This window comes from Arthrobacter sp. CAN_A214 (genome assembly GCF_015751955.1).
GTDB lineage: Bacteria > Actinomycetota > Actinomycetes > Actinomycetales > Micrococcaceae > Arthrobacter_D.
In genome coordinates, this window is sequence record NZ_JADOUU010000001.1 from 230,687 (window position 1) to 286,386 (window position 55,700).

61 protein-coding genes (2 of these 61 running past the window's edge) are annotated in these 55,700 nt (G+C 64.0%); 16 read left to right on the top strand and 45 right to left on the bottom strand.

The features are described 5' to 3' along the window. The 4 genes from glgX to glmS all read right to left on the bottom strand — a co-directional run. Positions 1-1,998, bottom strand: the 5' portion of a protein-coding gene (gene glgX / locus IWX65_RS01005; RefSeq protein ID WP_196880616.1) for a glycogen debranching protein GlgX. It extends 189 nt beyond the left edge of the window; the window shows 1,998 of its 2,187 coding nt (coding positions 1-1,998); it begins with the start codon at positions 1,996-1,998; its stop codon lies off the left edge, out of view. 62 nt (positions 1,999-2,060) lie between these two features. Continuing rightward, a complete protein-coding gene (locus tag IWX65_RS01010; protein WP_196880617.1) occupies positions 2,061-3,614 on the bottom strand; it encodes an NAD(P)H-hydrate epimerase in 1,554 nt (517 codons plus the stop codon). Positions 3,615-3,624: 10 nt separating this feature from the next. Then, complete coding sequence (locus IWX65_RS01015) at positions 3,625-4,056, bottom strand: holo-ACP synthase (RefSeq protein WP_196880618.1); 432 nt, start codon at positions 4,054-4,056, stop codon at positions 3,625-3,627. 45 nt (positions 4,057-4,101) lie between these two features. Continuing rightward, positions 4,102-6,042 (bottom strand): glutamine--fructose-6-phosphate transaminase (isomerizing), encoded by a 1,941-nt coding sequence (glmS, locus tag IWX65_RS01020; RefSeq protein WP_196880619.1) that lies wholly within the window; start codon positions 6,040-6,042, stop codon positions 4,102-4,104. A 54-nt stretch (positions 6,043-6,096) separates the two neighbouring features. Here glmS and coaA point away from each other — a divergent pair, with 54 nt between their 5' ends. From coaA to IWX65_RS01035, 3 genes are all read left to right on the top strand, one after another. Beyond that, positions 6,097-7,083: a type I pantothenate kinase gene (gene coaA, locus IWX65_RS01025; protein ID WP_196880620.1), complete on the top strand. Its 987-nt coding sequence runs from the start codon at positions 6,097-6,099 to the stop codon at positions 7,081-7,083. Positions 7,084-7,292: 209 nt separating this feature from the next. Beyond that, positions 7,293-8,018 carry a M15 family metallopeptidase gene (locus IWX65_RS01030; protein ID WP_196880621.1) on the top strand — a complete coding sequence of 242 codons (726 nt, stop codon included), beginning with the start codon at positions 7,293-7,295 and terminating at the stop codon, positions 8,016-8,018. Between the two features lie 40 nt (positions 8,019-8,058). Beyond that, entirely contained in the window at positions 8,059-8,730 is a 672-nt protein-coding gene (locus tag IWX65_RS01035) for a DNA alkylation repair protein (protein WP_196880622.1), read from the top strand. Positions 8,731-8,807: 77 nt separating this feature from the next. On the opposite strand, the gene glmM is transcribed toward IWX65_RS01035, so the two are convergent. The 4 genes from glmM to IWX65_RS01055 form a co-directional block, all read right to left on the bottom strand. Beyond that, positions 8,808-10,166, bottom strand: a complete 1,359-nt coding sequence (gene glmM, locus IWX65_RS01040; RefSeq protein ID WP_196880623.1) for a phosphoglucosamine mutase — start codon at positions 10,164-10,166, stop codon at positions 8,808-8,810. Between the two features lie 105 nt (positions 10,167-10,271). Further along, entirely contained in the window at positions 10,272-10,769 is a 498-nt protein-coding gene (gene rpsI, locus IWX65_RS01045; RefSeq protein WP_196880624.1) for a 30S ribosomal protein S9, read from the bottom strand. Positions 10,770-10,810: 41 nt separating this feature from the next. Next, complete coding sequence (rplM, locus tag IWX65_RS01050; RefSeq protein ID WP_026550700.1) at positions 10,811-11,254, bottom strand: 50S ribosomal protein L13; 444 nt, start codon at positions 11,252-11,254, stop codon at positions 10,811-10,813. A gap of 254 nt (positions 11,255-11,508) precedes the next feature. Continuing rightward, a complete protein-coding gene (locus tag IWX65_RS01055) occupies positions 11,509-13,728 on the bottom strand; it encodes a putative bifunctional diguanylate cyclase/phosphodiesterase (protein WP_196880625.1) in 2,220 nt (739 codons plus the stop codon). Positions 13,729-13,906: 178 nt separating this feature from the next. Between IWX65_RS01055 and IWX65_RS01060 the strand changes: the two genes are divergently transcribed. The 8 genes from IWX65_RS01060 (at position 13,907) to IWX65_RS01095 (ending at position 20,895) form a co-directional block, all read left to right on the top strand. Next, positions 13,907-14,191: a Flp family type IVb pilin gene (locus tag IWX65_RS01060; protein ID WP_196880626.1), complete on the top strand. Its 285-nt coding sequence runs from the start codon at positions 13,907-13,909 to the stop codon at positions 14,189-14,191. Positions 14,192-14,281: 90 nt separating this feature from the next. Continuing rightward, on the top strand, positions 14,282-14,653 hold the full coding sequence (locus tag IWX65_RS01065; RefSeq protein WP_196880771.1) for a TadE/TadG family type IV pilus assembly protein: 372 nt from the start codon (positions 14,282-14,284) through the stop codon (positions 14,651-14,653). Further along, positions 14,641-15,675, top strand: a complete 1,035-nt coding sequence (locus IWX65_RS01070; RefSeq protein ID WP_196880627.1) for a pilus assembly protein TadG-related protein — start codon at positions 14,641-14,643, stop codon at positions 15,673-15,675. The genes IWX65_RS01065 and IWX65_RS01070 overlap by 13 nt, the downstream gene beginning before the upstream one ends. Further along, positions 15,672-16,421 (top strand): Flp pilus assembly protein CpaB, encoded by a 750-nt coding sequence (gene cpaB, locus IWX65_RS01075; RefSeq protein WP_196880628.1) that lies wholly within the window; start codon positions 15,672-15,674, stop codon positions 16,419-16,421. Before IWX65_RS01070 ends, cpaB begins: the two co-directional genes overlap by 4 nt. After that, positions 16,418-17,614, top strand: coding sequence for an AAA family ATPase (locus IWX65_RS01080; protein ID WP_196880629.1), 1,197 nt, complete (start codon positions 16,418-16,420; stop codon positions 17,612-17,614). Before cpaB ends, IWX65_RS01080 begins: the two co-directional genes overlap by 4 nt. Continuing rightward, the gene (locus IWX65_RS01085) at positions 17,614-19,062 is read left to right on the top strand and encodes a CpaF family protein (protein WP_196880630.1); all 1,449 of its coding nucleotides are present in this window, start codon (positions 17,614-17,616) and stop codon (positions 19,060-19,062) included. The genes IWX65_RS01080 and IWX65_RS01085 overlap by 1 nt, the downstream gene beginning before the upstream one ends. Positions 19,063-19,066: 4 nt before the next feature. Next, on the top strand, positions 19,067-20,002 hold the full coding sequence (locus IWX65_RS01090; protein ID WP_442859149.1) for a type II secretion system F family protein: 936 nt from the start codon (positions 19,067-19,069) through the stop codon (positions 20,000-20,002). Positions 20,003-20,010: 8 nt separating this feature from the next. Continuing rightward, positions 20,011-20,895, top strand: a complete 885-nt coding sequence (locus tag IWX65_RS01095) for a type II secretion system F family protein (protein ID WP_196880631.1) — start codon at positions 20,011-20,013, stop codon at positions 20,893-20,895. 17 nt (positions 20,896-20,912) lie between these two features. Here IWX65_RS01095 and IWX65_RS01100 read toward each other — a convergent pair whose 3' ends face one another. Continuing rightward, positions 20,913-21,740, bottom strand: coding sequence for a response regulator transcription factor (locus IWX65_RS01100; RefSeq protein ID WP_334683573.1), 828 nt, complete (start codon positions 21,738-21,740; stop codon positions 20,913-20,915). Between the two features lie 186 nt (positions 21,741-21,926). Between IWX65_RS01100 and IWX65_RS01105 the strand changes: the two genes are divergently transcribed. Further along, complete coding sequence (locus tag IWX65_RS01105; protein WP_196880632.1) at positions 21,927-23,729, top strand: sensor histidine kinase; 1,803 nt, start codon at positions 21,927-21,929, stop codon at positions 23,727-23,729. A 1-nt stretch (position 23,730) separates the two neighbouring features. Continuing rightward, positions 23,731-24,369 (top strand): prepilin peptidase, encoded by a 639-nt coding sequence (locus IWX65_RS01110; RefSeq protein WP_196880633.1) that lies wholly within the window; start codon positions 23,731-23,733, stop codon positions 24,367-24,369. On the opposite strand, the gene IWX65_RS01115 is transcribed toward IWX65_RS01110, so the two are convergent. The 7 genes from IWX65_RS01115 to infA form a co-directional block, all read right to left on the bottom strand. Further along, positions 24,358-25,296, bottom strand: coding sequence for a tRNA pseudouridine synthase A (locus IWX65_RS01115; protein WP_196880634.1), 939 nt, complete (start codon positions 25,294-25,296; stop codon positions 24,358-24,360). The genes IWX65_RS01110 and IWX65_RS01115 overlap by 12 nt on opposite strands. A gap of 28 nt (positions 25,297-25,324) precedes the next feature. Beyond that, on the bottom strand, positions 25,325-25,951 hold the full coding sequence (gene rplQ, locus IWX65_RS01120) for a 50S ribosomal protein L17 (protein ID WP_196880635.1): 627 nt from the start codon (positions 25,949-25,951) through the stop codon (positions 25,325-25,327). A 67-nt stretch (positions 25,952-26,018) separates the two neighbouring features. Further along, a complete protein-coding gene (locus IWX65_RS01125) occupies positions 26,019-27,029 on the bottom strand; it encodes a DNA-directed RNA polymerase subunit alpha (protein ID WP_026531449.1) in 1,011 nt (336 codons plus the stop codon). Between the two features lie 154 nt (positions 27,030-27,183). Beyond that, positions 27,184-27,585, bottom strand: a complete 402-nt coding sequence (gene rpsK / locus IWX65_RS01130; protein WP_026531448.1) for a 30S ribosomal protein S11 — start codon at positions 27,583-27,585, stop codon at positions 27,184-27,186. A gap of 151 nt (positions 27,586-27,736) precedes the next feature. Further along, the gene (gene rpsM / locus IWX65_RS01135; RefSeq protein ID WP_026531447.1) at positions 27,737-28,111 is read right to left on the bottom strand and encodes a 30S ribosomal protein S13; all 375 of its coding nucleotides are present in this window, start codon (positions 28,109-28,111) and stop codon (positions 27,737-27,739) included. Between the two features lie 166 nt (positions 28,112-28,277). Further along, a complete protein-coding gene (gene rpmJ / locus IWX65_RS01140; protein WP_026531446.1) occupies positions 28,278-28,391 on the bottom strand; it encodes a 50S ribosomal protein L36 in 114 nt (37 codons plus the stop codon). 21 nt (positions 28,392-28,412) lie between these two features. Further along, entirely contained in the window at positions 28,413-28,634 is a 222-nt protein-coding gene (gene infA / locus IWX65_RS01145) for a translation initiation factor IF-1 (protein ID WP_019481515.1), read from the bottom strand. A 302-nt stretch (positions 28,635-28,936) separates the two neighbouring features. Between infA and IWX65_RS01150 the strand changes: the two genes are divergently transcribed. The 3 genes from IWX65_RS01150 to IWX65_RS01160 are packed head-to-tail and all read left to right on the top strand — an operon-like array spanning position 28,937 to position 32,201. Continuing rightward, positions 28,937-29,929, top strand: coding sequence for a carbohydrate ABC transporter permease (locus tag IWX65_RS01150; protein WP_196880636.1), 993 nt, complete (start codon positions 28,937-28,939; stop codon positions 29,927-29,929). Beyond that, complete coding sequence (locus IWX65_RS01155; protein WP_196880637.1) at positions 29,926-30,792, top strand: carbohydrate ABC transporter permease; 867 nt, start codon at positions 29,926-29,928, stop codon at positions 30,790-30,792. Before IWX65_RS01150 ends, IWX65_RS01155 begins: the two co-directional genes overlap by 4 nt. 50 nt (positions 30,793-30,842) lie before the next feature. After that, on the top strand, positions 30,843-32,201 hold the full coding sequence (locus IWX65_RS01160) for an ABC transporter substrate-binding protein (RefSeq protein ID WP_196880638.1): 1,359 nt from the start codon (positions 30,843-30,845) through the stop codon (positions 32,199-32,201). Between the two features lie 287 nt (positions 32,202-32,488). On the opposite strand, the gene map is transcribed toward IWX65_RS01160, so the two are convergent. From map to rpoB, 29 genes are all read right to left on the bottom strand, one after another. Then, the gene (map, locus tag IWX65_RS01165) at positions 32,489-33,316 is read right to left on the bottom strand and encodes a type I methionyl aminopeptidase (protein WP_196880639.1); all 828 of its coding nucleotides are present in this window, start codon (positions 33,314-33,316) and stop codon (positions 32,489-32,491) included. 9 nt (positions 33,317-33,325) lie between these two features. After that, entirely contained in the window at positions 33,326-33,898 is a 573-nt protein-coding gene (locus IWX65_RS01170; RefSeq protein WP_196880640.1) for an adenylate kinase, read from the bottom strand. After that, positions 33,895-35,208: a preprotein translocase subunit SecY gene (gene secY, locus IWX65_RS01175; protein ID WP_196880641.1), complete on the bottom strand. Its 1,314-nt coding sequence runs from the start codon at positions 35,206-35,208 to the stop codon at positions 33,895-33,897. The genes IWX65_RS01170 and secY overlap by 4 nt, the downstream gene beginning before the upstream one ends. Before the next feature lie 230 nt (positions 35,209-35,438). Next, the gene (gene rplO / locus IWX65_RS01180; protein WP_196880642.1) at positions 35,439-35,933 is read right to left on the bottom strand and encodes a 50S ribosomal protein L15; all 495 of its coding nucleotides are present in this window, start codon (positions 35,931-35,933) and stop codon (positions 35,439-35,441) included. Beyond that, positions 35,933-36,151, bottom strand: coding sequence for a 50S ribosomal protein L30 (rpmD, locus tag IWX65_RS01185; protein WP_026549109.1), 219 nt, complete (start codon positions 36,149-36,151; stop codon positions 35,933-35,935). Before rpmD ends, rplO begins: the two co-directional genes overlap by 1 nt. Beyond that, on the bottom strand, positions 36,148-36,888 hold the full coding sequence (gene rpsE / locus IWX65_RS01190) for a 30S ribosomal protein S5 (protein ID WP_196880643.1): 741 nt from the start codon (positions 36,886-36,888) through the stop codon (positions 36,148-36,150). The genes rpmD and rpsE overlap by 4 nt, the downstream gene beginning before the upstream one ends. Beyond that, complete coding sequence (gene rplR, locus IWX65_RS01195; RefSeq protein ID WP_196820967.1) at positions 36,885-37,268, bottom strand: 50S ribosomal protein L18; 384 nt, start codon at positions 37,266-37,268, stop codon at positions 36,885-36,887. The genes rpsE and rplR overlap by 4 nt, the downstream gene beginning before the upstream one ends. Positions 37,269-37,270: 2 nt before the next feature. Beyond that, positions 37,271-37,807 (bottom strand): 50S ribosomal protein L6, encoded by a 537-nt coding sequence (gene rplF, locus IWX65_RS01200; protein WP_196880644.1) that lies wholly within the window; start codon positions 37,805-37,807, stop codon positions 37,271-37,273. Positions 37,808-37,825: 18 nt separating this feature from the next. After that, positions 37,826-38,224 carry a 30S ribosomal protein S8 gene (rpsH, locus tag IWX65_RS01205; RefSeq protein ID WP_196880645.1) on the bottom strand — a complete coding sequence of 133 codons (399 nt, stop codon included), beginning with the start codon at positions 38,222-38,224 and terminating at the stop codon, positions 37,826-37,828. A gap of 84 nt (positions 38,225-38,308) precedes the next feature. Then, positions 38,309-38,884 (bottom strand): 50S ribosomal protein L5, encoded by a 576-nt coding sequence (gene rplE, locus IWX65_RS01210; protein ID WP_196880646.1) that lies wholly within the window; start codon positions 38,882-38,884, stop codon positions 38,309-38,311. After that, positions 38,884-39,261, bottom strand: coding sequence for a 50S ribosomal protein L24 (gene rplX, locus IWX65_RS01215; RefSeq protein WP_196880647.1), 378 nt, complete (start codon positions 39,259-39,261; stop codon positions 38,884-38,886). The genes rplE and rplX overlap by 1 nt, the downstream gene beginning before the upstream one ends. A gap of 4 nt (positions 39,262-39,265) precedes the next feature. After that, positions 39,266-39,634: a 50S ribosomal protein L14 gene (gene rplN / locus IWX65_RS01220; RefSeq protein ID WP_026549116.1), complete on the bottom strand. Its 369-nt coding sequence runs from the start codon at positions 39,632-39,634 to the stop codon at positions 39,266-39,268. A 267-nt stretch (positions 39,635-39,901) separates the two neighbouring features. After that, positions 39,902-40,246 carry a 30S ribosomal protein S17 gene (gene rpsQ, locus IWX65_RS01225; protein ID WP_196880648.1) on the bottom strand — a complete coding sequence of 115 codons (345 nt, stop codon included), beginning with the start codon at positions 40,244-40,246 and terminating at the stop codon, positions 39,902-39,904. Continuing rightward, positions 40,243-40,587: a 50S ribosomal protein L29 gene (rpmC, locus tag IWX65_RS01230; protein ID WP_196820963.1), complete on the bottom strand. Its 345-nt coding sequence runs from the start codon at positions 40,585-40,587 to the stop codon at positions 40,243-40,245. Before rpmC ends, rpsQ begins: the two co-directional genes overlap by 4 nt. A gap of 2 nt (positions 40,588-40,589) precedes the next feature. Continuing rightward, positions 40,590-41,006 carry a 50S ribosomal protein L16 gene (rplP, locus tag IWX65_RS01235; protein ID WP_087030089.1) on the bottom strand — a complete coding sequence of 139 codons (417 nt, stop codon included), beginning with the start codon at positions 41,004-41,006 and terminating at the stop codon, positions 40,590-40,592. After that, positions 41,007-41,861 carry a 30S ribosomal protein S3 gene (rpsC, locus tag IWX65_RS01240; RefSeq protein ID WP_196880649.1) on the bottom strand — a complete coding sequence of 285 codons (855 nt, stop codon included), beginning with the start codon at positions 41,859-41,861 and terminating at the stop codon, positions 41,007-41,009. Beyond that, a complete protein-coding gene (gene rplV / locus IWX65_RS01245; protein WP_196820961.1) occupies positions 41,861-42,226 on the bottom strand; it encodes a 50S ribosomal protein L22 in 366 nt (121 codons plus the stop codon). The genes rpsC and rplV overlap by 1 nt, the downstream gene beginning before the upstream one ends. Before the next feature lie 39 nt (positions 42,227-42,265). Beyond that, entirely contained in the window at positions 42,266-42,547 is a 282-nt protein-coding gene (gene rpsS, locus IWX65_RS01250) for a 30S ribosomal protein S19 (RefSeq protein WP_026549122.1), read from the bottom strand. A gap of 12 nt (positions 42,548-42,559) precedes the next feature. Beyond that, on the bottom strand, positions 42,560-43,399 hold the full coding sequence (gene rplB / locus IWX65_RS01255; protein ID WP_026531956.1) for a 50S ribosomal protein L2: 840 nt from the start codon (positions 43,397-43,399) through the stop codon (positions 42,560-42,562). Positions 43,400-43,432: 33 nt separating this feature from the next. Beyond that, entirely contained in the window at positions 43,433-43,738 is a 306-nt protein-coding gene (gene rplW, locus IWX65_RS01260) for a 50S ribosomal protein L23 (protein WP_026531955.1), read from the bottom strand. After that, positions 43,735-44,370 (bottom strand): 50S ribosomal protein L4, encoded by a 636-nt coding sequence (rplD, locus tag IWX65_RS01265; RefSeq protein WP_196880650.1) that lies wholly within the window; start codon positions 44,368-44,370, stop codon positions 43,735-43,737. The genes rplW and rplD overlap by 4 nt, the downstream gene beginning before the upstream one ends. 4 nt (positions 44,371-44,374) lie before the next feature. Beyond that, positions 44,375-45,031, bottom strand: coding sequence for a 50S ribosomal protein L3 (rplC, locus tag IWX65_RS01270; RefSeq protein WP_026531953.1), 657 nt, complete (start codon positions 45,029-45,031; stop codon positions 44,375-44,377). Between the two features lie 16 nt (positions 45,032-45,047). Beyond that, positions 45,048-45,356, bottom strand: coding sequence for a 30S ribosomal protein S10 (gene rpsJ / locus IWX65_RS01275; RefSeq protein WP_026531952.1), 309 nt, complete (start codon positions 45,354-45,356; stop codon positions 45,048-45,050). A gap of 469 nt (positions 45,357-45,825) precedes the next feature. Next, positions 45,826-47,016: an elongation factor Tu gene (gene tuf / locus IWX65_RS01280; RefSeq protein ID WP_196820959.1), complete on the bottom strand. Its 1,191-nt coding sequence runs from the start codon at positions 47,014-47,016 to the stop codon at positions 45,826-45,828. A 213-nt stretch (positions 47,017-47,229) separates the two neighbouring features. Then, positions 47,230-49,344 carry an elongation factor G gene (gene fusA, locus IWX65_RS01285; protein WP_196880651.1) on the bottom strand — a complete coding sequence of 705 codons (2,115 nt, stop codon included), beginning with the start codon at positions 49,342-49,344 and terminating at the stop codon, positions 47,230-47,232. Between the two features lie 87 nt (positions 49,345-49,431). Beyond that, positions 49,432-49,902 carry a 30S ribosomal protein S7 gene (gene rpsG / locus IWX65_RS01290; protein WP_026531948.1) on the bottom strand — a complete coding sequence of 157 codons (471 nt, stop codon included), beginning with the start codon at positions 49,900-49,902 and terminating at the stop codon, positions 49,432-49,434. 1 nt (position 49,903) lies between these two features. Further along, positions 49,904-50,278, bottom strand: coding sequence for a 30S ribosomal protein S12 (gene rpsL, locus IWX65_RS01295; RefSeq protein ID WP_026545668.1), 375 nt, complete (start codon positions 50,276-50,278; stop codon positions 49,904-49,906). A 686-nt stretch (positions 50,279-50,964) separates the two neighbouring features. Next, the gene (locus tag IWX65_RS01300) at positions 50,965-54,855 is read right to left on the bottom strand and encodes a DNA-directed RNA polymerase subunit beta' (RefSeq protein ID WP_196820956.1); all 3,891 of its coding nucleotides are present in this window, start codon (positions 54,853-54,855) and stop codon (positions 50,965-50,967) included. A 174-nt stretch (positions 54,856-55,029) separates the two neighbouring features. Next, positions 55,030-55,700, bottom strand: the 3' end of a protein-coding gene (gene rpoB, locus IWX65_RS01305) for a DNA-directed RNA polymerase subunit beta (RefSeq protein ID WP_196880652.1). The gene runs 2,839 nt beyond the window's last position; 671 of the gene's 3,510 nt are visible here — the last part of the coding sequence; its start codon lies off the right edge, out of view — the gene reads right to left on this strand; the stop codon is at positions 55,030-55,032.

The following is a 55,700-nucleotide window of genomic DNA, read 5'->3' on the forward strand; positions in this document are numbered from 1 at the left end:
GTCCCAGGACGGGCCGTACTCGTCCGAGGGGATGGTGAAATCGACTGCTTCATCATGTGCGTTGAAGTACAGGAGGAAGTTTGCGTCGGTGATGCGCTGGCCGCGGGCGTCGCGCCCGCGGATCCCCTGGCCGTTGAGAAACACTCCGATCGAGCGGCCGAAACCGCTGTCCCAGTCCTCGGGCGCCATGAGCTCGCCCTTGGTGTCGAGCCATACGATATCGGGCAGGGCCTCTCCCTCGCCGCGGCGCACCGGGCGTCCGTCGAAGAAGCGACGACGCCGGAACGTCGGGTGCTCCGAGCGGAGCCGGTTCACCGCAGCAGTGAATTCGAGCAGCGGCTGGTCCACCTTGTCCCAGTGCACCCAGCTGAGCTCGGAGTCCTGGCAGTAGGTGTTGTTGTTTCCTTCCTGGGTGCGGCCCAGCTCGTCGCCGTGCAGCAGCATCGGCACACCCTGCGAGAGCAGGAGCGTGGCGATGTAGTTGCGCTGCTGGCGGACGCGCACGGCGTTGACCTCGGGATCGTCAGTGGGACCCTCCACTCCGCAGTTCCAGGAGCGGTTGTGGGATTCGCCGTCGTTGTTGCCCTCGCCGTTGGCCTCGTTGTGCTTCTCGTTGTAGGACACGAGGTCCCGGATGGTGAAGCCGTCATGGGCGGTGACGAAGTTGATGGACGCCACCGGCCGCCGCGCGGAGTGCTCGTAGAGGTCGGCGGAGCCGGTCAGGCGAGCGGCGAATTCACCGATGCTGGAGGGCTCTCCGCGCCAGAAGTCCCGCACGGTGTCGCGGTACTTGCCGTTCCACTCGGTCCACTGCGGCGGGAAGTTGCCCACCTGGTAGCCGCCGGGTCCCACGTCCCAGGGCTCGGCGATGAGCTTCACCTGCGAAACCACGGGATCCTGCTGCACGAGTTCGAAGAAGGCCGAAAGCCGGTCCACCTCGTAGAACTCCCGCGCCAGCGCGGAGGCGAGGTCGAAACGGAAACCGTCGACATGCATCTCGGTGACCCAGTAGCGCAATGAGTCCATGAGGAGCTGCAGGGCGTGCGGGTTGCCGACATTGAGCGAGTTGCCCGTGCCGGTGGTGTCCATGTAGTACTGCTTGTCGTCCTCCATCAGCCGGTAGTAGGCCGAGTTGTCGATGCCGCGCATCGACAGCGTGGGGCCCATGTGGTTGCCCTCGGCGGTGTGGTTGTAGACGACGTCGAGGATCACTTCGATGCCTGCCAGGTGCAGTTCGCGCACCATGGCCTTGAACTCCTGGACCTGCTCGCCCTGGTCTCCGGTGGAGCCGAACTTGTTGTGCGGAGCGAAGAAGCCGATGGTGTTGTAGCCCCAGTAGTTCGAGAGGCCCTTCTCCTGCAGCGTGCTGTCATTGACGAACTGGTGCACCGGCATGAGTTCGATCGCGGTGACGCCGAGCTTCTGGAGGTGCGCGATCACGGCCGGGTGGGCGATACCGGCGTACGTTCCCCGCTGCTCCTCGGGAATCTCCGGGTGCAGCTGGGTGAGGCCCTTGACGTGCGCCTCGTAGATCACGGACTGGTGGTACGGCGTGCGCGGCATGCGGTCACCGTCCCAGTTGAAGAAGGGATTGACCACGACGCCGAGCATCATGTGCGCTGCGGAGTCCTCGTTGTTGACCGAGTGCTCGTCGCCGAAGTTGTAGCTGAACAGCGCCTGGTCCCAGTCGAGATCACCGGAGATGGCCTTGGCGTAGGGATCGAGGAGCAGCTTGTTCGGATTGCAGCGGTTGCCCTCCGAGGGGTTGTTCGGACCGTGGACGCGGTAGCCGTATTTCTGTCCGGGGTTTACATGCGGCAGGTAGCCGTGCCAGATGTAGGCGTCCACTTCCTTGAGCGGAATGCAGGTTTCCACTCCTTGGTCGTCGAACAGGCACAGGACTACCGACTCCGCGATCTCACTGTAGAGCGCGAAGTTCGTTCCCGTGCCGTCATAGGTCGCGCCCAGGGGGTACGCATCGCCGGGCCATAATTCCATGTGTGCTCCTTGTGGGGTGTTTCAGCTGTTTCGAGGGAAAGTTTAGCGGGGTCCGGCTTGCCTCATGCGAGGATGTCGGCGAGGACCGAACCGATGTGGGGTGGCAGGCCGGCCACGACGACGGGCCCGGACTCCGCAGCCCGCATCCCCGCCAGCCCGTGGATGAGTGCAGCCGCCGCGGCGACCGCCGCCCAGGTGGCGCCGGCGGGAAGGCCGAGGCGCGCGGCGACGCCGTCGTCCTCCGCCAGGGTGGCGACGAGTGCCCCGAGGATCCCGGACAGGGTGTCCCCGGAGCCCGCGGTGGCCAGCCAGGGTGGAGCCTCGGCCTGGCTGAAGACTTCCCCGGTGGGCGCGGCGGTGATGGTGGTGAAGCCCTTCAGGAGCACCGTTGCGCCGGTCAGCTGAGCCGCCTCGGAGGCGAACCGAGCGGGCGCGGCTTCGATGTCGGCGCGGGCGACGTCGATGCCACGCGTGGCCAGAAGCGTCCGCAGTTCGCCTGCATGGGGGGTGAGGATCACTGAGGACTCCACGCGCTCGGGAACCTCGGAGAGGGCGCCGGCGTCGACCACCACGGGAAGTCCGCTCGCGATGGCTCCGCGGGCGCGGCGGGCCTGGTCGTCGTCCTCCACGGCACCGGGCCCCACGAGCCATGCCTGCGAGCGCGAATCCTCAACATCCCCGGTGGAGCAGACCACTTCCGGGTGGACGGCGTTGATGATCGTGGCCACCGCGGGCGGTCCGAGGTAGCGCACCATGCCCAGCCCGGTGGCCAGTGCGGCGCCCGTGGCCAGGACGGCAGCCCCCGGGTACTGGGCTGAACCCGCGGCGACGCCGAGCACGCCGCGCGTGTACTTGTGGTCACCCACCTGCGGACGGCGGTACAGGGCTGCGACGTCGTGCGCCTCGAGCCGGCGCATCGCCGGTTCCACGGCGGTGTCGGCGCCCGGGGTGGTCATCCCCAGACCGATGTCGACGACGTTCAACTCGCCCGCCGCCAGCGCTCCGCCCGAAACGAGCAGTCCGGTCTTCGCCGCGCCGAAGGTCACCGTCGCATCGGCGAAAAGGACCGGCTCCGAAAGCTCTCCTGAGTCGACATCCACTCCGCTGGGCAGGTCGCACGCGACCACCAGCAGCGAGCGGACGCTCCGCTCACCCGCTCCGGTGTTGATCGCGGAGATCAGTTCGGCAGCGATTCCGCGCAGCCCTCCCCTGGCACCGGTGCCGAGGATCCCGTCGATGATCAGCGTGGACCGAATCGCCCGCGCTGCGAGATCGGGGAGGTTGTCCTGGTCGAGGTGCAGAACCCGGCCGCCCCGGCGGCTGAACACCTCGGAGGCTTCGGAGTGGACCTCGTCGGCGACGGCGATGGCGGTGACCGAAACGCCCCGCCGCAGGAGCCGCTCGCCCGCGTACAGGGCGTCCGCGCCGTTGTTTCCGGAACCGACGAGCACGACGGCGCTGCTGCGGTTTGCGCTGTGGCCGGCCGACCGGAGCATCTCGAATGCCACCAGAAACAGCCCGTGGGCAGCCTTCTGCATCAGGGTGTTCCCGTGTCCGGCATCGAGGAAAGGCACCTCGGCCGCGCGGACCTGGGCGCCGGTAAAGGCGTTGAGCATATGTACGAGCTTAGCGGCACCCGGCCTGATAGTCAGCCGGGTTACTATTTTTGGATGTGCTCTCCGCCACAGGGGCGAGCTTCGCACCAGGGGTGCCCTCGGCGACCACCATGGCCGTCGCCAGGCCGCCATCGTGGCTGAGCGACAGGTGCCACTCCAAGATGCCGCGCCGGTCAGCAGCCTCCGCCACGGTCCCGCACACCTCGACGGAGGGCACGCCCGCAGCGTCCACAGCGATGCAGCAGTCCTGCCAGTTCATGCCCGCCGGCGCACCCAGGGCCTTGGCTACGGCCTCTTTCGCCGCGAAACGGGCGGCGAGGGACCGCGTGGTCAGGTGCCGTTCGGCGGGCACGAAGAGCCGCGTCACCAGGCCGGGCGTCCGCTCGAGCTGGCGCCGGAAGCGCTCGATGTCGACGACGTCCATCCCGATACCGATGATCACGAGGACATCCTCCGACCGGATCGACGGCTGGAGCGCCGCGGCGCTCTACTCAACCGTGACCGATTTGGCAAGGTTTCGCGGCTGGTCGACGTCGTAGCCCTTGGCGCTGGCCAGTGCGAGCGCGAAGATCTGAAGCGGGACCGTGGTGAGCAGCGGCGCGAGGAGTGTCGGCGTCGCCGGAACGTAGAACACGTGCTCCGAGTACGCCTCCACGGAGGTGTCGCCCTCCTCCGCGATCACGATGGTGACGGCGCCACGGGCCCGGATCTCCTGGACGTTCGAGACGACCTTCGCGTGCAGCGAGTCCCGGGCCGACGACGACGGCATGACCACCACCACGGGCTGGCCTTCCTCGATCAGCGCGATCGGGCCGTGCTTGAGCTCACCCGCGGCGAAGCCTTCGGCATGGATGTAGGCGAGCTCCTTGAGCTTGAGCGCACCCTCCATGGCTACGGGGAACCCCACGTGGCGGCCGAGGAACAGCACCGACTTGGCGTCCGCCATCTCCGTGCCGAGCTGCTTGATCTTGTCCGCGTTGTCGAGGACGGTCTGGATCTTCGCGGGAATCTCCGCGAGGTCCGCCATCACGGCGTTGATCTCGTCGCGGTACTTGTTGCCGCGCAGTTGGGCGAGGTAGAGACCGAGCAGGTACGCGGCAGTGATCTGGGCGAGGAACGCCTTCGTCGAGGCGACGGCGATCTCGGGGCCGGCGTGGGTGTACAGGACGGCGTCCGACTCACGCGGGATGGTGGAGCCGTTGGTGTTGCAGATCGCCACCACCTTCGCACCCTGCTCGCGGGCGTAGCGCACCGCCATGAGGGTGTCCATGGTTTCACCCGACTGCGAGATGGCGACCACGAGGGTCTTCTCGTTGACAATGGGGTCGCGGTACCGGAACTCGTGCGAGAGCTCCACTTCGGTGGGGATGCGGCACCAGTGCTCGATGGCGTACTTGGCCACCTGGCCGGCGTAGGCCGAGGTTCCGCAGGCGAGCACCACGATCTTGTCCACCGAGCGGAGGATCGATTCGTCGATGCGCAGCTCGTCGAGGACGAGGTTGCCCTTGACGTCGGAGCGTCCCAGCAGGGTCTGGCCTACGGCGTCGGGCTGGTCGTTGATCTCCTTCTCCATGAAGGAGTTGTACCCGCCCTTTTCAGCAGCAGCGGCATCCCAGTTCACGTAGAACTCGGTGCCCTCGGCGGGGGTTCCGAAGAAGTCGGTGATGACGACGTCTTCCGGCGTGATGGTGACGATCTGGTCCTGGCCGAGCTCCACCGCGCGGCGCGTGAAGTCGATGAAGCCGGAGACGTCGGAGCCGAGGAAGTTTTCGCCGTCGCCGAGGCCGACGACGAGGGGCGAGTTGCGGCGTCCTGCGGTGACCGTTCCCGGCTGGTCCTCGTGGATCGCGAGCAGCGTGAAGGCGCCCTCGAGGCGCTGGCAGGCCTTTTGCATGGCGAGGGTCAGTACGTCGCCCTCGGATCCGCTGTCCCTGAGGCCGCGGTAGATGGAACCAAGGAGCCCGGCGGCCACTTCGGTGTCGGTGTCGGAGATGAACTCAAGGCCCTCGGCCAGCAGTTCCGCCTTGAGCTCCGCATAGTTTTCGATGATGCCGTTGTGGATGACCGCCAACCGGCCCTGGTCGGCAAGGTGCGGGTGCGCGTTCTGGTCGGTCGGGCCGCCGTGGGTGGCCCAGCGGGTGTGGCCGATGCCCGTCATGGACCGCGGTAATGGCTCGGCGGCGAGTTCCTGCACCAGGTTGGTCAGTTTGCCCGCCTTCTTGCGGGATTCGACGCCCGACGGCGTGAGCACTGCCACGCCCGCGGAGTCATACCCGCGGTATTCGAGCCGTCGGAGGCCCTCCATGACGACGTCCAGGGCGCCGTGCCTGACCTCCCCATTTGCCGACTCGACCGCCGGCGGCACAGCTTCCAGCGTTGAAAGGACCTGTCCGCGTTCACGGCCTACATAACCTACGATTCCACACATGAGGTCAAGCCTACCGGCAGTAGTGGTTTGTTAATGTCAAGGCCAGCAGGCAGAATGCTCAGAGTGACCGATCGAAGCCCGGGTAATCAACAGGCCAGCGGTCCCGAAACTTTCACACCTTTCGTGGAACTCGACCGGCAGATGTGGTCACGGCTCTCCAATGAAATCACGTCCCCCCTCAACTCGGAGGACATCCAGCGGCTCCGCGGCCTCGGCGAAGCGCTCAACCTCGACGAGGTACGTGAGGTGTACCTCCCCCTCTCAAGGCTCCTCAACCTCTACATCGCCGCCGCCGGTGAACTGCATTCCGCCACCAACACCTTTCTCGGTGAAACGACCCGGCGCACCCCTTTCGTGATCGGCGTGGCGGGTTCGGTTGCCGTGGGGAAGTCGACGACGGCGCGTGTGCTGCGGGACCTGCTGCGCCGGTGGCCGGAATCGCCGAGTGTCGAGCTCGTCACCACCGACGGATTCCTCTACCCGAACGCCGAGCTGGAGCGCCGCGGGCTCATGGAGCGCAAGGGGTTTCCCGAGTCCTACGACCGGCGGCGTCTCCTCCGCTTCGTGAGCGAGGTGAAGAGCGGCGCAGAGGAGGTGCGTGCGCCCTGGTATTCGCACTTGACCTATGACATCGTGCCGGGCCGGGAAGTGGTGGTGCGGCGGCCCGACGTCCTGATCGTGGAGGGCCTCAACGTCCTCGCGCCGGCGCGGGCACGGCCGGACGGCGTCACCGGTCTTGCCCTCAGCGATTTCTTCGATTTCTCCATCTACGTGGATGCGAAGACGTCCTACATCGAACAGTGGTACATCCAGCGGTTCCAGTCGCTGCGATCCGGTGCGTTCGCCGACCCCCATTCCTATTTCCACCGCTATGCCCGGCTCTCGGACGACGAGGCACGGGAAACGGCGCAGGGAATCTGGCGGCGCATCAACGAGCCGAACCTGATGATGAACGTGCTCCCGACGCGGGGGCGGGCGCAGCTGGTCCTGACCAAGGAGTCCGACCATTCCATCCGGAGGATGCTGCTACGGAAAACCTGACGGTTCCGCGCCCCCGGTCCTCCGCCCTTCCGCTCAGCGTCCTGCTGCTGGGGGCCCTGCTCCTGAGCGGGTGCAGTCCGTCGGAGGATCCAGCCGTTCCTGCGGGAACGACGGCGGCTTCCGCGAGCACGTCGCCTTCCGTCGCACCCTCCCCCGCTCCTTCCACCACACCTTCTCCTGACGGCCGGCCGTCAGCGGACGGGCAGACGATGCCCGACGCTCCGGCACCTGAAGAGCCGGCGCCTTTCGAGAGCCCGGTGCCCGCGGCACCGACCCCCGGACCGCCGTCCCGCGGAGGGGAAGTCCCTGCGCCGGGTCCTGCCGCCGGAGCACCCGGTGCGCACTCGGATCCGTCCGCGATCGACGTCGTCGTGAACAAGCGGCGGCCGCTGGATCCCCCGGACTTCGCGCCGGCCCAGCTCGTGACACCTGCTGTCGCGCTGGGTCCCTCGGGAGGTAGCGCGCTGCTTCGGCCGGACACGGCCGCCGCCGTCGAGCGGATGTTCTCGGCTGCCCAGGACGACGGCGTGAATCTGACGGTGGTCAGCGCGTACCGCTCGTATGCGGACCAGGAATCGACCTACGCCTACTGGGTCAGCCAGTACGGCGACGCCGCGCTGGCGGACACGGTCTCGGCACGGGCCGGGTACTCAGAGCACCAGACGGGTCTGGCCGTCGACGTGGGGCAGGACGACGGCGCGTGCACCCTGGTCACCTGCTTCAGCAACACCGCGGCGGGCCGGTGGACCGGGGCCAACGCGGCGGCGTTCGGGTTCATCGTGCGCTACCCCCAGGGCAAAGACGCGACGACCGGCTTTACCTGGGAGCCGTGGCACCTCCGCTACGTGGGAACCGGGATCGCCGGCGCCATGGGCGCCGCGGGAACGGCCACCCTCGAGGAGTACTTCGGGCTTCCGGCGGCGCCCGGGTATTAGCCTAGGCTGGATCCGACACACGGACTGGACAGGAGCTGGGATGGCCGAGACGACGGTGGCAGAGGTGATGACCGAGCTGGCCGCGCTCGAGGACCCCAGAGCACGCGAGGTGAACGAGAGACACGGGGACGATCACGGTGTGAACCTCGCCAAACTGCGCGCGCTTGCAAAGCGGTTGAAGATCCAGCAGGAACTCGCGCGCGAGCTCTGGGGAACGAAGGACACTGCGGCGAGACTGCTGGCGATCCTGATCTGCCGGCCGAAGGCGTTCGAGCGGAACGAGTTGGATGGTATGTTGCGCGAGGCGCGTATCCCCAAGGTGCACGACTGGCTCGTGAACTACGTGGTGAAGAAGAACCCGCACGCCGATGAGTTGCGTTCGGCCTGGTTCGGCGACCCGGATCCTGTGGTCGCGAGTGCCGGCTGGGCGCTGACCAGCGAGCGCGTGGTGAAGGAGCCCGAGGGCCTCGACCTTTCGGGACTGCTCGACATCATCGAGGCGGACATGAGAAACGCTCCGGACCGCCTGCAGTGGGCGATGAACACCTGCCTGGCTCAGATCGGGATCGAGCACGCCGCGCACCGCGCCCGCGCAATCGACCTCGGTGAGCGCCTGGAAGTTCTCAAGGACTACCCGACTCCCCCGAACTGCACGTCTCCGTTCGCGCCCATCTGGATCACCGAGATGGTGCGTCGCCGGAACGTCTCCTAGCTGGGATTCGAGCTCACCCCCGCGCCTCTGCTCCACGGGAAGGACGGCGTAACGCTGACGAGGCCCGAGCCCAGGGTTCAGGCCGCTGGCTCCAGCGCGAGGCGTCCCTGCACCGTTGCCGCGAGCTCATCGGCGATGCGCTGGGCGGTCTCCATATCGGCTGCCTCCACCATCACACGCACCACAGGCTCGGTGCCGGAGGGCCGCAGCAGGACACGGCCGGTCTCTCCCAGTACCTCCTGGGCTTTCCGCACGGCGTCCTGCACGCCCTCGTCCGAGTTCACTGCGGTGCGGTCTACTCCCCGGACATTGATGAGCACCTGCGGAAGCTTCGTCATGACGCCGGCAAGGTCCTTCAGGCTCCGCCCGGTCTTCGCGACCTGCGCGGCCAGCTGAAGTCCGGTCAGTACGCCGTCGCCCGTGGTGGCGTATTCGGCGAAGATCACGTGGCCCGACTGTTCGCCGCCAAGGCTGAATCCGCCGTCGCGCATTCCCTCGAGAACGTAGCGGTCGCCCACTGCGGTTTCCCGAATGAGAACGCCGGCGTCGCGCAGGGCGATCTTCAGGCCGAGGTTGCTCATCACCGTAGCTACGAGGGTATTGTCCACGAGCTTGCCGGCGTCCTTCATCGCCACAGCCATTACGGCCATGATCTGGTCACCGTCCACCACCGTTCCCTCGTGGTCCACGGCGAGGCAGCGGTCGGCGTCGCCGTCGTGCGCTATGCCGAGGTGGGCGCCGTGTTCGAGCACCGCGGCCTGCAGCTTCTCGAGGTGCGTGGAGCCGTAGCCGTCGTTGATGTTGTTGCCGTCGGGGTCCGCGCCGATGACGACGATCTCCGCACCCGCGTTGGCGAACACCTGGGGCGAGCATCCGCTGGCAGCGCCGTGTGCGCAGTCGAGCACCACCTTGATTCCGTCGAGGCGGTGCGGCAGTGTCTGGAGCAGGTGGACGATGTAGCGGTCTTCCGCGTCGGCGAACCGCTGGATGCGTCCCACGTCGGCGCCGACGGGTCGCGGGCAGGGCTCGTCGAGTTCGGCCTCGATGGCCTCCTCGAGGGCGTCGTCGAGCTTCTTGCCGCCGCGTGCCAGGAACTTGATGCCGTTGTCGGGCGCCGGGTTGTGCGACGCGGAAATCATCACGCCGAAGTCGGCATCGAGATCGGCTACGAGGAAGGCGGCGGCGGGCGTGGGCAGCACACCGGCGTCGTAGACGTCGACGCCGCAACTCGCCAGCCCCGCCTCGACGGCGGCGGCGATGAACTCACCGCTGATGCGGGGGTCCCTCGCGATCACGGCTGTGGGCCGGCGGTCGCCCTCGACCGCCCGGTGGCCGAGCACCACTGCTGCGGCCTGGGCCAGCTGAAGGGAAAGTTCGGCGGTGATCAAGCCATTCGCCAGCCCGCGGACACCATCGGTTCCAAATAACTTACTCATGGTTCTTCATCCTAAGTCGATCTCACTGCCATAGCGCGCACCACGCCATGTTCGTTAAAGCACGATGCCCGTCCAGCAAGCCGGACGGGCATCGCACAAGCGGATTTAGCGCTTGGAGTACTGAGGCGCCTTGCGGGCCTTCTTGAGACCAGCCTTCTTGCGCTCGATCACGCGGGCGTCCCGGGTGAGGAAGCCGGCCTTCTTCAGCGCGGGGCGGTTGTTCTCACGGTCAATCTCGTTGAGCGTGCGGGCAACACCGAGGCGAAGTGCACCGGCCTGGCCGGAGGGTCCACCGCCGTGGATGCGGGCGATGACGTCGTAGGCGCCGTCGAGCTCGAGGAGCTTGAAGGGGTCATTGACTTCCTGCTGGTGAAGCTTGTTCGGGAAGTAGTCGCTGAGCTCGCGCCCATTGACGATCCACTTGCCGGTGCCGGGCACGAGGCGTACGCGGGCCACGGCTTCCTTGCGGCGTCCAACGGCTCCGCCGCCGACAGTCAGCGCAGGGCGCTCCTTGACGGGGGTTTCGCTGCCTTCGGTGGATTCTGAGGTGTAGCTCGTAAGCTCCTCAGCAGATTCATTCAGCTCTTCAGGGTTCTGAGCCACGGTTCTCCTTGAATTAATTTCTTAGTGTGTGGTGGCCAGGACTACTGGGCGACCTGGGTGATTTCGTACGACGTCGGCTGCTGTGCACCGTGGGGGTGCTCGGCGCCGCGGTAGACCTTGAGCTTGCCGATCTGCTGGGCAGCCAGCGAGTTCTTGGGGAGCATGCCCTTGATGGCCTTCTCCACTGCGCGCTCGGGGTTCTTCTCGAGGAGCTCGGCATAGGTGGTGGACTTCAGGCCGCCCGGGAAACCCGAGTGGCGGTAGGCACGCTTCTGCTCGAGCTTGGCGCCGGTGAGGGCTACCTTGTCAGCGTTGATGATGATGACGAAATCGCCCATGTCCATATGGGGTGCAAAGGTCGGCTTGTGCTTTCCGCGCAGCAGGATTGCGGTCTGGCTGGCAAGACGGCCTAGGACAACGTCGGTTGCGTCAATGACGTGCCACTGGCGGGTGATGTCGCCTGGCTTCGGGGTGTACGTACGCACGGTTATGGCCTTCGTTTCTTATTCGGTGTCGCCCGCATCACGGAGAATTCCGCGGACACGGGCTCAGCTTATTCATGCGTTACCGGAACTCCAGGTGAGGGCTGAAATAAGACCAGTTATCCCGTACATCTCGGCTGCTCCTCCGGGCCAGGTGGTTCTGCAACTGAACCGCTCCGGAGGCGCAGACGTACCGAGAAGGGATACGCACAACGACTTTCAAGGTTAGCGCGAAGCGGTGCCTCAGGTCAAAACGCTCAATAGGCGCGCCGGGATGCGCCGGCACCCTCCAGCACTCCGCCGGGAAACTGCGGCCTGTTCGACAGCCAAGGGGCTACCTTCCCGGCCGGCATCGGCTCGGCCCAGAGGTAGCCCTGCGCTGAACGAACCTCCAGCCTCTCCAGTTCGCGGAGCTGGTTCAGGGTTTCAACGCCTTCCGCCACCACGTCCATTCCGAGTGCGATGGCCATCATGGTGATCGCGGCGACGATCGGCTGGGCATGCACGTCCCTGCCGTCCAGACCTTCCACGAAGGAGCTGTCGATCTTGAGCGTCGTCACGGGGAATCGCCGCAGGTAGCTCAGTGAGGAGTAGCCGGTCCCGAAGTCGTCGACCGAGAGCCCCACGCCGAGGCTGCGGAGCCGCGTCAGTGTCGCCATCGAGCTTTCCACATCGTTCATGAGCGCCGATTCGGTGATTTCGAGCTCGACGGCTGAGGGATCGATCCCTGCGCGGGCAATCGCGCCTGCCACGGTGTCGAACAGCCCCGGGTCCTGCAGCTGGCGGGCGGACAGGTTGACGGCGATCCGGAGAGCAGACGCCCCGGGCACCTGCGACCGCCAATGCTGCGCCTGTGTGAGTGCGTTCACCAGTACCCAGCCGCCGATGGGGACGATCAGTCCCGTCTCCTCGGCCACCGGAATGAAATCGCACGGCGACACGAGCCCGTGCTTGGGATGCTTCCACCGCAGAAGAGCCTCGAAGGCCACCGGAGCCTGGCTTCCGACGTCGAGAATCGGCTGGTAGTACACCTCGAGCTCGCCCCGCTCGATGGCGCGCGGCAGCTGGGACCCGATGTCGAGGCGGGCCTCGGCACGGCGAAGCATCGATTCGTCGAAGACGACGCCGTCAACCTTGCCGGCGTCCTTGGCGAAGTACATGGCGGCGTCCGCCTGGTGGAGGAGGGATTCTGCGGTATCGCCGCACGATGAAAGGGCGATGCCGATGCTGACGCTGACGAACAGCTCCTGGCCCAGGAGGTCGAACGGAACCTGCACCTCAGCGGCGATGCGTCCCGCCAGGTCATGGGCCTCGTCGGAGCCGAGTCCACTGCAGACGATCACAAATTCGTCGCCGGCGAACCGCGCCAGCGTGTCAAGGGGACGCACGGCGCTTCGAAGGCGCGCGGCGAGCTGGACGAGCAGACTGTCCCCCGCAGCATGCCCCAGCCCGTCATTGACCACCTTGAAACGGTTGACGTCGAGGAAGAGCACTCCCACCTGGGTGCCGGCGCCGGCAGCTTCCTTGAGGGCGAGTTCGATGCAGTTCGTCAGGAGCGTCCGGTTGGCAAGCCCGGTCAGCGGATCCTGGAAGGCCAGGCGTTCGAGCGCTTCCTCGGCCTGCTTCCGCTCGGTGATGTCAACGGCTGTTTCGAGAAGCCGGACCAGCACGCCGTCGTTGTGTTCGGCGGCAGCGCGGGTATGAACCCAGCGGACCTCCCCGCTGGGGCGAAGGATCCGGTGGATCAGCTTGAGGGGCGGACCACCGGACTCGAGTTCCTGCCAGACCTGCTGCACCCGCTCACGATCCTCCGGGTGCAGCACCGAGTGCCACAGCTCCTCGGTGGGACTTGGAGTGACGGGCAGGCCGTGAATTCGGAAGTACTCGTCGGACCACCACCGGTGCCCGGTGATCAGGTTCACCTCGACGGAGCCCACGTGCGCGATTTCCTGGGCGAAGGTCAGCCGGTCCCGCTCATGCTCGGCTGAGGCGCGCCGTTGCTGGGTTTCAGTGATGTTCCGGGCAATACCGGAGGACCCGATGACCCTGCCATGGGCGTCGAAGACCGGCGACAGGGTCAGGCACACCTCGATGAGCGAACCGTCCCGGTGCCGGGCGACAGTCTGCTGTCCCGTGACTCCCTTGCCCTCGGCAAGTCCGGCCCGCAGCGCTTTCGCCTCACCACCGGCGTTCAACGGAGTCAGCATTTCGATGCTGCGGCCGATCGCCTCCTCGGCGCTGTAGCCGTAGAGCTCCTCCGCGCCCGCGTTCCAGCTGGTGATGATGCCGTTCAGGTCGGCGCCGTTGATGGCATCCTTCGAGGACTCGACCAGCGCCGCAAGCCGACGCAGGTGCTCGAGTTCGGAATGCTCCGGGATTTCGCTGCGGGATACGACGACGGCGTCGGCCTTTCGTCGCTTTGCCGAGGATGTCGGTGCGGTCCGCGCAGCATTAGCCGCGGCGGAGGGAGAGGTCATTCCGTCAGTGTAGGTCGAATGCATTCCGTTTCAAGGCTGGACGCGATTCTTGGCGGAACCGGGCCTTTCCCTTGCCTTTGGGACGGGTATTTCCTTTCAGCCACACTTCAACCGCAGAAATTGCACAGGAAAAGCGCAGGTGGGTCAGGCTTCGCGCAGGATCCAAAGAATGTGGCATATGAGGCTTGTGGGAGAGCTACCTTTTGAGCAGGGCCGGCGCTGGGCCGGCCCTACCCCACTTCAGGAGTCTCAATTGTTCGCTCACCTCGCAGCTAGCCTGCACACCCTTGGTTTCACCGTCCAGTCACGCCTCCGCCGCGAGGAGACCGGCGCGACGGCCGTTGAATACGGCATCATGGTCGCCCTCATCGCAGTTGTCCTCATCACCGCCGTCACTTTGCTCGGCGGAAACTTGGGTGCAATGTTCACCCGAATCGCCGCTCGGTTCACGACCATCGGCTAACTAGTTCGACCGCGTAAATCGCCTGATTGAGTGGTGGAGACACTCCTCCACCACTCAATTTTTGGTTCGATCAAATTGGGAAAGCAGATCATGGGCGGTTCGAAGGAGCGAGGGGCAGTCGCGGTTGAGTTCGCCGTCCTCCTCCCTGTTCTCATTTTGGTTCTTCTCGGCATCATGGAATTCGGACGTGCTTTCAATGTGCAGACGTCCCTGACGAGTGCAGCACGAGAAGGAGCACGCGTCATGGCAATCACAAAAGACGCCACAGACGCGCGGCAAAAGGCCATCAATGCTGCAGTATCTCTCGATCCGCTTCCCACGAACGTAAGTGTTGCCCCGTGCGGTTCCTCGTCTATTGGGCAACAAACCACAGTGACCATCACCTATGAGTTGAACTCCCTTACAGGAATTGCTGGGCCCTTCACAATGACAGGTAGAGGAGTCATGTTGTGCGGGGGATAATCAGTGCCCATAGGAGTGAGGACGGAGCGGTCAGCGTCCTCGTCGCATTGCTCATGGTCGTCTTTCTAGGTTTCGCTGCTCTGGCAGTCGATGTCGGCATGCTGTATTCCGAAAAAGCGCAACTGCAAAACGGGGCGGACGCAGCAGCGCTGGGGATCGCCCAGACTTGTGCCAAAACGCCCGCCAGCATTCACTGTTCCAGTTCCTCTGCTGTAGCGACGGAACTCGCCAATCTAAATTCCCTGGATGGTCTCGGTACCGTCGAGTCGGTCGCCCTGTCTGCCAACACGGTCACTGTGACCACGAGCGCCAAGGAGGCAGGCCGGTCGGACAACCGGGTATCCCTTTTCTTCGCCCAAGCCCTCGGAATTTCCTCTGCTGAAGTGGGTGCCCATTCAGGTGCGGAATGGGGCAGCCCGCTTGCGGGGACCGCGCCCTTTCCCCTCGCATTTTCCATCTGTCAGGTGCAAGGGCAAATAGGAGGATCCATGCAGCTATTGCAGTCCCACGGCAACGATGCCAATTTGGACTGCAACTACGGACCGTCCGGGGCAGTAGTCCCGGGTGGCTTCGGGTGGTTGAACCGATCACCTGGGCAGTGTGGCGCTTTTGTCAGCGTGGCTGAGTTGAGTGGCAGCGACACCGGCAACGATGCGCCGAACATCTGTGGTCCCACTATGACCTCGTGGATGAATCAACTTCAGGAGGGGCAGCAGGTGACGCTGCTGCTTCCAGTCTTCAACAACGTTGAGGGCACCGGAACGAGTGCGCAATACAGCATCGTTTCCTTCGCTGCCTACGACTTGCTTGGTTGGCGCCTCAGCGGGGGCAACTCGACGCCGGATGTCTTCCGCAGCACCGCGACTGAGAACGGTTCTACCTTTTCGTGCAACGGCAATTGCAGGGGCATCATCGGCAGATTCGTCAAGTACGTCTCGCTCGCCGACGGCTACACACTCGGTCCGGTAGACAGCTCGGGCCTCACCATAGTTCGCCTTACCCTCGGAGATCCCTCGCCATGAAGTCCCGTCTACTTGCGGGCATAGCAGCCTTTGTCCTCGCCCTCGTCGGTGCAGTTTTGGTTTTCGCCTATGCCCAGGCTGCGGAAGCGCGTGCCGTCAGCGGACTGGAGCCGAAAGAGGTGCTCGTGGTACAGGAATCGGTCCCCGAGGGCACCCCGGTCGACCAGCTTGCCTCGATGGTTCGCAGTGAATTGCTGCCGACCACCGCAGTGGCGGCGAGTGCATTGAAGAACCTCGACGCGTCCGGTGGAATGGTCACCTCAGTAGACCTACTCCCCGGTGAACATTTGCTGGCTGAGCGGCTGGTCACACCTGAGACCCTGTCGTCAGCAGAGAACATCGCTATTCCAGAAAACTTTCACGAGGTCTCCTTCCAGCTCGAACCGCAGCGTGTCGTAGGAGCGACTATCGCAGCAGGCGACACGGTAGGCCTATTTGTCTCCAAGGATCCCGAAGACGAAGGTTCTCCGCAGTCAACGCAACTCATTATCCACAAAGTACTGGTGACGGGGGTCCAGGGCGCGCCTCTATCACCGAAGGCCGAAGTGGATGGTGAGGAAGTGCCGTCCGAGGCACCCCCCGCCCCCACCGGTTCGTTGCTGGTTACCGTTGCAGTGAGCGAGGAACAGGCCACCCGTATTGTCTTTGCTGCCGAGTTCGCGAGGATCTGGTTGAGCAAAGAAGCTACGACCACCGAGGAGAACTCAGCACCCGTCACGATGTTCGAGAATGAGTTGTACCGATGAGCAGATTCGTCCTGATCACCCCGAGCTCCGAATTCGAGCAGAAAGTCCGCCTCGCCGTCGCCGGCGGACTGCACGGTGAGGTGAAAGGCCTGCCGGCGAGCGTCCTCACCAGCGAAGCGCACGAAATCCTCGAGCAGCTCTCCCCCGAGCGTCCCGAGGTCCTCATTTTCGGTCCGGGCCTGCCCGTCGAGGACGCGCTGCGTCTCGCCACCGTGTTCGACGTCCAATTCCCCGAAGTCAGCCTGATCCTCGTTCACGACAGCCAGCCCGACGTCGTCCTGCAGGCCATGCGCGCCGGCGTCCGGGACGTGCTCAGCCCCCTCGCCGACGTCGCGAGCATCCGCACCCAGCTCGAGCACGCCTGCCAGGCCTTCGCAAGCCGGCGCCGCAACGACTTCGGGCAGCACCAGGGCCAGCAGGAAAACGGTCTGGTGATCGGGGTGCTCTCCCCCAAGGGCGGCGTCGGCAAGACGACGATCGCCACCAACGTGGCCGTGGGACTCGGCAAGCTGGCTCCCATGAGCGTGGTCATCGTGGACCTCGACCTTCAGTTCGGCGATGTAGCCACAGGCCTGTACCTCAACCCCGAGTACTCGGTGCTCGATGCCGTCTCCGGGTCCGCGACGCAGGACTCCATGGTCCTCAAGGCGTTCCTCACGGTCCACCGTGCCGGAATCTACGCCCTCTGTGCTCCCCGGAATCCAGCGGATGCCGACCGCATCAGCACCGAGCAGATCACACAACTCCTGAAACAACTCGCCGCCGAGTTCCGCTACGTGGTGGTGGACACTGGGCCGGGCTTGAACGAACACAGCGTGGCAGCTCTCGAGCAGTGCACCGACGCCATCTGGGTCACCGGCATGGACGTGCCCAGCGTCCGAGGCCTGCGCACGGGCCTCGATCTCCTCGGCAGGCTCAACCTGCTTCCGGAATCGCGCCACGTGGTGCTCAATTTCGCCGACTCCAAAACCGGTTTGTCGGTCCAGGACGTCGAAGCGACTCTCGGAGCGCCCGTCGACATCTCCGTTCCACGCTCGCGCGGCATCTCGCTGGCAACGAACCGCGGGATTCCCCTCCTTCAGGAAAACGTCCGGGACCCGGCCACCAAGAACCTCCGCGGCCTCGTCCAGCGCTTCGATCATCAGTGGCGCGCGAAGTCCCAGCGCAAGATGCACCGCAGGGTGGTCGTCTGATGAAACTGTCCGATCGCATCCAGGCCGCGGGCCTCCCCCGGACCGTCTCCGCGTCGGAGAAGCATTCGGCCGGCACAAAAGCCGGCGAGAAGAAAGCAGCCCCCGCAGTTCCGGCCCCGAGCTCTGCAAGAGCGGAAACGGCGGAACCACAGGCCAGCGCGCGGGTCGACGTCTTCGCGGGACTGAAACTACGGGCGGCATCGGCTCTCTTCGAGCGCATGGGGTCCAGGGCCAGCGACACCTCGGTCACCGAGGAGGACCTGAAGATCGCGGCGCGCGAAGAGCTGAGCGAGATCATTGACGCCGAGCAGGTGCCGCTCACCCCCGACGAGCGCCGTCGGCTGATCCAGGACGTGGCCGACGACGTCCTCGGTTTCGGCCCGCTGCAGCGCCTCCTGGATGACCCCACAGTCACCGAGATCATGGTCAACCGCATGGACCAGATCTATGTGGAGAAGGGCGGGAAACTGACCCTCAGCGGCTCACGGTTCAGCTCGGAACAGCACCTGCGACGGGTCATCGAGCGGATCGTCTCGAAGGTGGGACGCCGCATCGACGAATCCTCGCCCTTCGTCGATGCGCGGCTCGAGGACGGCTCGCGCGTCAACGCGGTCATCCCTCCGCTTGCCGTCAACGGCTCCTCACTCACCATCCGAAAATTCAGCAAGGTCCCGCTGACCGTTCAAAATCTCATCGACTTCGGCACCCTGACGCCGGAGATGGCGGAACTCCTCGACGCCTGCGTCCGAGCCAAGCTGAACATCATCGTGTCCGGCGGAACCGGTACGGGAAAGACCACCCTGCTAAATGTCCTGTCCTCGTTCCTCCCCGACAACGAACGCATCGTCACCATCGAGGACGCCGTCGAGCTCCAGATCCAGAAACAGCATGTGGTGCGCCTCGAGAGCAGGCCGCCGAACACCGAGGGCAAAGGCGCCGTCACCATCCGCGACCTCGTGCGGAACTCGCTGCGTATGCGACCCGACCGCATCGTCATCGGTGAGGTCCGCGGCGGTGAATCCCTCGACATGCTGCAGGCCATGAACACCGGCCACGACGGCTCGCTGTCCACGGTGCACGCCAACTCACCGCGCGACGCCGTCGCCCGCCTCGAAACGCTCGTGTTGATGGCGGGGATGGATCTGCCGCTCCGGGCCATCCGGGAGCAGCTCGCGTCGGCGGTCAACCTCGTGGTGCAGATCTCGAGGCTCCGTGACGGCTCCCGTCGCATCACGCACGTCACCGAGGTGCAGGGCATGGAGGGCGACGTCGTCACGCTCCAGGACGCTTTCGTCTTCGACTACTCCGCCGGAGTGGACGCCTCGGGCCGCTTTCTCGGGAAACCCGTGCCCACCGGCATCAGGCCCCGGTTCATGGAGCGCTTCGAGGACATGGGCATCACGGTGTCCCCGGCAGTCTTCGGCGCAGTCCCGGCCCGGACCTGGTGACGGCATGACCGGTATGTTCGTGACCGGTGCTGCATTGTGTTTCGTCGCTATGGGGCTTGTGATGGTGGCGTTCCGGCCGCTGCAGTCACCCGTTCCCCTGGACCGGCGTCGTCCCGTCCAACTGGAATCGGACTCGCAGCTGTCCCGTTTCGCGGGGTCCGCCGGTCGCTGGATGGAAACCTACCTCCGGCAGCACCCGAAGCGCTTGTTCCGACGGGAAGTACTCGAGACGGCGGGCGTAAGGCTCAGCCAGGCCGACATGCTCCTCCTCGTGATCACCGGCGGGGCCACCGGACTGGTGGTCGGCTGGGTATTGATAGCGCCCGTCGTCGGGCTCCTGCTTCTGGTTCTCGCCCCAGCCATCGCGCACCTGTTCCTCTCCTTCCTCACCGGCAGGCGCAGGAAGCGATTCGACTCGCAGCTTGGCGATACGCTGCAGCTCCTCACGGGCGGCCTGCGGGCCGGGCACAGCATCCTCCGGGCGATCGACGCAGCAGCCACGGAGGCGGACAGCCCCACCGCGGAGGAAATGCGGCGGATCGTGGCGGAAACCAGCCTCGGCAAGGACCTCCTGATCTCACTCCTGGATACGTCGAAACGCATGGAGAACGAGGACTTCGCCTGGATTGCACAGGCCATCCAGATCAACCGCGAAGTGGGAGGGGACCTTGCCGACGTGCTGGACCAGGTGGGCCACACCATCCGCGAGCGCAGCGAGATCAAGGGACAGATCCGCGCACTCGCCGCGGAAGGCAAAATTTCTGCCTACATCCTGGGAGCGCTGCCCTTCGGCATCGCGATCATGCTCACCGTCGTCAGTCCCGGCTACGTGAACCCACTCTTTGATGAACCGCTTGGCTGGGCGATGCTCGGTGGAGCAGCCGTCATGATGACCATCGGTTGCCTTTGGCTCCGCAAGATCATCGACCTGAAGTTCTGAGCCCCGCGATGAATCCGATGCTCTCGATATCCCTGCTCCTGGTCTCAGCCCCACTCGGCTACCTGACGTGGTCCCTGCTCACCTCCGACACCAAGGCACGCAGGACGGTGCAGAAGAACCTGAATCGGGGAGCCGGAGCGGTAGGTACGGACGCAGCGACCCGACCGAACCCGCTCCTGCAGCTCGGACACCGCCTGACTCCTGAGGGGTACGTCCAGAAGCTGGACCATCTCCTCGCCCTGGCGGGCCGTCCGGCAACACTACCGCTCGCCAAAGTCCTCACTGCAAAGCCTGCACTGGCCCTTGTCGCCGGGGTGCTGGCGCTCCTGCTGATCAGCTCCAATCCGACGAAGCAGTTCATCCTCCTTGGAATCTTCGTCCTTGTCCTCGCCTACTTCATTCCCGACCTCCTGCTCTACAGCCGGGGTCAGGAACGCCAGAAGGCAATGCAGCTGGAGCTCGCGAACACCCTCGACCAGATGCTGATCTCGGTGGAGGCGGGGCTCGGCTTCGAGAGCGCCATGCAGCGGGCCGGCGAGAACGGCAAGGGGCCGCTCGCAGAGGAATTGGTGCGGACGCTGCAGGACATGCAGGTGGGGCGTAGCCGCAGGGAAGCCTATCTGGCGCTGGCCGAGCGAAGCAGCGTTCCCGAACTCCGGAGCTTCGTCAAAGCCATCGTGCAAGCCGATGCGTATGGCATCGCGCTGTCGGGGGTGTTGAGGACTCAGGCGAAGGTGATGCGCGTCAAACGGCGCCAGCGGGCGGAGGAGAAGGCGATGAAACTCCCCGTGACAGTGCTTTTCCCACTGCTGTTCTTCATCTTCCCAGTGCTGTTCATCGTGGTCCTGGGACCGGCGGTCATCAATGTCATGGCCACCTTCGCGGGCCAGTGAGACAAAAAGTGACGGGCTTAGTCCTTCCGCGGCGTGAGCCGGTAACCCACTCCCCGCACGGTCTGCAGCCACCGCGGCGACTTCGGGTCCTCCAGCAGTTTCCGCCGGAGATTGCCGATATGGACCTCGATTGCCCGCTCGTCCGACTCGCTGATGTACGCGCTCTCCCCATACAGGTCGCCGCGCACCACCCGGACCAGGTCTGCCTTGGTGCGCACCGCGCCGTTGCTCTTCAGCATTTCGTGGAGGAGGTCGAACTCGCTGCGGGTCAGCGTCAGGTCAGCGCCGTCAAGGGACGCCGTCCGTGCGTCCTGATCGAGCACCAGCCCGTTGTGCTGCAGGAGCGGGGCTCGAGCACCGGACTCCGGCTGAGGCGGGTCAGGCGGCGTTGCCACTTCGGCCACGTGCGCCGCCAGGACCTGCGGGTCGGGCTTTCCCCTCGGCCGGCGCAGCATCGCCGCGATCCTTGCACGCAGTTCACGCGGCCGGAAGGGTTTCGTCAGGTAGTCGTCGGCTCCGGACTGCAGGGCGGTGAGGGTGTCCAGCTCATCCCCCCGCGAGGTGAGCATCACCACGTAGCAGTCGGTGAAACCGCGGATTCGGCGCAGCACCTCGTACCCGTCGATATCGGGCAGCCCGACGTCGACCGTCACTACCGTGGCGTCATGCGCCCGCACCAAATCCACGCCGTCGCGCCCTGTGGACGCCATGAACACGTCGAATCCTGACTGCTGGAGCACCGCCCCCACCAGGTTCCTGACGTCGGCGTCGTCCTCGATCACCACTGCTACTCCGGGATCGTTCGCCACAGCCATCACCTCCCCCTGCCCTGTTGTGCATTGCATTGCCGGGATGCCTAGGCCATACCGTCCATTGTGCCGTGTTCCGCGGTCCGGCGTCGCCATCTCACGCGAGCCTCTGCCCAACAGGGGTTGCTTATGGCAATAATGGGGATTGTTACCAATAGCTGCGGGAAGTTGTTCTTTTCATGTGGTCTCTCACCCAGGTCCGGACCGAGCATGCGCGGGCGCGTGCCTGAGCGCCTGCCGCCGTCTCGTGCAGACGGCACGTTCCAGCGCTTCAACCTGCGCCATCCCGTGGTGCTGTGCCAGCTTCCCCTGACGCTGATCGTGCTCGTCATTGCCGTCGCGGCCCCGGTCCTTCGTCCCGGGCTTCTGCAGAACGCGACGTTCGAGGGCGCGGTGTTCCTCCACCTCCTTCTGCTCGCCCTCTGTGTCCTGATCCCCTGGCCGAAACTTCCGCGGGGAGCAATCCTCCTTATACCGGTGCTGGATTTTCCCGCGATCGCCCTCTACCGCTACGGTGCGCTGGAAAGCCAGCCGAGCCTCGGCGTCCTCACGTTCTTTCCCGTCCTGTGGCTCGCGGCGTCCAGGCTCACGCCGTGGATCTCCGTGCCCGTCGGCTTTGCCGGCTCCTCCCTCGTGGTGCTGCTTCCCCTGGCCGTGGACGGCACATCCTCCACGGTGGTCGACTTCACGACGGCGCTCCTCCTGCCCGTCGTGATGGTGACCCTCGCACTCACCGTCCACCTGGCGAAGATGCAGCTGAGGCTCAATGACCACGAGCTTCGGCAGAAGGAACAGGAGCTGAAGGAGCTCCTCAAAGCGAGCAATAAACGTGAAAACCTGCTGAGCACCATCCTCGACACCGTGGACCTGGGCCTGATCGCCGTCAACGCCGACGGAAAACACACCCTGACCAACCACCAGCAGGACCTTTTCCACCGGCTCGCGTGCATTTCCGGCGGCTCCGTCACGGAGGAGGAGGGCCAACTCCTTTTCGCCCCCGACCGCACCACTCCGCTGGCCCAGGAGCAACGCCCCATCCGGCGCGCGCTCGCCGGTGAGACCTTCGCGGACCAGCTCGTGTGGATCGGCACGGGAGATGACCAGAGGGCGGTGTCCACTGCGGCACGGCCTATCCGGAACGACGACGGCGGGCTCGCCGGTGCGGTGATCGTCTGCAGCGACGTGACGCGGCTCGTGGACGCGGTGGCGGCCAAGGACGCGTTCATCTCGAATGTCTCGCACGATTTCCACGCACCGCTCACCTCGGTGCTGGGCTACCTCGAACTCGTGCTCGAGGACGAGCATCCGCTCCCGGACTACCTGCAGGCCTATCTCGAGGTGGCCACCCGGAACGCCGAACGCGTGCTGGACCTCGTGGCGGACCTGCTGGCCACCGCCGGGGACAACGTACGCGTGCATCCGAAACCGGTGGACCTCGCGGGGCTCGTGGAGATGGGTATCCGCTCCCATCGGCTCCGGGCGCAGGAGAACAACATCGTTTTCGAGGCCGATGTGCCCGCACCCCTCTGGTCCCTGCTGGACCCGCTGCGGATTTCCCAGGTGCTCGACAACCTGTTCTCCAACGCCATCAAATACTCGCCCGACGGCGGTGTCGTCACTATCAGCGCATGCGAGACCGCAGCGTCCCTCGAGCTGCAGGTGCGGGACACCGGCATCGGCATGCCACCGCAGGAAACCTCGAAAATCTTCTCCCGGTTCTACCGCACCCCCGCTGCGCGGAACGGCGACATCAACGGCCTGGGGCTCGGCCTGGCAATCACCAAAGCCATCGTGGAAGCCCACGGCGGGACCATCTCCTGCGCCAGTTCGCTCGGGGTCGGAACCGTCTTCACCGTGACGCTGCCCTCCAGCGGGGGCGCCGGCGTACCAATGGAACGAGCCCATCCCGCGTTGCACGTCAGGCACCCTACGGAGGAACCGGATCCGACAGCGCCTGAGCGAGCTCAGCAGCCCTCGGAAAAATATGAGCAGCGGGCGCAGCAGCCTGCGGAGGAACATGCCTAGCATGGAGGCGCTGGTAGCTGTGCTGGGAATTGCCGTTGCCGCGTTGGCCGGAGCGGCAGGAGGTTACTCGATTTTCCCCCTGGCCCAGCGGGATCCGAGGACACCGCTGCCTGCGTCCTGGCGCTTCCCGATGACTGCCCTGACCGCGCTGCTGGCGGGCCTGGGAGCTGCGACGGCGGATTTCCCCGGCGAGGTGCCGTTGTTCATGGTGCTGCCGGTCTTCGGGGTACTCCTCGCAGCAATCGACCTTCGGTCGAAACTGCTCCCGAACGCCCTGCTGCTGCCCTTCGCCGGCGCAACGGCCGCGGTGCTTGGTCTCGCTGCGGTCACCGGAGCCGGCTGGCAGCCGCTCTCCGGCGCTGCACTGGGTGCAGCCTTGATGTTCGGTTTCTACCTGCTACTGGCCCTGATGTCACCGGCGGGCATGGGGATGGGAGACGTCAAGCTTGCGGCAGTCCTCGGCCTTTACGGCGGCTACGCCGGACTGCTGCCCTGGCTCATCACCCTGCTGGGCGGTTTCCTCTTCGGCGGTCTCGCAGGTTTGGCGGTGCTGCTTTCCCGGCGGGGCGACCGCCACGCCGTCTTCCCCTTCGGGCCCGGGATGCTCCTGGCCGCCTTCCTCGGGACGCTAACGCTGTAGGTGTGCGGGACCTCGCCGCGCTCGCGTCAACGCTGCTCTGCGGCCGAGCTCAGCGGCTTCCGGATACGCCACTTCCTCAAGCACCAGAGGATGTGCCGGCGCCAGAATGGACTGCGCGTCCTTGATCCGGGCGTCCAGCCGTTCCTTCAGCCATCCGGCCGGCATTTCGCCACTGCCCACCCGCAGGGTGGAGCCGATCAGCGCGCGCACCATATTGTGGCAGAAGGCGTCGGCCTGAATGGTGGCGGTGATTGCGCCGTCGGCTCCGCGTTGGAACCCGTAGCGCTGCAGTTCGCGGATGGTGGTGGCCCCTGCCCGCGGTTTGCAGAAGGCCCGGAAGTCCTGCATCCCCCGCAGGTGAGCGGCACCGCGGTTGAGCTGTCCGACGTCGAGCTCGCCCTGGTACCAGAGCGTGGTGTGACGTGCGAGCGGATCCTGCCCCGCCTGCGCATCGGCGATGCGATAGCTGTAGCGCCGCCACAGTGCCGAGAACCGTGCGTCGAACCCATCGGGAGCAAGGCTGACTTTCCGCACGACGACGGCGGGCACGGCGTTCCTCGTCGTCCTACCGCTGCCGGACGGCTGACGGGTGAGCACGAGGTTCACTGTTCCGGTCAACCTGCGGCGCATCGCGTCTTCGGGCGAGACGTCCTTGCCCCGCGTCATGGCTTGCCACTCCCCCGGCGGCAGGTCCACATGCATCACCTGGCCGCGCGCGTGCACTCCGGTATCGGTCCTGCCTGCGACCGTCACCCGGGCAGAGCGACGCAGCAGGATGAACAGCCCTTCCTCCACCACGCCCTGGACAGTGGCGAGTCCCGGCTGCAGTGCCCAGCCGGCGAAGGGGCCGCCGTCGTAGGCCAGGTCGATCCGGACACGCAAAAGCCCGCCGTCCCCCGAAGGGAAGGCGGGCATTTGCGTCGTCATTCAGCGAAACCAGGGTACGAGGGAAGGATTACTTCTTCTCGTCGGTCCCGGTGGAGCCTTCTTCGACGACAACAACCTCTTCGGTGCCGGCTTCGGCATCGATGGTGGTGTCTTCTGCTGCAACCTCGTCAGACGAAGGCGCGGAGGGCGCCGACTCGGCTGAATCCGCAGATTCCACCGAATCTGCGGATTCAGGTGACTCAGCAGATTCAGCGACAGGTCCGGCAACCCCAGCGGCCGCTGGTGTGGCCGTCTTGGCCTGCTCGGCCTCGGCGACGACCGACTGCTTCGCCGACATCGGGTCCAGCACCAGTTCGATGACGGCCATGGGGGCGTTGTCGCCCTTGCGGTTGCCGATCTTGGTGATGCGGGTGTAGCCGCCTTCGCGGTTGGCGACGGCAGGGGCGATGTCCGTGAACAGCTCATGGACGATGCTCTTGCTGCTGATGACACCGAGGACGCGACGGCGTGAGGCGAGATCGCCCTTCTTGGCGAAGGTGATCAGGCGCTCGGCGTAGGGGCGGAGCCTCTTGGCCTTGGTGACCGTCGTGGTGATGCGCTTGTGCTCGAACAGTGAGGCGGCCAGGTTGGCGAGCATCAGGCGCTCGTGCGCCGGACCGCCTCCGAGACGTGGGCCCTTTGTGGGTGTGGGCATGATTGTTTCTCCTCTTAGTGGTCCTGCCCACCGCTTCTAGGGCGACGGACAGGCGGATCTAGCTGTGTTAGAGCTCTTCGTCGCCGTAGGCGGCGTCGTCCTCTTCGATGGCAGCGGCGCGTGCGGCGAGGTCGAACCCTGGAGGGGAATCCTTCAGGGACAGACCCAGCTCGACGAGCTTCGCCTTGACCTCGTCGATGGACTTCGCACCGAAGTTGCGGATGTCCATCAGGTCGGCTTCCGAGCGCCCGACGAGTTCACCCACGGTGTGGATGCCCTCGCGCTTGAGGCAGTTGTACGAGCGGACCGTCAGTTCGAGGTCCTCGATGGGCAACGCCATGTCGGCGGCCAGGGCTGCGTCAGTGGGCGAAGGACCGATCTCGATACCTTCAGCTGCCGTGTTGAGCTCGCGGGCCAAGCCGAACAGTTCCACCAGGGTGGTGCCTGCTGAGGCGACGGCGTCGCGGGGCTCGATGGCGTCCTTGGTCTCGACGTCGACGATCAGGCGGTCGAAGTCGGTGCGCTGCTCAACACGGGTGGCTTCCACGCGGAAGGTCACCTTCAGGACCGGCGAGTAGATCGAGTCGACCGGAATACGGCCGATCTCGGAGTCGCCGGACTTGTTCTGCGAAGCGGACACATAGCCGCGCCCGCGCTCGATGGTCAGTTCGAGCTCGAACTTGCCCTTCGAGTTCAGGGTGGCGATGTGCAGGTCGGGGTTGTGGAACTCGACGCCGGCGGGAGGCGCGATGTCCGCAGCGGTGACGACGCCGGGTCCCTGCTTGCGCAGGTAGGCAACGACAGGCTCGTCGTGCTCGGACGAGACGGCAAGGTTCTTGATGTTGAGGATGATCTCGGTGACATCCTCCTTCACACCAGGAACGGTGGTGAATTCGTGCAGCACTCCATCGATGCGGATGCTTGTGACAGCAGCACCCGGGATCGAGGACAGGAGTGTGCGGCGAAGGGAGTTTCCAAGGGTGTAACCGAAGCCGGGCTCGAGGGGTTCGATTACGAACCGTGAACGGTTGTCGGCGACTACTTCTTCAGTCAGGGTGGGGCGCTGTGCAATAAGCACTTACATTTCCTTTCAGGGAGCATCCGCTATATGACGCTTCACAAATGGGCGGGACGGCTGGTGAGCCGGCTCAAAAGCTTTTTGATAACGGCGCCGAACCGCCCTGCGGAAGCAAACTGCTTCCGCAGGGCGGTCGGTCACCGGATAAAGCTGATTAGACGCGGCGGCGCTTCGGGGGACGGCAGCCATTGTGGGCGCTGGGGGTGACATCCGAGATGGAGCCAACCTCAAGGCCGGTGGCCTGCAGTGACCGGATTGCGGTTTCGCGTCCTGATCCCGGGCCCTTGACGAAGACGTCGACCTTCTTGACGCCGTGTTCCTGGGCACGCTTCGCGGCGGCTTCGGCAGCCATCTGCGCAGCGAACGGGGTGGACTTACGTGAGCCCTTGAATCCAACTTCACCGGCGGAGGCCCAGGAGATGACTGCTCCGCTGGGGTCCGTGATGGACACGATGGTGTTGTTGAAGGTGCTCTTGATGTGCGCCTGTCCGAGCGCGATGTTCTTTTTATCCTTGCGACGCGGCTTGCGCACCGCTCCACGAGTCTTGGGGGGCATTACTTCTCCTACGAAGGTATTGGATTAAGCATTGGGGTCCGCTGTCCTGGACCACCTGCTGGTTGAAACTCTCAACGAGCGGATGGGCCCCTGACCGCTGGGTTCCTTGGGTCTGCGAGCTTCGCGAGCAGACTTAGGGAGCGGTTAGGGTCTAGCGAACCTTCTTCTTGCCGGCGACGGTACGCTTCGGGCCCTTGCGGGTACGAGCGTTGGTCTTCGTACGCTGTCCGCGTACGGGAAGGCCGCGGCGGTGCCGAATGCCTTCGTAGCTGCCGATTTCCACCTTGCGGCGGATGTCGGCTGCAACCTCGCGGCGGAGGTCACCCTCAACCTTGAAGTTGCCTTCAATGTAGTCACGGAGCTGAAGCAGCTCCGGGTCACTGAGGTCCTTGACGCGCGTGTTCGGGGAAATTCCCGTGTCCACGATCGTCTTCTCTGCACGGGTCTTGCCCACGCCGTAGATATAGGTAAGCGCAATGACAACCCGCTTTTCGCGGGGGATGTCTACGCCAGCGAGACGTGCCATATCGGCGGTTCTCCTTTGGGAATACCGGAGGTCTGAGACAAAGCGTGCCCGGAGAATATCTCCGGTCCCCGGCCTCCGAGCCGGGGGTGTGCGCTCCTTATCAGGGAACGCTGCTTTGCCTATAAATGAACTACTACGCGTGGGGCAGGACCTCGGGGAGAGGTATTTAGCCCTGACGCTGCTTGTGACGTGGGTTTTCGCAGATTACGAGAACGTTGCCCTTGCGGCGAACCACCTGGCACTTCTCGCAGATCCGCTTCACGCTCGGCTGGACCTTCATGGTTTTCCTTTGCGTCGGTTCTTATTTGTAGCGGTAGACAATACGGCCCCGGGTGAGGTCGTACGGGCTCAGTTCCACTACTACCCGGTCCTCAGGAAGGATTCGAATGTAGTGCTGACGCATCTTCCCTGAGATGTGGGCGAGAACAATGTGTCCGTTGGCGAGCTCAACGCGGAACATCGCGTTGGGCAGCGCCTCGTTCACAGTGCCTTCAATCTCAATGACACCGTCTTTCTTGGCCATATCCTCCGCTAACGTCTGTGCCCACCACTTGCACGGTGAGCGGGTTTGGGTTTTGATTGTCTGACCTCACCCGAGCACTCGCGGCGGTAGGCCGCGCGGCCCAAAATGGGCACAAAAGCAGAGACAACCAACAGCCAACCCTACGCCACGGGCGCGTAGAAGTTAAATCGGCGAAAGGTGTCAGGTGAACCTCGGGTGAACCGTTCGCGAACCTCGCCAGAAAAGCATGCGGGAATCGCCCCGTAAGCCTGATTTCTGTGGTGAAGTGTTGATATTTCTTCCAACGCTTCGAGGTCACTTGCATGAGCCGGGTCCACACTGAGCCCCTTCCGCCCTCGGCGGACCCTCCTGGTCCGCCGTCCGGAGGGCGGGCGGAGTCGGCGCGCCGGACGGCTTCCGCCACGCCGAAGCGCAGGTTCACGCCTCGCGCCCGGCGCGAGGGCCTCATCTTCCTCGCCCTCGCGCTGCCGAATCTGGCGCTCATCGGTGTGTTCACCTACCTGCCGCTGCTCAACAACCTCTACTACTCCACGCTGAACTGGACGCTCGGTTCGACCAACGCGACGGTGATCGGGTTGGGGAACTACGTCACCTTCTTCACCTCGGGCGACGCCCCCCGCGTGCTGGGGACCACAGCAGTGTTCACCCTTGTGACAGTGGGCGGTTCGATGGTGCTCGGCCTGCTGGTGGCGCTGGCACTCAACCAGAGAATCCGCGGGACCACCTTCGCCCGGTCCGCAGTCTTTGCCCCCTACGTCCTCTCCGGCGTGGGGGTAGGGCTGGTGTGGCTGTTCATCTTCGATCCGGTATACGGGGTGCTGGCGTGGATCCTGCGGAGTTTCGGCGCCGCAAGCCCCCAATGGGTCAATGATCCGGATCTCGCGTTGACCATGGTCATCATCGTGTACGTATGGAAGAACCTCGGCTACTGCGCGGTCGTCTACCTCGCCGGGCTGCAGTCGCTGCCGAAGGACATCCTCGAGGCGTCACAGCTCGACGGCGCCGGACCCATTCGCACCTTCTGGAGCGTCAAGCTTCCGTTGATCTCGCCCACCACCTTCTTCCTCCTCATCACGTGCCTGCTGAGCTCGCTCCAGGCGTTCGACCTCATCCGAATCATGACGCCGCTCGGGTCGGGGACGTCGACGCTCGTCTACGAGGCCTACCTCCAGGCATTCGGGGCCTTCAACCGGGCCGGGTATTCCGCCGCGATCTCCATCGTTCTCTTCGTCATCCTGCTCACTGCCACCGTGCTGCAATTGCGGTTCGTCGAGCGGAAGGTCCACTACTCATGACCACTACACTTCCCCGCCCCGATCGGGCCCTGTCGCACCGCAACCTCGCCGCCACCATTGTCGGTGGGTACGTGCCCCTGATCCTGGCAACCGCCGTCGTCTTCCTTCCACTGCTCTGGATGATCCTTTCCAGCATGAAGCTGCCGAACGAGATCGTCACGACCGACCTCGCGGTCCTTCCTGCCCAATTCACCCTCGAGAACTACTCAGCAGCAGCGGAGAAGGTGCCGTTCGGCCGGTTCTTCCTCAACAGCGCCATCGTCACCGTCACCGGCGCAGCCATCAAGGTTGTGCTCGCCCTGCTGACGGCCTATGCCCTGGTCTTCGTGAGGTTCCCCCTCAAGCGGCTGATCTTCGTCCTGATCCTTGTGGCCCTGATGGTTCCGCCCCAGGTGTCGATCCTTCCCAACTACATCCTGATCAGCGGCCTGGGCGGCAGGAACACCCTGTGGGGCATCATCCTCCCCGGACTCGGCACCGCTTTCGGGACTTTCCTGCTACGCCAGCATTTCCTCACGCTCCCGGCCTCGCTGCTTGAAGCCGCCGAGATCGACGGCGCAGGGCACTGGCGGCGGCTGTGGCAAATCGTTGCCCCCGTGTCGGTGCCCAGCATCGCCACGGTTGCCCTCGTGACGATCGTGAGTGAGTGGAACGAGTACATCTGGCCGTTGATCATCGTGGATGATCCCCGCTACATGACCCTGCCCGTGGGGCTGACGCTGCTCCGGAACTCCGAGGGGGACGCGTCCTGGGGCATCCTCATGGCCGGTGCAGTCATGGTCATTGTTCCCGTCCTCATTATCTTCGCCGCGTTGCAGCGCTACATTGTTGCGGGGCTGACTCAAGGTTCAGTCACCGGCTGATGACCCACCAACCCTCCTCCACTCCTCCACTCCTGTGAAAGGCTCCTCGAATGAAATCCATCCCCCTGCCGCCGCTGAACCGGCGTCATTTCCTTTCCTTCGCCGCTCTCGGGTCGGGCACCGTTGCCCTTGCCGCGTGTGGTGGACCATCGACCGCGCCGCCGGCCGCTGAGGCCGAGGAAACCGTCCTCGACTTCGAGGGAATCACTCCCGCGGCTAAGATCGAGTTCTGGTCCACCCACCCGGGGCAGTCCCAGGACGTCGAGAACTCACTGATCGAGAAGTTCAACTCCTCCCAGTCGGAAGTCAAGGTCAAGCTCGTCACGGCCGGCGCGGACTACGAGGAGATCGCCCAGAAATTCCAGACCGCGCAGCAGGGCGGCAAGCTGCCCGCCGTCGTGCTGCTCTCCGACGTGTGGTGGTTCCGCTACTACATCAACGGCTCGATCATCCCGCTCGACGGACTCCTCGACCAGCTCGAAGTCGACAAAGCCGACTACCGCGAATCGCTGATGGCCGACTACCAGTACGAGGACAAGCAGTGGGCGGTACCGTACGCCCGGTCCACCCCGCTCTTCTATTACAACCGCGACCACTTCAAGGCCGCGGGTCTTCCTGACCGCTCCCCGACCACCTGGGAGGAGTTCGGCGAGTGGGCACCGAAACTGATGAACGCCGGAATCCCCGGACTGCAGACCGCCTACCAGTTCCCTGCCCTTGCCGGATACGCGGGGTGGTCCCTGCAGAACCATCTGTGGGGCTACGGCGGCGGCTGGTCCGATGAATGGACCATCACCGCGGACTCCCCCGAATCCGTCGCGGCCATCCAGTGGTGCCAGGACGCCGTGTTCAAGCACAAGTGGGCGGGAGTGTCGTCGAAGGACGCCTCGGCTGACCTTTCGGCCGGTGCCGTCTCGGCGACGGTCAGCTCCACCGGGTCACTGGTGGGCGTGCTGAAGGCGGCACAGTTCGATGTCGGTGTCGGCTTCCTGCCCGGCGGTCCGGAGTCGACGGACAGGGTGTGCCCGACGGGCGGCGCGGGGCTCGGAATCCCAAGCGGGGTCACCAAGGAGGAGCAGCTCGCGGCGGCGATGTTCCTGAAGTTCATGGGCGAGCCGGAGAGCACCGCCGAGTTCTCGGCCGCGACCGGCTACATGCCCGTGCGCACTTCGGCCGACATGACAGCTGTGCTCGCCGCAAGCCCGTTGATCAAGACGGCCATCGACCAGCTCGACGTCACCCGCCCGCAGGATTACGCCCGGGTCTTCATCCCTGGCGCGGACCTGGAGATCGCCAAAACAGCCGCGGCGGTCCTGACGCAGCCCGGTGATGTCCAGACCGAGATGACCAAGTTGAAGGGCACCTTGGAGTCGATGTACCAGCGTGACGTAGAGCCGAACCTGGCCTGACGTCGTCCGGGATTCGCTGGGCGGCTACGAAGTTTCGGCGGCCGTTGCAACGCCAGCAGTATGGAGGGGGTTGCAACGGCCGCGGTTCTTGGGGGCGCCAGCGATCCTTAAGGGCGCTAGCCCCAGGGGTACGTGCATTCCGTGCCAGACTCCCACCACTCGGCCGACCCCGGGGCTTCCTGCCCACCTTTTGAGGACTGAACCGCGTGTCGATCGACAACACGCCGAGAATCAGGAAGACCCCAACACAGCAGCCGGACACTGTCCCACGCCGCGCGGAAAGAAGCTCAGGCCTCCAGCGGCACCGGCGTGACGCCGAGGGGCCCAAGGGCGGAAACGCCACCATCCGCCGCGCTCAGAACCCAGATACCGCCGTCGTGCACTGCCACCGTGTGCTCCCACTGGCACGACCGCTTGCCGTCGAGGGTGACCACGGTCCAATCGTCCTCGAGCACTCTCGTCTCAAGCCCGCCGAGCACGAGCATCGGCTCGATGGCCAGGCAGAGACCGGGACGGACCTTCGGTCCGCGGTGCTTGCTGCGGTAGTTCAGGACGTCCGGGGCCTGATGCATCTGGGTGCCTATACCGTGGCCCACGTAGTCCTGCAGGATTCCGAGCCGCTTGCCGTGCAGCCCCGAGACATAGTCATCGATCGCCGCGCCGATATCCCCGACGAACCTCGCGGACGCCAGAGCTGCGATGCCGTGCCACATGGCCGACTCGGTGGCGTCGGACAATCGGACGTCCTCCGCCCGTGCCGAGCCGACAATGACGGTGCGCGCCGAATCGGAGTGCCACTTGTCCACGACGGCGCCGCCATCGATCGAAAGGATGTCGCCGTCCTGGAGGGTGTACCCGCCGGGAATCCCGTGAACCACCTCGGCGTTCACCGAGGTGCAGATGCTCTTCGGGAACCCGTGGTAGCCGAGGAAATTGGAGGTTGCACCGGCGTCCTTCAGAACGCCCTCGAACACGGTGTTCAGATCATCGGTGGTCACTCCCACCTTCGCGGCGGCTACGGCCGCGTCCAACGCTGCCGACAGGACGAGGCCCGCCCTGCGCATGGTCAGGATCTGGGAATTGCTCTTGTACTCGATCTTCGGCTCGCGGAACACGCGGGGAACCTAGCTCGCTACCTTGAGGGCAGCCATCACGCGCTCGGTTACTTCGTCGATCGGACCGAGTCCGTCCACCTGGGTCACGATGCCCCGCTCCTTGTACTGGGACACCACACCCTCGGTCTGGGAGTGGTAGAGGCTCAGGCGGTGCCTGATCACTTCCTGGTTGTCATCGGAGCGTCCATCGAGCTTCGCCCGCCCGAGGAGCCGGCGGACCAGCTCTTCGTCGTCGGCTGTGAGCTGGAGCACGACGTCGAGGGCGAGTTCGTTCTCCCGGAGGATGTCGTCCAACTCGGCGACCTGGGGTGCGGTCCGCGGGTACCCGTCGAGCAGGAAGCCCTCCTGGACGTCGTCGGCAGCAAGGCGGTCCCTCACCATCAGATTGGTGACGCTGTCCGGAACGAAGTCCCCGGCGTCCATGTACTTCTTCGCCTCGACGCCGAGCGGAGTCTCACGCTTGACGTTGTCCCGGAAGATGTCGCCGGTAGAAATCGCGACGACGCCGAGCCGCTCGGAGATGCGGGCGGCCTGCGTGCCCTTCCCCGACCCGGGAGGTCCGATAATGAGCATCCGTGTCATCGCAACAACCCTTCATAGTGACGCTGCTGTAGCTGGGCATCGATCTGCTTCACTGTCTCCAGGCCGACGCCCACCATGATCAGGATCGAGGTGCCGCCGAAGGGGAAGTTTTGGTTCGCGCCGATTGCCACGAGTGCGATCAGCGGGATCAGCGCTACGAGGCCCAGGTAGATGGCACCCGGCAGTGTGATCCGGGAAAGGACGTACTGGAGGTACTCCGCCGTCGGGCGCCCTGCCCGGATGCCGGGGATGAAGCCGCCATACTTCTTCATGTTCTCGGACACTTCATCCGGGTTGAAGGTGATGGAGACGTAGAAGTAGGTGAAGAACACGATCATGGCGAAGTACAGCGCCATGTACAGCGGGTGGTCGCCCGTTGCCAGATAGGTCGTGATCCAGTTGACCCACTCGGGCGGCGGAGTCTGCCCGTCGTTGGGCGTGTTGAACTGGGCGACGAGCGAGGGCAGGTACAGCATCGAGGACGCGAAGATCACGGGGATGACGCCGGCCATGTTCACCTTGATGGGAATGTACGTGCTGCTGCCGCCGAGGGTGCGTCGGCCGATCATCCGCTTGGCGTACTGCACGGGGATCCGGCGCTGCGACTGCTCGACGAAGATGACCAGGGCGACGACGACGACACCCATGAGCAGGACGAAGGTGAACACTGTTGCGCCCTGGGTACGGAGGATCTCGCCGAGGGAGGTGGGGAAGCCGGCTGCGATGGCGGTGAAGATGAGCAGGGACATGCCGTTGCCCACGCCCTTTTCCGTGATGAGCTCGCCCATCCACATGATGAGGCCGGTGCCCGCGGTGAGGGTGAGGATCAGGAGGATGATCGTGATCAGGGAGTCGTCCGGGATGAGCGGTACGGGGCAGTCGCCCAGCAGAGCTCCGGAACGCGCCAGCGAAACCAGCGTGGTGGCGTTGAGCAGCCCGAGGGCGATCGTCAGGTAGCGCGTGTACTGCGTGAGCCTCGACTGGCCCTGCGCGCCTTCCTCATGAAGCTCCTGGAAGCGGGGAATGACCACGCGCAGCAGCTGGGTGATGATGCTTGCCGTGATGTAGGGCATGATCCCGAGGGCGAAGATCGACACCTGGAGGAGTGCGCCACCGCTGAACAGGTTGACGAACTGGTAGAGGCCGCCCTCGGTGTTGCCGAGCTGCAGGCACTGCTGTACGTTCCCGTAGTCGACGCCGGGTGCGGGGATGAAGGCACCGAGGCGGAAGATGGTGATGATTCCCAGCGTGAACAACAGCTTGCGCCGCAGGTCTGGCGTCCGGAATGCCCGGCCAATAGCGCTTAGCAAGCGTCCTCCTGAAGGTCTTGATCGTCCGAAGCGGACAGTCCACAACAACCGAGTCTAACGGTTGGCGATCAGTGCATTGGCACCAAGGGATGGATGTCGGCCCTTAAGCCGGAAAACTCCTGGTGGGCCGGTAGAGTGCCGGCCCACCAAGAGTCTAGTTCCTAAGTGCTGCGTATCACAGCAAGCCCCTCCCCCGCGCCCGACAGGCGTGGGACCGGGACCGGAACGGGTCAGACCTTGGTGGTCGAGCCGCCTGCTGCTGCAATCTTCTCAGCAGCGCTGGCGGAGAAGCGGTTGGCCGTTACGTTCACGGCCACCGTGATGTCTCCGGTACCCAGCACCTTGACGGGCTGGTTCTTGCGAACCGCACCGTTGGCTACGAGGTTTTCCACCGTGACGTCGCCGCCGTCGGGGTACAGCTCCGAGATCTTGTCCAGGTTGACCACCTGGAACTCGACACGGAACGGGTTCTTGAAGCCGCGCAGCTTGGGCAGACGCATGTGGAGCGGCAACTGCCCGCCCGCGAATCCTGCCTTGACCTGGTAGCGCGCTGCGGTTCCCTTGGTACCTCGACCAGCGGTCTTGCCCTTGGAGCCTTCGCCACGGCCCACGCGGGTCTTGGCGGTCTTGGCTCCGGGGGCGGGGCGCAGGTGGTGGACCTTGAGCGCATGGACGCGCTGCGTTTTCTCTTCGGTGGCAGGTGCCACCGTTTCGTTCTCTGCCATTAGTTGGCCTCCTCAACCTTCAAGAGGTGCGGAACCGTATTGACCATGCCCACGGTGACGGCGTCGGCTTCACGAACCACTGTGTGGCCGATCCGCTTGAGCCCCAGGGAGCGCACGGTGTCGCGCTGGTTCTGCTTTTCGCCGATGATCGACTTGATTTGCGTGATTCGAAGCTGCGCCGAGCTCACGACAACGCGCTTGGGGGTGATAGCTGTCATTTCGCACCTACCTTCTGAGCTGCGATTGCACGCAGCATCTGGTGTGACGCGACCTCGTCCAGGGGCAGTCCACGACGGGCTGCTACTGCCTGAGGCTCCTCAAGGCGCTTGAGCGCATCGACGGTCGCGTGAACGATGTTGATGGCGTTCGAGGATCCGAGCGACTTGGAGAGGACGTCGTGGATGCCGACGCATTCGAGGACCGCACGCACCGGACCGCCGGCGATAACGCCGGTACCCGGTGACGCAGGGCGGAGGAGAACAACTCCAGCTGCCGCTTCGCCCTGAACCAGGTGCGGAACGGTGCCACCGATGCGGGGCACGCGGAACATGGTCTTCTTGGCTTCCTCGACGGCTTTCTGGATTGCCGAGGGAACTTCCTTCGCCTTGCCGTAACCTACTCCGACCATGCCGTTGCCGTCGCCGACCACCACGAGCGCGGTGAAGCTGAACCGGCGGCCACCCTTGACGACCTTGGCCACACGATTGATGGTGACGACGCGTTCGATGAACTTGTCCTTGTCGTCCCGTCCACCGTCGCGCCCGCCGTCGCGGCCACCACGGCCACCACGGTCGCTCTTGCCGCCGCGCTGATCCCCGCCGCGTCCGCTTGCGCGTCCGCCCCGGTTGGCGTCGGTAGCTGCGGCGTCAGTTGCGCCTGCAGCCGGGGCTTCGGTTGCTGGCTGCTCTGTACCCGTACTCAATGGGGCTTCCTTTGCCTTGTTTTCCTCGGTCACAGTGCCAGACCACCCGTCCGGGCGCCGTCTGCAATTGCTGCAACACGACCGTGATACTTGTTGCCGCCGCGGTCGAAGACAACTGCTTCGACGCCGGCAGCCAGGGCGCGCTGTGCGACGAGTTCGCCGACTCGCGTGGCCTTGGCGGTCTTGTCACCGTCGAAAGCGCGAAGATCGGCTTCGAGGGTGGAGGCGGATGCAACCGTCATGCCCTTGGTGTCATCGACGACCTGCACGAATACGTGGCGGGCCGAACGGTTGACGACCAGACGCGGACGTGCTGCCGTCCCCGAGACGCGCTTGCGTACCCGGAGGTGACGGCGTCCACGGGCTGCGGACTTACTCTTGGACGATCGCTTCTTATTGATGCTGATTGCCATGGTTACTTACCAGCCTTTCCGACCTTGCGGCGGATGATCTCGCCTGCGTAGCGGATTCCCTTGCCCTTGTAGGGGTCGGGTTTGCGCCGCTTGCGGATGTTTGCAGCAACCTCGCCGACCTGCTGCTTGTTGATGCCTGACACCGAGAGCTTGGTCGGGGTATCGACGGTCAGGACAATGCCTTCGGGAGCCTTCACGGCCACCGAGTGGCTGTAGCCCAGCGCAAACTCCAGGTCGGTTCCCTTGGCCTGGACACGGTAACCCGTGCCCACGATCTCAAGGTTCTTCTTGTATCCCTCGGTGACTCCGACGATCATGTTGGAGACCAGGGTGCGGGTGAGGCCGTGCAGCGAACGCGATTCGCGCTCGTCGTTGGGCCGGGTGACGGTCAGTGTGGAGCCGTCGAGGGCGACCTCGATGGGGCTGGGCACAGAATGGCTCAGTTCACCCTTCGAACCCTTGACGGAAACCAGGTTGCCGTCGACCTTGACCTCGACACCTGCAGGAACGGTGATGGGGAGACGTCCAATACGTGACATTTTTCTTTCCCTTTCCCGCTACCAGACGTAGGCGAGGACTTCCCCACCTACACCCTTCTTGGATGCCTGGCGGTCTGTGAGCAGACCGGAGGACGTGGACAGGATGGCGATACCGAGTCCGCCGAGTACATGCGGCAGATTGGTGGACTTCGCGTACACGCGCAGTCCCGGCTTGGAGATGCGGCGGATACCGGCGATCGAGCGCTGGCGGTCCGGGCCGAACTTGAGGTCGAGGGTGAGCTTCTTGCCGACCTCTGCTTCCTCTTCCTTCCAGCCGGCGATGTAGCCTTCGGTCTTCAGGATGTCGGCAACGCGTGCCTTCAACTTGCTGTACGGCATGGACACGGAGTCGTGGTAAGCCGAGTTTGCATTGCGCAGACGCGTGAGCATGTCTGCGACAGGATCTGTCATTGTCATGTGGGCTTCAGCCCTTCCTCGTAACGGTTTCCGGGTTCCGACTGCACCTGGGTGCGATCAGGGCGGACCTGCAACGTAGTTAGATTAATCTTCGGATTTGAACGGAAAGCCGAGCGCCTTGAGGAACGCGCGGCCCTCGGCGTCGGTCTTGGCTGTGGTGACGACGGTGATGTCCATGCCACGCACGCGGTCAATCTTGTCCTGGTCGATCTCGTGGAACATGGACTGTTCCGTGAGGCCGAAGGTGTAGTTGCCGTTGCCGTCGAACTGCTTGCCGTTGAGGCCGCGGAAGTCGCGGATACGGGGCAGTGCGAGTGATACGAGGCGGTCCGTGAATTCCCACATACGGTCTCCACGCAGCGTCGCGTGGGCGCCGATGGGCATGCCCTCACGAAGCTTGAACTGTGCGATGGACTTGCGGGCCTTCGTGACCTGGGGCTTCTGGCCCGTGATCTGCGTCAGGTCCTTGACGGCACCGTCGATGAGCTTGGAGTCCTTGGCGGCATCTCCGACACCCATGTTGACGACGACCTTGACCAGGCGGGGAACCTGATTGACGTTCGAGTAGCCGAACTCTTCCTGCAGGGCAGTCTTGATTTCAGCGGCATAGCGGGCCTTCAGCCGGGGAAGGACCCTGGTCTCTGCGGTTTCAACAGTCATTACAGATCCTTCCCTGATGACTTGGCGAAGCGGATGCGGACCACACGCTCGCGGCCGTCACGCTCGACGGTCTCGGTGCGGTAGCCGACGCGCGTGGGCTTCTTGGTCTCGGGATCGACAACGGCCACGTTGCTAATGTGCACGGGGGCCTCGATGACCTCGATGCCGCCGGTCTTGGTGCCGCGCTGCGACTGCCCGACCTTGGTGTGCTTCGTGATCCGGTTGATGCCCTCGACGAGGACACGGCTGGACTCGGGGAACACCTTCAGAACCTTGCCCTGCTTGCCGCGGTCTCCGCCGCGCTCCTGCTTGGCTCCGGTGATCACCTGGACGAGGTCGCCCTTTTTGATCTTGAGCTTTACTGTCTTCTGTGCCATGGAATTAAAGCACCTCCGGCGCCAGCGAGATGATCTTCATGAAACGCTTGTCGCGCAGCTCGCGACCGACAGGGCCGAAGATACGGGTACCGCGGGGGTCGCCGTCGTTCTTCAGGATCACTGCTGCGTTCTCATCGAACTTGATGTAGGAACCGTCCGCACGGCGGCGTTCCTTCTTGGTACGGACGATGACCGCCTTGACGACGTCGCCCTTCTTGACGTTTCCGCCGGGAATTGCATCCTTGACGGTGGCGACGATGACGTCCCCGATGCCTGCGTAGCGGCGCCCTGACCCTCCGAGAACTCGGATGGTCAAGATTTCCTTGGCCCCCGTGTTGTCGGCGATCTTCAGCCGCGATTCTTGCTGAATCACTTATTACTCCTGTCGTCGCGCCGGTTCTCGATACGAGCCTTGCGGAACGGATATGGGTGGCCCCGTAATACTGGTACTCGCCACGAACCGCGCGCCAGGGCACGCGGCATCCTCAGTGGATGGTGTGATGAACAAGATTATCGGGCTTTTGCCTATTTGTCGGTGTGAGGGCATGCGCCAGCCCACCAGACAGACAAGGTTTCAATCCTATCGCAAAAATGCCCTGGACACGAAATCGCGTCCAGGGCATCCTCGGTAGAGCTGGGCCTACTTGGCCTTCTCGATGATCTCGACAAGGCGCCACCGCTTGGTGGCCGACAGCGGGCGGGTCTCGCTGATGAGAACGGAATCGCCGATGCCGGCGGCGTTCTCCTCGTCGTGGACCTTGACCTTCGAGCTGCGGCGGAGAACCTTGCCGTACAGCGCGTGCTTCACACGGTCCTCGACCTCGACCACGATGGTTTTGTTCATCTTGTCGGAGGTCACGTAGCCCCGGCGTACCTTGCGGTAGCCGCGGGAGTCGGCGTCGTGCACTGCCTTCTCTGTACCTCCAGCGTTTTCCTGGACAGGGGTTTCCTGTGCAGGAATTTCTTCGCTCTTCTGCTCACTCATTTGGCGTCCTCCTCAGAAGCCTCGGTGTCCACGGACGCGGCGTCCTTAGTGGAGGCCTTCTTGGATTTCTTGACCTTTTCCGTCTTCTCCGGCTTTGCTTCCTCGACGGGAGCAATCACCTCGGGACGAAGGCCCAGCTCGCGCTCACGCAGCACCGTGTAGATGCGGGCGATGTCGCGCTTCACTGAGCGAAGGCGGCCATGGCTCTCCAGCTGGCCGGTGGCCGACTGGAAACGGAGGTTGAACAGCTCCTCCTTGGCTTTCCGGAGCTCTTCCACCAGACGGTCCTTGTCAAAACCGTCAAGCTGGTCCGATGCTAGTTCTTTTGAACCCAGTGCCATGTCTATTCACCACCCTCACGTCGCACAATGCGTGCCTTCAACGGCAGCTTGTGAATTGCGAGGCGCAGCGCTTCGCGAGCTACCTCTTCGGTTACACCGGAGAGTTCGAAAAGAACCCGTCCCGGCTTGACGTTGGCCACCCACCATTCGGGCGAGCCCTTACCGGAACCCATGCGGGTTTCAGCCGGCTTCTTGGTCAACGGGCGGTCCGGATAGATGTTGATCCAGACCTTGCCGCCACGCTTGATGTGGCGGGTCATGGCAATACGCGCAGATTCGATCTGGCGGTTGGTGACGTATGCCGGGCTCAGAGCCTGGATACCCCATTCGCCAAAGCTCACTTCGGTACCACCGGTAGCAGCACCGGAACGACCCGGGTGGTGCTGCTTACGGAATTTGACTCGACGTGGGATAAGCATTTAAGCCTGTCCTCCTTCAGTCGCAGCGGGTGCTGCGGCGGTCTCGGCGGGAGCCGAAGCTCCCTGGGGAGCCGAGGCTCCCTGGCCCTCGGCGCGCTCAGGCGTACGACGACGACGCTCGCCACCGCGGTCCGCGCCGGCGGCGGGTCCACGGCTGGGACGGTCTCCGCCACGGCCGCGCGAAGGAGCCGCTGCAGCCTGGGCTGCGAGTTCCTTGGCGGTGATGTCGCCCTTGTAGATCCAGACCTTCACGCCGATGCGGCCGAAGGTGGTCTTGGCTTCGAAGAACCCGTAGTCGATGTTCGCGCGGAGGGTGTGCAGGGGCACACGTCCTTCACGGTAGAACTCCGAACGGCTCATCTCAGCGCCGCCCAGACGGCCGGAGCACTGGACACGGATGCCCTTTGCTCCCGCGCGCTGCGCCGACTGCATGGCCTTCTTCATGGCACGGCGGAAAGCCACGCGTGAGGAAAGCTGCTCGGCGATGCCCTGGGCAACGAGCTGAGCTTCCATCTCGGGGTTCTTGACCTCGAGGATGTTCAGCTGGACCTGCTTGCCGGTGAGCTTCTCGAGCTCTCCGCGAATGCGGTCCGCTTCGGCGCCGCGACGGCCGATGACGATCCCGGGACGCGCAGTGTGGATGTCCACACGGACGCGGTCACGGGTGCGCTCGATCTCGACCTTCGCGATACCGGCGCGGTCCATGCCCGTGGACATGAGCTGGCGGATCTTGATGTCCTCACGGACGAAGTCCCTGTAGCGCTGGCCCGGCTTGTTGCTGTCGGCAAACCAGTGCGACCTGTGGTCCGTGGTGATGCCGAGTCGGAACCCATGCGGGTTTACTTTCTGTCCCACTAGCGGACCTCCACTTTCTCAGGGGTAGCTACTACAACCGTGATGTGGCTTGTCCGCTTGTTGATGCGGAACGCGCGGCCCTGGGCACGCGGACGGAACCGCTTCATCGTGGGGCCTTCATCAACGAATGCTTCGCTAATGATGAGGTTGTCCTCGTCGAAGGCGAGGCCGTCACGGTCCGCGAGGACACGTGCGTTGGCCATTGCCGACTGAACTACCTTGAAAACCGGCTCTGAAGCAACCTGTGGGGCAAACTTCAGAATAGCCAGAGCCTCATTCGCCTGCTTACCACGAACAAGGTTGACGACGCGCCGGGCCTTCATAGGCGTTACGCGGATGTGACGCGCAATTGCCTTGGCTTCCATTGCTTTCCTTCTCTCGTCTTAGCCGTAAGAGCTAAGCGCCTAGCGGCGCTTGCCCTTGCGGTCGTCCTTAACATGGCCGCGGAAAGTCCGCGTAGGAGCGAATTCGCCGAGCTTGTGCCCGACCATCGACTCGGTGACAAACACCGGAATGTGCTTGCGCCCGTCGTGCACCGCGATCGTGTGCCCGAGCATGTCGGGGACGATCATGGAGCGGCGGGACCACGTCTTGATGACGTTCTTCGTACCCGATTCGTTCTCTCGAGCTACCTTTACGTAAAGGTGCTGATCGACGAAGGGGCCTTTCTTCAGGCTGCGTGGCATGTTCCCAGGCTCCTATCGCTTGTTCTTGCCGGAACGACGGCGACGCACAATGAGTGAATCGCTCTCCTTGTTTTGGCGACGCGTACGTCCCTCTGCCTTGCCGTTGGGGTTGACCGGGTGGCGTCCACCGGAGGTCTTACCTTCACCACCACCATGGGGGTGGTCGACAGGGTTCATGGCTACACCGCGGACGGTCGGGCGGATACCCTTCCAGCGGTTACGGCCGGCCTTGCCCCAGTTGATGTTCGACTGCTCGGCGTTGCCGACCTCGCCCACCGTTGCACGGCAGCGGACGTCGACATTGCGGATTTCGCCGGAAGGCAGTCGCAGCTGGGCGAAGCGGCCTTCCTTGGCGACGAGCTGGGTCGAAGCTCCGGCCGAGCGGGCCATCTTCGCACCGCCGCCTGGACGAAGCTCCACAGCGTGGATCACCGTACCGACGGGGATGTTGCGCAGCGGGAGGTTGTTGCCGGGCTTGATGTCAGCACCGGCACCTGCCTCGACGAAGTCGCCCTGCTTGAGCTTGTTCGGCGCGATGATGTAGCGCTTGGTGCCGTCGACATAGTGAAGGAGGGCGATGCGCGCGGTGCGGTTGGGATCGTATTCGATCTCGGCAACGCGGGCGTCGACGCCGTCCTTGTCGTGGCGGCGGAAGTCGATCAGACGGTACTGACGCTTGTGTCCACCACCCTTATGGCGGGTTGTGATCCTACCGGTGTTGTTACGGCCACCCTTTTTGGGGAGCGGACGTACCAAGGATTTTTCCGGCGTCGATCGTGTGATTTCTGCGAAGTCGGCAACGCTCGAGCCACGACGGCCCGGGGTTGTCGGCTTGTATTTACGGATTCCCATAACTCAATTCCTCGTTAAAGTGGTCTCCGCTCCCTAGGAGAGCGGACCGCCGAAGATGTCGATCGAGCCCTCTTTGAGGGACACGATGGCACGCTTGGTGCCCTTGCGCTGGCCCCAGCCGAACTTGGTGCGCTTGCGCTTGCCAACCCGGTTGATGGTGTTGATCGAGTCGACCTTCACGGAGAAGATCTTCTCGACTGCCAGTTTGATTTCTTCCTTGTTCGAGCGTGGGTCGACCAGGAAGGTGTATTTGCCTTCGTCGATCAGGCCGTAGCTCTTCTCCGAAACGACGGGTGCAATGACGACGTCGCGCGGATCCTTTGCGATGGTGCCGCTCACTTGGCATCCTCCTCGGAGATTACGTCAGCCGATCCGACGAACTGGTCGTAGGCAGCCTTGGTGAAGATGACGTCATCGGAAACCAGCACGTCATACGTGTTGAGCTGGTCTACATAAAGGACGTGGACCTGGGGTACGTTGCGCACGGACAGTGCTGCGACGTCGTTTGCGCGCTCGATGACGACGAGCAGGCGCGGACGCCCGGAAATGGCGCGCAGCGTGTCGATAGCGCCCTTCGTGGACGGCTTGCCGCCGGCCACGAGGGACTCGAGGACGTGGATACGGCCGTTGCGTGCCCGATCGGAGAGAGCGCCGCGGAGAGCCGCAGCCTTCATCTTCTTGGGGGTGCGCTGGCTGTAGTCGCGGGGGGTGGGCCCGTGGACCACGCCACCACCGGTCATGTGCGGTGCGCGGATCGAACCCTGGCGGGCACGGCCGGTTCCCTTTTGCTTGAACGGCTTGCGGCCTGCACCGCTCACCTCGGCGCGGGTCTTCGTCTTGTGGGTACCCTGACGGGCAGCCGCAAGCTGGGCCACAACAACCTGGTGAAGCAGTGGGACGTTGGTCTGTGCGTCGAAGATCTCAGCGGGGAGATCGACGCTCACTGTGTTGACGACTGAGTTCGTGACCATCTGGTCATGCTCCCTTCACGGCGGTGCGTACGAGGACGACCTGGCCGCGGGCGCCTGGCACGGCGCCCTTGATCAGCAGCAGCGACTTCTCGGCGTCGACCGCGTGAACGCGGAGGTTCAGCGTGGTCTGACGAACGGCACCCATACGGCCTGCCATTTTCATTCCCCGAAAAACGCGGCTGGGGGTTGAAGCGCCACCGATCGAACCGGGCTTGCGGTGGTTCTTGTGTGCGCCGTGCGAGGCTCCCACGCCGTGGAAGCCGTGACGCTTCATCACACCGGCGAAGCCCTTGCCCTTGGTGGTGCCGATGACGTCGACCTGCTGGCCGGCTTCGAAGAGCTCAACCGAGAGCTCCTGACCCAGCGAGTAGGAATCGGCATCGGAGGTACGCAGCTCGACCACGTGGCGGCGGGGGGTGACCCCGGCCTTCTCGAAGTGGCCGGCCAGCGGCTTGGTTACCTTGCGGGGGTCGATCTGGCCGAAGCCGATCTGCACGGCTGAGTAGCCGTCCTTGTCCGCGGACCGCAGCTGCGTAATAACATTCGAGTCAGCCTGGACCACAGTGACGGGGATGAGGATGTTGTTCTCGTCCCAGACCTGGGTCATGCCGAGCTTGACGCCCAGCAGGCCCTTGACCTGGCGCGTAAGTGAAGTAGACATGTGTATCCGCTCTCCCTTACAGCTTGATTTCGATGTTCACGTCCGCAGGCAAGTCGAGACGCATCAGCGAATCAACGGCCTTGGGCGTGGGATCAATGATGTCGATCAGACGCTTGTGTGTGCGCATTTCAAAGTGCTCACGGCTGTCCTTGTACTTGTGCGGCGACCGGATAACAACGAAAACGTTCTTCTCCGTGGGCAGTGGCACTGGGCCGACAACCGTTGCGCCTGCGCGCGTCACCGTCTCAACGATCTTCCGGGCTGAAACATCAATGACCTCGTGGTCATATGACTTCAGCCGGATGCGGATTTTTTGTCCCGCCATGGCGTCTCGACTCTCTCTCTACATGAAAACTGCTGGGCAGTTCCGGTACGTACATTGCCGCGTCCGTTGTACGACGCTCCCCGCGCAGACTGAATCCGGAAGAATCCGGGTTCCTCACCCTGCTGGAGCTCCGACCCCCGCGCTCGGGCGTGTCGCACAATTCGTGACACGCACAGTCCGCAGATTCGGCCGAGCCGAACGGGGTGGATTATATTTGGGCCACGCGAACCGGTGAACCCGAACCCTGCACCAGGCATTATCCTGACCGGGATGGAGTCTCGAACCGCACGCGCATGCACTTGAACAACTTATCCAGTCTGGCAGAGATACCTCAATTACGCCAATCGGCGAGGAAGTACGGCGTACCCTTCAGCGTGTCGGATCGGGTCGCGGAACACCTGGACACACAGAAAGGGCCCCGCTGCTGAAGCAGCGGGGCCCTCCCCGAAATCAGTTGATAGTCGAAAGACTACTTGTTGATCTTGGTGACGCGTCCTGAACCGACCGTGCGGCCGCCTTCGCGGATAGCGAAGCCGAGGCCCTCTTCCATGGCGATGGGCTGGATGAGCGCCACTGACATTTCAGTGTTGTCACCAGGCATAACCATTTCCGTGCCCTCGGGGAGGGTGATGACGCCGGTGACGTCAGTCGTGCGGAAGTAGAACTGCGGGCGGTAGTTCGAGTAGAACGGGTTGTGACGCCCGCCCTCGTCCTTGGCCAGGATATAGACGTTGGCCTCGAAGTCGGTGTGAGGGGTGATGGAACCCGGCTTCACGATGACCTGACCGCGCTCTACGTCTTCGCGCTTGATGCCGCGGAGCAGGAGGCCACAGTTCTCGCCGGCCCATGCTTCGTCGAGCTGCTTGTGGAACATCTCGATACCGGTGACCGTGGTCTTCTGGACCGGACGGATTCCGACGATCTCGATTTCCGAGTTGATCTTCAGGGTTCCACGCTCGGCGCGGCCCGTGACAACGGTTCCACGGCCGGTGATGGTGAAGACGTCCTCGACAGGCATGAGGAACGGCTTGTCCTTGTCGCGGATGGGGTCCGGAACGGACTCATCGACGGCAGCCATCAGGTCCTCGACGGACTTGACCCACTCGGGGTCGCCTTCCAGGGCCTTCAGGCCCGACACGCGAACCACGGGAGCTTCGTCGCCGTCGAAGCCCTGCGCGCTGAGCAGCTCGCGGACCTCCATCTCGACGAGGTCGAGGAGCTCTTCGTCGTCGACCATGTCGGACTTGTTCAGCGCGACCAGCAGGTAGGGAACGCCAACCTGGCGGGCGAGCAGGACGTGCTCGCGGGTCTGTGCCATTGGACCATCGGTAGCTGCGACAACGAGGATGGCGCCATCCATCTGTGCCGCACCGGTGATCATGTTCTTGATGTAGTCAGCGTGACCGGGAGCGTCTACGTGTGCGTAGTGGCGCTTCTCGGTCTGGTACTCAACATGCGAGATGTTGATGGTGATGCCGCGCTGCTTCTCCTCGGGAGCCGAGTCGATCGACGCGAAGTCACGCTGCTCGTTGAGAGTGGGGTACTTGTCGTACAGCACCTTGGAAATGGCAGCCGTCAACGTGGTCTTTCCATGGTCAACGTGACCAATGGTTCCGATGTTAACGTGCGGCTTAGTCCGCTCGAACTTTGCCTTCGCCACGGGTTCCTCCTAGAACGTTTGAGAAGATTTGCTTCCCAGCCGCGCTGTTCGCAGCTGAAACTCATGCAAGTCTACTGGGGGCTTTTGGTTTTGATGAAATTGCTCTGTGCGTCGGGCCCGGGATGGACCGTCGGCGGGAAGGCGGGACCGACCGGCTGGAGAGCAGGCCGGTCCCGCCCGGTGATTCCCCGCGTGGCGGGGAATCAGCCGAAGCTACTCGCCGCGGGTTTTCTGGATGATCTCGTCAGCTACTGCCTTCGGAACTTCCGAATAGCTGTCGAACTTCATCGAGTAGACAGCACGTCCCTGGGTCTTCGACCGCAGGTCGCCGATGTAGCCGAACATTCCCGAGAGGGGCACGTGCGCCGTGATGACCTTGACGCCACTTGCATCCTCCATGGACTGCATCTGGCCGCGACGTGAGTTGAGGTCACCGATGACTTCACCCATGTATTCCTCTGGGGTCCGTACCTCGACCTCCATCAGCGGCTCGAGCAGGACGGGCTTTGCCATCCGCGCAGCTTCCTTGAACGCCATCCGGCCGGCGATCTTGAACGCCATCTCGGAGGAGTCGACGTCGTGGTATGCGCCGTCGAGCAGCGTTGCTTTGATACCGACTACGGGATAGCCGGCCAGTACGCCGTCGTTGAGGGCATCCTGGATGCCTGCATCGACACTGGGGATGTACTCGCGGGGTACACGACCACCGGTGACCTTGTTCTCGAACGCGTACAGAACGCCCTCTTCGACCTCCATCGGCTCGATGGCGATCTGGATCTTGGCGAACTGGCCCGACCCACCCGTCTGCTTCTTGTGGGTGTAGTCGTGCTTGGCCACCTTGCTCTTGATCGTCTCGCGGTAGGCGACCTGGGGCTTGCCCACGTTGGCCTCGACGCGGAACTCCCGACGCATGCGGTCCACGAGGATGTCCAGGTGGAGCTCGCCCATGCCGGCGATGATCGTCTGACCGGTGTCCTCGTTGAGGGACACCTGGAAGGTGGGATCCTCTGCGGAGAGCTTCTGGATGGCCGTTGACAGCTTTTCCTGGTCGCCCTTGGTCTTCGGCTCGATGGCTACCGAGATCACGGGGGCCGGGAAGCTCATCGACTCGAGGACGATCTGGTTGGCTGAATCCGACAGGGTGTCACCAGTAGTGGTGTCCTTCAATCCGATCGCCGCGTAGATGTGACCGGCGAAGGCCTCGTCAACAGGGATTTCCTTGTTGGCGTGCATCTGGAACAGCTTCCCGATGCGCTCCTTCTTGTTCTTCGTCGAGTTCACCAGCTGCGTACCGGCAGTGACGTGCCCGGAATACACCCGGATGAAAGTCAGCTGTCCGAAGAACGGGTGGGTGGCAACCTTGAACGCCAGCGCCGAGAAAGGCTCCTCGGTGGTGGGCGCGCGGGTCAGCTCGACCTCTTCGTTCCGGGGATCGTGACCGATCATCGGGGGAACGTTGAGCGGCGACGGCAGGTAGTCGATCACGGCGTCGAGCATGGGCTGCACGCCACGGTTCTTGAAGGCGGATCCACACAGGATCGGGTACAGCTCGGAGTTGATCGTCATCTTGCGGATGCCGGCCTTGAGCTCGTCGATGCTGATCTCTTCGCCTTCGAGGTACTTCTCCATGAGTTCCTCGGAGGAGTCGGCGACGGTCTCGACGAGACGTGCGCGGTACTCTTCGGCCTTGGCCTGGAGATCGGCAGGGATTTCCTGGATCTCGTACTTGGCGCCCATGGTGACGTCACCCTTTGAGTCGCCGGGCCACACCAGTGCGCGCATGTAGAGGAGGTCGACGACGCCGATGAAGTCGTTCTCGGCTCCGATCGGCAGCTGGAGGACCAGCGGCTTGGCGCCGAGGCGGCTGATGATCGTATCCACGGTGTAGTAGAAGTCGGCGCCCAGCTTGTCCATCTTGTTGACGAAGCAGATACGCGGTACTTCGTACTTGTCGGCCTGACGCCAGACGGTCTCCGACTGCGGCTCGACGCCTTCTTTACCGTCGAACACTGCGACGGCGCCGTCGAGGACGCGCAGGGAGCGCTCCACCTCGACGGTGAAGTCGACGTGCCCGGGGGTGTCGATGATGTTGATCTGGTTGTTTTCCCAGAAGCAGGTCACGGCGGCAGACGTGATGGTGATGCCGCGTTCCTTCTCCTGCTCCATCCAGTCGGTCGTCGAGGCGCCGTCGTGCGTCTCGCCGATCTTGTGGTTTACACCCGTGTAGAACAGGATGCGCTCGGTAGTAGTGGTCTTGCCGGCATCGATGTGCGCCATGATGCCGATGTTGCGGACCTTGTTGAGGTCGGTAAGCACGTCCTGTGCCACGGTGTCTCCCTTTTTACGAAGATGGAGTTCTGCTGGACCGCAGGCAGGAGGATTCCCTGTGGGGAAGGCTCCCTGCCTGCAGCGCTATTACCAGCGGTAGTGTGCGAAGGCCTTGTTCGATTCGGCCATCTTGTGCGTGTCTTCACGGCGCTTTACAGCCGCGCCGAGGCCGTTCGAGGCATCGAGGATCTCGTTCTGCAGGCGTTCCGTCATGGTCTTCTCGCGACGGGCCTTGGAGTAACCCACGAGCCAGCGGAGGGCGAGGGCAGTTGAACGCCCGGGCTTGACCTCGACGGGAACCTGGTAGGTAGCACCGCCGACACGGCGTGAGCGAACCTCAAGGCTCGGCTTCACGTTGTCCATGGCCTTCTTGAGAGCTGCCACGGGATCGCCGCCGGACTTGGCGCGTGCGCCTTCGAGGGCGCCGTAGACAATGCGCTCGGCGGTGGACTTCTTGCCGTCGACGAGTACCTTGTTGATCAGCTGCGTGACCAGGGGGGAACCGTATACGGGATCTAGTACGAGCGGCCGCTTCGGGGCCGGGCCCTTACGTGGCATATTACTTCTTCTCCATCTTTGCGCCGTAGCGGCTGCGAGCCTGCTTGCGGTTCTTGACGCCCTGCGTGTCGAGTGCGCCGCGGACGATCTTGTAGCGGACGCCGGGAAGGTCCTTCACGCGTCCGCCGCGCACCAGCACGATGGAGTGTTCCTGAAGGTTGTGACCTACACCGGGAATGTACGCAGTGACTTCGATGCCGCCGTTGAGGCGCACGCGGGCAACCTTGCGGAGCGCCGAGTTCGGCTTCTTGGGTGTGGTGGTGTAAACGCGGGTGCAAACGCCGCGCTTCATCGGGCTGCCCTTCAGTGCGGGCGCCTTGGTCTTGGAGACCTTAGGTGACCGGCCCTTGCGGACCAGCTGGTTAATCGTAGGCACTTTCGTGTTCTCCGTAATGTCTCGAGAAGATTCTCTGTTTGCCCGATCCTGCGGCGGCCCACCCCCTGCGGGCTGCGAACCACCCGGAGGCGGGAGCTATCAGTCGTTTGGCGCTTCACCTACCGAAACAAGCTGCCGCAAAACGACCGTAGGCGTGCGAAAATGTGGCATTCGTTGTACAAGATCCCTACAACACGGAGATACGTTTCGCAACGCCAATCCACTGCCACACAAACAATTGATCTCAAGTCTATCAGAGATTGATTCGCCGCCTGATCGAGGGGCCTCCCCCGCCGCCGTCGCGCTGCCGCGGCCCTCCCCGGCCACTGCCTGCCCGGGCGCCGCCGACGGCGACGAGTGCATCGCTTTCCACGCCATTGGCCGCCGAGAGGGTGTGTCGGCTCGCGACACGCCGCTTGTCAGAGCGTTCCTCCGTTGAAGGCGGCAATTCCAATGCACCAGGAAGGCCTTGCTTCCGCGAAGGGAGGCTCCGCCGCGCTCAAATGGAGCCAGGACGCCGGTTTTCGCAGACCCCGGCGCCGGAGGACCCCGGCGTTCAGTGGCCACAGCTTGCGAGGGCCCCGACTCGCGACGACCCGAACTCGAGAGCACCCCCGGGATGCAGAAGAGCCCCGGACCGATAAGGTCCGGGGCTCTTCTGCTCAGCTGATCCGCACTAGGAGGTCCTAGCGGAAGTCGCCGCCCATGTCGTAGTCATCCAGGGGGATGGCGTGGAACTCGGGGGCCATACCGCCCTCGACACCGGCGTAGTCGAAGTCGCTGAACGCGCTCGGCCCGGTGAAGAGGTTCGCCTTGGCTTCCTCGGTAGGCTCGACGGTGACCTTCGTGTAACGGTCCAGACCGGTTCCGGCCGGGATCAGCTTACCGATGATCACGTTCTCCTTCAGACCCAGCAGCGGATCGCTCTTGCCTTCCATGGCGGCCTGCGTGAGGACACGTGTGGTCTCCTGGAACGAGGCTGCGGACAGCCAGGACTCCGTGGCGAGCGACGCCTTGGTGATGCCCATGAGCTCGGGACGGCCTGAAGCCGGCTTTTTGCCTTCGGACACCACGCGGCGGTTCTCGTCCTCGAAGCGCCGGCGCTCGGCCAGCTCTCCCGGAAGGAGTGTCGACTCGCCGGACTCGATCACCGTGACGCGGCGCAGCATCTGGCGCACGATGACCTCGACGTGCTTGTCGTGGATACCCACGCCCTGGCTGCGGTATACGCGCTGCACCTCGTCCACAAGGAACTTCTGGGCCTTGCGGGGGCCGAGGATACGCAGGATCTGCTTCGGGTCGACGGCACCGAAGACGAGCTGCTGCCCGACTTCGACGTGCTCGCCATCGGACACCAGCAGGCGTGCGCGGCGGAGTACCGGGTAGGCGATCTCCTCCGAGCCGTCGTCCGGGGTGACGACCAGGCGAAGCTGCTTCTCAGCGTCCTCGATGGTCACGCGCCCTGCAACCTCGGAGATCGGAGCGACACCCTTGGGGGTACGCGCTTCGAAGAGCTCCTGGATACGGGGCAGACCCTGGGTAATGTCCTCGGCCGATGCAACACCACCGGTGTGGAAGGTACGCATGGTCAGCTGGGTACCCGGCTCACCGATGGACTGTGCAGCGATGATGCCCACGGCCTCACCGATGTCCACGGTCTTACCGGTGGCCAGCGAACGGCCGTAGCAGAGCGCGCAGGTACCGACGCTCGACTCACAGGTGAGCACGGAGCGGACCTTGATCTCGGTGACACCGGCGGCGAACAGTTCGTCGATCAGCACATCCCCGACGTCGGAACCGGCAGGAGCCAGCACCTCACCCTTGGAATCGACGACGTCGGTCGCCAGCGTGCGTGCGTACGCCGCGTTCTCGACCTGCTCGTCCAGCACCAGCTCGCCGTTGGCGTCCGGTACGGCGATGGTGACCTTCAGTCCGCGCTCGGTGCCGCAGTCGTCCTCGCGGACGATGACGTCCTGGGACACGTCCACGAGGCGGCGGGTCAGGTAACCCGAGTTCGCCGTACGCAGAGCGGTGTCGGCCAGACCCTTTCGGGCACCGTGCGTTGCGATGAAGTACTCCAGGACCGACAGGCCTTCACGGTAGGAGGACTTGATCGGACGAGGAATGATCTCACCCTTGGGGTTCGCCACCAGACCACGGATACCGGCGATCTGGCGGACCTGCAGCCAGTTACCACGTGCTCCGGAGGACACCATGCGGTTGATGGTGTTGTCCTTCGGCATGGCGGCGCGCATCGAGGCGGCCACCTCGTTGGTTGCCTTGTTCCAGATGTCGATGAGCTCCTGGCGGCGCTCGTCGTCGGCGATCAGGCCCTTGTCGAACTGCGACTGAACCTTGGCGGCCTGCGTCTCGTAGCCCTCCATGATGCCGGCCTTGTTGATCGGGGCCGAGATGTCGGAGATGGCGACGGTGACGCCCGAGCGGGTTGCCCAGTAGAAACCGGAATCCTTCAGGTTGTCCAGGGTTGCGGCAGTGATGACCTTGGGGTAGCGCTCGGCAAGATCATTGACGATCGTGGAGAGCTGGCCCTTGTCGGCCACTTTTTCGACCCAGGGGTAGTCGTCGGGAAGCGTCTCGTTGAACAGCACCTGTCCGAGCGAGGTCTCGATGAGCGCAGGCGTACCCGGCTCCCAGCCCTCGGGGGCTGCTACGTCGCTGCTGGGGACGAAGTTGTCGACGCGCATCCGGACCACCGAGTTCAGGTGGAGCGAACCCATGTCGAACGCCATGATGGCCTCGGCGACGTTGGTGAAGACACGGCCCTCGCCGGCACTTCCCTCACGCTTGGTGGTGAGGTGGTGCAGGCCGATGATCATGTCCTGGGACGGAAGGGTCACGGGACGGCCGTCGGACGGCTTCAGGATGTTGTTCGAGGAGAGCATCAGGATGCGCGCCTCCGCCTGGGCCTCGGGGCTCAGCGGAAGGTGCACTGCCATCTGGTCACCGTCGAAGTCAGCGTTGAACGCACCACAGACCAGCGGGTGGAGCTGAAGGGCCTTGCCTTCGACCAGCTGCGGTTCGAACGCCTGGATGCCGAGACGGTGCAGGGTGGGTGCACGGTTCAGCAGAACGGGGTGCTCGGTGATGATCTCTTCGAGGACGTCCCAGACCTGGGGGCGGTAACGCTCGACCATGCGCTTGGCGCTCTTGATGTTCTGCGCGTGGTTGAGGTCGACCAGACGCTTCATCACGAAGGGCTTGAAGAGCTCCAGTGCCATCTGCTTGGGCAGACCGCACTGGTGGAGCTTCAGCTGCGGACCGACGACGATGACCGAACGGCCTGAGTAGTCGACGCGCTTACCCAGAAGGTTCTGGCGGAAGCGGCCCTGCTTGCCCTTCAGCATGTCCGAGAGCGACTTCAACGGACGGTTGCCGGGCCCGGTGACGGGACGGCCGCGACGGCCGTTGTCGAACAGGGAGTCGACGGCTTCCTGGAGCATGCGCTTCTCGTTGTTCACGATGATCTCGGGGGCACCGAGATCCAGCAGCCGCTTCAGGCGGTTGTTGCGGTTGATGACACGACGGTACAGGTCGTTGAGGTCCGACGTCGCGAAGCGGCCGCCGTCGAGCTGGACCATCGGGCGCAGTTCCGGTGGGATGACCGGTACGGCGTCGAGCACCATGCCCAGGGGGCTGTTGGTGGTGGTCAGGAACGCGTTGACGACCTTCAGGCGCTTCAGGGCACGCGTCTTGCGCTGGCCCTTGCCGTTCTGGATGATGTCGCGGAGCATCTCGGCCTCTGCCGGCATATCGAAGTTCTCGAGACGCTTCTTGATGGCTTCGGCGCCCATTGAGCCCTCGAAGTACAGGCCGTAGCGGTCGCGCAGTTCGCGGTACAGGCCTTCGTCGCCCTCGAGGTCTGCAACCTTGAGGGTCTTGAAGCGTTCCCATACCTGGACGAGACGCTCGATGTCGGCGTCGGCACGCTTGCGGACGTTCGCCATCTGGCGATCGGCGGAGTCGCGGGCCTTCTTCTTCTCGGCGGCCTTCGCGCCTTCACCCTCGAGGCGGGCAAGCTCGTCCTCGAGGTCCTTGGCGATCGTGGCGATGTCGGAGTCGCGCTGGTCGATCATCTGCTTCTTCTCGAGGTCGTGCTCGGCCTGGAGGTTCGGCAGTTCGGCGTGACGGTTCTCTTCGTCGACCGAGGTGATCATGTACGCGGCGAAGTAGATGACCTTCTCGAGGTCCTTCGGGGCCAGGTCAAGCAGGTAGCCGAGGCGTGACGGAACGCCCTTGAAGTACCAGATGTGCGTGACGGGAGCGGCGAGCTCGATGTGCCCCATACGTTCACGGCGCACCTTGGCACGGGTGACCTCGACGCCGCAGCGCTCACAGATGATGCCCTTGAAGCGTACGCGCTTGTACTTGCCGCAGTAGCACTCCCAGTCCCGTGAAGGGCCGAAGATCTTCTCGCAGAAGAGGCCGTCCTTCTCGGGCTTGAGCGTGCGGTAGTTGATGGTTTCCGGCTTCTTGACCTCGCCGTAAGACCAGCCGCGGATTTCATCCGCGGTGGCAAGGCCGATTCGCATGAGGCCGAAGGAGGATTCGCTGGACATATGGTCCCTGTTCTCTCTTTGTTCTCTAAATTCTTGAAGTCTTATGGGGTGCGGCGAAAAGCCAGGTGGACGCCGTCCCGGTGTTCGAGGAAGGGGCCTTCAATATTTCAAGGCCGCCCGCGGCCGCAGAAATTTCGTTGGCCCCGTTCGAACGCCGGTACGGCGTCGTGAGACCTAGACTTCCTCGACAGAACTCGGCTCGGCCCGTGAGAGGTCGATGCCCAGTTCTTCCGCGGCCCGGAAGACTTCTTCATCCGAGTCACGCATCTCGATCGTCGTGCCGTCGGTGGAAAGGACTTCCACGTTCAGGCAGAGCGACTGCATTTCCTTGATGAGCACCTTGAAGGACTCGGGAACACCCGGCTCGGGAATGTTCTCACCCTTGACGATGGCCTCGTAGACCTTCACGCGTCCATGGATGTCATCGGACTTGATGGTGAGCAGTTCCTGGAGCGTGTACGCCGCACCGTAGGCTTCGAGCGCCCATACTTCCATCTCACCGAAGCGCTGTCCGCCGAACTGTGCCTTACCACCCAGCGGCTGCTGCGTGATCATGGAGTACGGTCCGGTGGAGCGGGCGTGGATCTTGTCGTCCACCAGGTGGTGGAGCTTCAGGATGTACATGTAACCGACCGAGATGGGGTCCGGGAACGGCTCGCCGGAGCGGCCGTCGAACAGGCGCGCCTTGCCGGATTCGCCGATGAGGCGGTCGCCGTCGCGGGTCACGTTGGTCGAGTTCAGCAGACCGACGATCTCATCCTCGGTGGCGCCGTCGAACACGGGGGTTGAGACCGTGGTCGTCGTGACCTCGCGGGGCAGGTTCGGGAGGTTCTTCATCCACTCGG

Excerpts from the sequence above, each read along its gene's own strand:
- rpsM (WP_026531447.1), bottom strand. The coding sequence starts at position 28,111 with ATGGCACGTCTCGCTGGCGTAGACATCCCCCGCGAAAAGCGGGTTGTC.
- rplX (WP_196880647.1), bottom strand. The coding sequence starts at position 39,261 with ATGGCACAGAAGACAGTAAAGCTCAAGATCAAAAAGGGCGACCTCGTC.
- IWX65_RS01100 (WP_334683573.1), bottom strand. The coding sequence starts at position 21,740 with ATGCAATGCACAACAGGGCAGGGGGAGGTGATGGCTGTGGCGAACGAT.
- rpmJ (WP_026531446.1), bottom strand. The coding sequence starts at position 28,391 with ATGAAGGTCCAGCCGAGCGTGAAGCGGATCTGCGAGAAGTGCCAGGTG.
- glmM (WP_196880623.1), bottom strand. The coding sequence starts at position 10,166 with ATGAGTAAGTTATTTGGAACCGATGGTGTCCGCGGGCTGGCGAATGGC.
- rplR (WP_196820967.1), bottom strand. The coding sequence starts at position 37,268 with ATGGCAATCAGCATCAATAAGAAGCGATCGTCCAAGAGTAAGTCCGCA.
- IWX65_RS01115 (WP_196880634.1), bottom strand. The coding sequence starts at position 25,296 with ATGACGACGCAAATGCCCGCCTTCCCTTCGGGGGACGGCGGGCTTTTG.
- rpsJ (WP_026531952.1), bottom strand. The coding sequence starts at position 45,356 with ATGGCGGGACAAAAAATCCGCATCCGGCTGAAGTCATATGACCACGAG.
- rpmD (WP_026549109.1), bottom strand. The coding sequence starts at position 36,151 with ATGACAGCTATCACCCCCAAGCGCGTTGTCGTGAGCTCGGCGCAGCTT.
- rpsG (WP_026531948.1), bottom strand. The coding sequence starts at position 49,902 with ATGCCACGTAAGGGCCCGGCCCCGAAGCGGCCGCTCGTACTAGATCCC.
- IWX65_RS01030 (WP_196880621.1), top strand. The coding sequence starts at position 7,293 with ATGCCCGACGCTCCGGCACCTGAAGAGCCGGCGCCTTTCGAGAGCCCG.
- IWX65_RS01160 (WP_196880638.1), top strand. The coding sequence starts at position 30,843 with ATGAAATCCATCCCCCTGCCGCCGCTGAACCGGCGTCATTTCCTTTCC.
- rplP (WP_087030089.1), bottom strand. The coding sequence starts at position 41,006 with ATGCTTATCCCACGTCGAGTCAAATTCCGTAAGCAGCACCACCCGGGT.
- IWX65_RS01170 (WP_196880640.1), bottom strand. The coding sequence starts at position 33,898 with ATGACACGGATGCTCATTATCGGACCTCCCGGGTCGGGGAAGGGCACG.
- IWX65_RS01155 (WP_196880637.1), top strand. The coding sequence starts at position 29,926 with ATGACCACTACACTTCCCCGCCCCGATCGGGCCCTGTCGCACCGCAAC.
- IWX65_RS01095 (WP_196880631.1), top strand. The coding sequence starts at position 20,011 with ATGAATCCGATGCTCTCGATATCCCTGCTCCTGGTCTCAGCCCCACTC.
- rplQ (WP_196880635.1), bottom strand. The coding sequence starts at position 25,951 with ATGCCCACACCCACAAAGGGCCCACGTCTCGGAGGCGGTCCGGCGCAC.
- IWX65_RS01035 (WP_196880622.1), top strand. The coding sequence starts at position 8,059 with ATGGCCGAGACGACGGTGGCAGAGGTGATGACCGAGCTGGCCGCGCTC.
- infA (WP_019481515.1), bottom strand. The coding sequence starts at position 28,634 with ATGGCCAAGAAAGACGGTGTCATTGAGATTGAAGGCACTGTGAACGAG.
- IWX65_RS01055 (WP_196880625.1), bottom strand. The coding sequence starts at position 13,728 with ATGACCTCTCCCTCCGCCGCGGCTAATGCTGCGCGGACCGCACCGACA.
- IWX65_RS01090 (WP_442859149.1), top strand. The coding sequence starts at position 19,067 with ATGACCGGTATGTTCGTGACCGGTGCTGCATTGTGTTTCGTCGCTATG.
- rplD (WP_196880650.1), bottom strand. The coding sequence starts at position 44,370 with ATGGTCACGAACTCAGTCGTCAACACAGTGAGCGTCGATCTCCCCGCT.
- IWX65_RS01060 (WP_196880626.1), top strand. The coding sequence starts at position 13,907 with ATGAGGCTTGTGGGAGAGCTACCTTTTGAGCAGGGCCGGCGCTGGGCC.
- rpmC (WP_196820963.1), bottom strand. The coding sequence starts at position 40,587 with ATGGCACTGGGTTCAAAAGAACTAGCATCGGACCAGCTTGACGGTTTT.
- rplE (WP_196880646.1), bottom strand. The coding sequence starts at position 38,884 with ATGACTGTTGAAACCGCAGAGACCAGGGTCCTTCCCCGGCTGAAGGCC.
- IWX65_RS01080 (WP_196880629.1), top strand. The coding sequence starts at position 16,418 with ATGAGCAGATTCGTCCTGATCACCCCGAGCTCCGAATTCGAGCAGAAA.
- IWX65_RS01150 (WP_196880636.1), top strand. The coding sequence starts at position 28,937 with ATGAGCCGGGTCCACACTGAGCCCCTTCCGCCCTCGGCGGACCCTCCT.
- rpsS (WP_026549122.1), bottom strand. The coding sequence starts at position 42,547 with ATGCCACGCAGCCTGAAGAAAGGCCCCTTCGTCGATCAGCACCTTTAC.
- IWX65_RS01110 (WP_196880633.1), top strand. The coding sequence starts at position 23,731 with ATGGAGGCGCTGGTAGCTGTGCTGGGAATTGCCGTTGCCGCGTTGGCC.
- cpaB (WP_196880628.1), top strand. The coding sequence starts at position 15,672 with ATGAAGTCCCGTCTACTTGCGGGCATAGCAGCCTTTGTCCTCGCCCTC.
- rplB (WP_026531956.1), bottom strand. The coding sequence starts at position 43,399 with ATGGGAATCCGTAAATACAAGCCGACAACCCCGGGCCGTCGTGGCTCG.
- IWX65_RS01085 (WP_196880630.1), top strand. The coding sequence starts at position 17,614 with ATGAAACTGTCCGATCGCATCCAGGCCGCGGGCCTCCCCCGGACCGTC.
- IWX65_RS01065 (WP_196880771.1), top strand. The coding sequence starts at position 14,282 with ATGGGCGGTTCGAAGGAGCGAGGGGCAGTCGCGGTTGAGTTCGCCGTC.
- IWX65_RS01300 (WP_196820956.1), bottom strand. The coding sequence starts at position 54,855 with ATGTCCAGCGAATCCTCCTTCGGCCTCATGCGAATCGGCCTTGCCACC.
- rpsH (WP_196880645.1), bottom strand. The coding sequence starts at position 38,224 with ATGACAATGACAGATCCTGTCGCAGACATGCTCACGCGTCTGCGCAAT.
- glmS (WP_196880619.1), bottom strand. The coding sequence starts at position 6,042 with ATGTGTGGAATCGTAGGTTATGTAGGCCGTGAACGCGGACAGGTCCTT.
- rpsK (WP_026531448.1), bottom strand. The coding sequence starts at position 27,585 with ATGCCCCCCAAGACTCGTGGAGCGGTGCGCAAGCCGCGTCGCAAGGAT.
- rpsQ (WP_196880648.1), bottom strand. The coding sequence starts at position 40,246 with ATGAGTGAGCAGAAGAGCGAAGAAATTCCTGCACAGGAAACCCCTGTC.
- rplF (WP_196880644.1), bottom strand. The coding sequence starts at position 37,807 with ATGTCACGTATTGGACGTCTCCCCATCACCGTTCCTGCAGGTGTCGAG.
- coaA (WP_196880620.1), top strand. The coding sequence starts at position 6,097 with ATGCTCAGAGTGACCGATCGAAGCCCGGGTAATCAACAGGCCAGCGGT.
- rplC (WP_026531953.1), bottom strand. The coding sequence starts at position 45,031 with ATGTCTACTTCACTTACGCGCCAGGTCAAGGGCCTGCTGGGCGTCAAG.
- rplV (WP_196820961.1), bottom strand. The coding sequence starts at position 42,226 with ATGGAAGCCAAGGCAATTGCGCGTCACATCCGCGTAACGCCTATGAAG.
- rplO (WP_196880642.1), bottom strand. The coding sequence starts at position 35,933 with ATGGCAGAGAACGAAACGGTGGCACCTGCCACCGAAGAGAAAACGCAG.
- IWX65_RS01010 (WP_196880617.1), bottom strand. The coding sequence starts at position 3,614 with ATGCTCAACGCCTTTACCGGCGCCCAGGTCCGCGCGGCCGAGGTGCCT.